Genomic DNA, 57671 nt, shown 5'->3' on the forward strand with positions numbered 1-57671 from the left:
TGGCCATCGTCCTTTCCTCGAATCCGTTACCTTAGGCAGTACGAATTCTAGGACGGTGACCACACCTTTGTTCAGATGCCCATCAACGACCCGTTTTTGGGCTTACACCAACTTTCGCGACACGATCGCAACCAGGTCCTCGGCGGGAACCTGGGTCTGCTCGTGGGTCTCCATGTCGCGCAGAGTGACAGCGTTTGCCGCCACCTCGTCGGGACCGATGACTGCGCAGACGCGGGCACCAAGCTTGTCGGCCTGCTTGAACTGACTCTTAAGCGAACGCCCCTGGTAGTCGGCCTCGGTGCGCACACCCGCCTGACGCAGCGCAAGCGTTGCCGAGAAGACCGCCTCGCGCTCAGCCTCAGAGGTCCCGGCCACGTAGACACACCAGGGCTGGGGTGTCTCGAGCGAACCCCCCTGCGCGACAAGCGCAAGGGCGATGCGCTCGAAGCCCACCGCAAAGCCAATGCCCGGCGTGGGCTTCCCACCCTCGAGCTCCATAAGGCCGTCATAGCGGCCGCCACCACCGATGGCACCAACGCCACCGTCCACGGCCTCCACCTCAAAGACCGTGCGCGTGTAGTAGTCGAGACCGCGCACGAGCGTAGGATCCTCTACGTAGGCAATGCCGGCCTCATCGAGATAACGTTTGACCTGCGCATAGTGTTCGGCGCACTCGTCGCAGAGGTTATCCTTGGCAAGCGGGGCATCACGCATGACCTCGCGGCAATGGTCGTTCTTGCAGTCGAAGCTGCGCAGCGGGTTGATCTCGGCACGCTCGAGGCAGTCTTCGCACATCTCGTCAGCATGGTCGAGAATGAACTGGCGAACCCTCTCGCGATAGGCGGGACGACAAGCAGCATCGCCCATTGAGTTGATGGAGAGCCTCAGGCGGGAAGGGTCAAAGCCCAGGCGTTTGTAGTACTCCATGAGCATGATGATGCACTCGGCATCCGCCGCTGGATTCGCTGCGCCAAGCCACTCGACGCCCACCTGGTGAAACTGGCGTAGACGCCCCTTCTGGGGACGCTCGCCACGAAACATTGCCCCGGCATACCAAAGCTTTGCGGGGGCGGCTCCCTGCGGCACCATGTTGTTCTCGACGGCGGCACGGACCACGCCAGCCGTGCCCTCCGGGCGCATAGCCAGACGCTGCTTGGGCTTGAGACCAACCTCAGAACCCTGCTCGAGGAGACTCTCGAAGAGGGCACCAGAGACCACACGGAACATCTCCTTGCGCACGACATCCGTCGATTCTCCGATGCCATGCACAAAGGTGTCGACCTGCTCGATCGCCGGAGTCTCGACCATATCAAAGCCGTACGCGCCAAAGAGGCCGCGCGCTACGTCCTGCATGCGCTGCCATGCGCGCATGTAGCCGCCGAAGAGGTCCTCAGTCCCCTGAACCCGCTGTGCCATGTAGTGCTCCTTCCGCGCCGCTCAAGGCGCATCTGGTCGCGGCCACGAACGGGACGTCCTGCGCACCGCCTTCCACGACCATGTTCGGGTTGCAAGTATAGCGCCGGGGGGCCTATGCGACGCTTGCGGAGGAGAGGTACACGATGCGTCCGTCGATGCGCGAGGTCGCGTCGGTCTGGATGTCGATGTCGGCGCCATCAGCGACGACAACGGCCCCTCGCACCACGGAGCCGTTTGCAAGACGCACGGTGGGAACGCCTGCCGCCACATAAATCGCAGCGGTATGCGAACTCGTTGAAGAGACACCATCAAGCTCAAGGACAACGTTGCCGCAGAGCTCTGCAAGGGCTCCTGTCGAAAGAATCTGGGCATCAGCAATAGAAACGCTGCTACCAGACCCCTCCGCGCGCACCACGGTGCCTGACGTAGCCTCGAGGCTCCCCCGTTCCATCGAAACGTCTGCCCCATCGGCTGCAGCGAGGGCGGCGCACCTCTCGCCCGAAGCGTAAACGGACGTGTTGCTCAAGCGTACTGTTGACCCCTTGTTAGCGCATGAGACGGCAACCGACCTCTCGCCGCGCGCGGAGAACGTCGAAGCAGCCTCCACCTCCGCAGTGCCTCCGTTGGCAACGGAGAGCGCACTTGATTCCTCTGGTGCAATTGATATCAGCGTCAACCGCGCCGCTGAAACATGCTCACCGGCACCCACCTGCACAACAGCGCCGGCATCGGTAGACGTGAGCACATCGTCGCCAAGTTCTCGCACCGCGTCATCGCCTGTGACGTCCTCATCGTCCTCAGAGCCATCCGCTGGGTCATCTTGCTCCTCAGAGGAGACATAGGCCGCTGCAAGCGAGAGGGACGCAGACGAATCCGTCACAGGCTGCATGCGAGGCTCCGAGGGCCCAGGAACGGTTGTCGAGACCCACGCCGAGCCACGATCAGAAGTGCCTTCGCGCGCTGCAGCGTCACTGCCATCCGCTTCATCAACTGAGCGCCCTTGCTGCTCCTCGCCTTGAGAGGTGCTCGCGTAGTCGAACCCCTCCGCAAAGGCCTTCGGAGGCAATGCCCCCAGGGCAGTCGTGAGGGCGAATGCTGCCGTAAGCATGCAGATTGCCTTCGATGAGCGGGATGCCTTCTCGACAGGACGCCTCCACCAGCGAGCGACACATGGTGATGCGTTGCCAGCATCCGGTAGGGGTGAAGCCTGAGCCTGCTGGGATTTGGTCGATGTCTCCTCGTACATGCGAGACTCCCCTCGTCCGATTCCGCGACGTCCAAGCGCCGCCTTGCCGAGAAGTCTTCCCTCGCACAGGGAGGCCCTGACCCCAACCGGAGTACATGCCATCCCGCACCCACGACGTTGTGCGGAAGCTGAAAGGGTCGGTCTTGTGCCACCGACCCTCTCAATTGCCGGTCAAAGGACCGGACTGAGACGTACGCCGATGCCCTATTGCCGTCGGTCGTGCTGGTCGTGCCAAAGCCCTGCCGCCTGAAGGACCTCGAGGGCAGTGTGTTGCGGCTGCTCGGGTGGGGTGGTAGAGCTGCGGTACTGAGCCATCATCTGCTTGAAGAGAATTGCAGGCGCGGGCGGAGTGTAGGTGACGGCGTTGGCGCCGGCCTCAATCGTGAGACGTGTTGACTCCTCCGTGCCGCCACTCGACGCGATAATGGGCACGTCGGGAAACTTCTCGCGAATCTTGCTCACGATGTTTGCGGTCTCCTTGCCTCCGGCGACGTTGATGATGGCTGCACCAGCGTCGATGCGCGCAGCGACATCGGCATCTGCGCTTACGACGGTGATTACCGTGGGAATGTCGATGGCAAGTGAGACCGCCCGAAGGTTGACGTTCGAGATGGGCGAGTTGAGCACCACCCCCATGGCACCTTGGCACTCCACATCATGCGCAAGGGTCACCGTACGCACCCCGCGCGTGGTGCCACCGCCGATGCCACAGAACACCGGAATGCTCGCAGCGTCGATGATGGCCTCAGAAATGGACTGCTGAGGAGTAAAGGGGTAGACGGCAAAGACAGCATCGGCATCACAGTTCTTGATGATTGCGAGGTCTGTGGTATAGACGAGTGAGCGAATCTTTCGTCCAAAGATTCTGATGCCGCTTGCCTTCCAGGACTCCTCCGGCATCTTGAGAATCTTGTGCCGAAGCCTGGCTTGGATGATTGGGGCTTCCTTCTTTGCGGTCGCCGGAACGACGACAGGCTCAGAGACATTGTCTTCCATGGTTGCTACCACCTTGTGAAACGTGGCGAACTCGGTTCGCGACATAATGCATCCCGATAGTACCCAACGAGTGCACCCCCTACTCACGATTCACAACATTTTTCCGACACGCCCGTGGAGAAGTGCTTCTCCACGCCACATGGGCTACAACGCAGACGATGGCTCATGCCTGCGTCGAGATAAGGTGTGCCAGGGGCGACTCAAGGACCGCGCAGCGCTCAACCGCCGCACCTTCATCCCCTATTCAATTCTCAGGGTGCTCTTTCTTGCCATGCTCATCCGTTGCATCGTGACCAGCGTTGGAGGTGCGGCCACCTCTGTCCTGGCCCTCTCCATAGTTGGGGACAGGACGCGCATAGAAATCCCTACCGATGTGGGGAAGCCGCATCCGGGTCCATGGCATCGCAACGACCGCGACGCATCTAGAAGATGTCCTCCATGGGTGCTTTGCCATTGACGATGCCGCCCGTTATCCCACGCTCTCGAAGCATGCCGGCAATCGCATAAATGGGGTCTGGGTCCACCCCCTTCCGGGCAGGTGGCTTGACGTTGATGCCATAGACGACCTCGATGAAGCGTGACCGTGGGTCAACCTCTCCCCTGATCCAGGTCTCCCCTGCGTTTGCAAGGTAGTCCTTCCAGTTTGCATACGAACGCTGGGCGAGAAGGGTGTCGTCATTCCAGGCAGACCGCACCTCCTCATCGTCCACGGGTTGGAGGAACGACTTGTAGTCCTCATGCACGGCATCGGCAATGCCGTCGATGTAGTACCATCTCCCGCTGCAGCACTGATAGGGGTGGCGGTCCCCGCACAGCACCGCAAACAGGTCCTCCTTATGTATGGGGATGCGGGGCAGCCTGAGCATGTCCCCCACCTTGGATGGGCAGTCCAAGCCCACATCCCTTACCGCACGCTCCACCCCATGCATACAAAAGAAGGGGTTCTCCCACTCATCGAAAGCCTTGCGTATGCCAGCCGCCTCTGCCATGCAGCTGACCCTTACCAAACTCTCCTGGTATCCAGACATCTGATTGCCCCCACACCTCGAACAACCGACAGGGAGCCGGCCGTCGCCGGCTACGCTCGAGCGTTGCTTGCGAGGGGAAGAAACGGTGTCACGTGCCAGTGGGGGCCTCCGGGACACCTCCGCGCCTCGCAAGGCGATTGTACCACAGGAGAGAACACTTGTTCCCGTCAGGTTGCTGACAGATTTGTGCCAGAGAGCGCTGGCATGTCGCACCCCGGCGCGTCGGGCCACGAGAGCACGCGCGCAAGCATGCCCCTGACATCGAGCACGCCGTACGCGAAGCCCCTGCGCACCAGTTCGTCGGGCACAAAGTCATCATACTTGTCAAAGCGTGGAACCTCACCGGGGTAGACCAGCTCCATGGGGTCAAGCGGGCGGGCAGCCTCCTCTTTGACCACACGGTAGAAGCCCTGAGCGTCCACACCCATGGTGAACTGCATGAAGTAGGGTCGGGAGGAGTCGAGGCCCTTGAGGCCGAGCTTCTCGCCGCAGCGGATCTTGAGAAAGCGCTCGAGGGCGAGAAAGGCATAGCTTCCAAGCCAGGGCAGAAGGCACCACGACGTGCCGCCCAGACACACCAGGGGCTCGGAGCCTAGATGGGCGAGCATGGCAACGTGGCGTGCCTGGGCAAGCCGAGCACGCGCATTGGGACGCAGGTAGGGGTATCCGCGCGTCTCGCGGAGAACATCTCTCATCCGCTCCAGCACGTGGGTATTCACGTCTCCGGCGCACATCCCGAAATACGCCGGAACCTTACCTTTCACCTGTGTGCATTCGATGAGGTGGCGTTTGTAGTCAATCTCTTCGATCACCCAGACGGCACCCGCGATGGCAATGCGCTCCCCCATCGGCGGCGGTTGGACGATGGTTCCCAGCTCCTGGGACTCGGAGCGCACGGTGTATTCCTCGTCATCGGCAAAGGTGGCGTAGAAACGGAAGTCGTTCGTCACGCGCTCGCCAGCGAGCCCCACGATGAGCCCGCCCGTCTCGGTACGCTCGATCTGGTCCGTGTCCGCAAGATGGCGCAGGAGCGTGCGGTAATCATCTGCCGTCACACGGTGGAAGGGCGAGAGCGTAAGCACGCGACGCGCCAGGTCTGCGGGCGAAAGCTCGCCCGTCGAGGCAAGCGTCGCCATAGTCTGGTGATAGAGGAGGCTGTAGGGCAGGCCATCCAGCCGCGGCGGCTCGACCCATCGCTCCTCGACGTAGAGCTGTACGAGGGCAATGCCCTGTAGGAGCTTCCAAGGCACGGTCTCGGGCAGCAGCGCCCGAGCCTCGGGCTCGTCCTCACGCATGACGAACCACATCTCGCAAGGCTGCCCGCGACGTCCGGTGCGGCCCATGCGCTGGAGAAACGAGCTCACCGTGAAGGGTGCGTCTATCTGGAACGCGCGCTCGAGGCGCCCGATATCGATTCCCAGCTCAAGCGTGGATGTGGCCACCGTGGTGAGGCTTGCGTCCTCGTCGCGCATGAGCTCCTCGGCCGTTTGTCTGAAGCTTGCCGAGAGGTTGCCGTGGTGGATGAGGAAGCGGTCGGGCTCGCCCATGGCCTCGCAATACTGGCGAAGCGTCGTGGTAACGGCCTCGCACTCCTCGCGCGAGTTGGCAAAGGCCAGGCACTTGTGGCCGCGCGTGTGCTCGAAGACGTAGGCAAGGCCTGGGTCCGCAAAGGCCGGCGCCCTGTCTGTGGGCGCCTCGGGCTCGGGCTGCTCCGTCTGCGGCGAGACGTCCGAGACATCTGGAGAGGCGTCCTCCACGCGCTCGTCTGGGCTGGGCACGCGCTCCTCGGCTGCGACCGGCTGAGGCGTCTCGTACGCAGCCTCCGCCGTAGCGGGGCCAACGCTGCCGCCGTGGCCAAGCCCGTCCTCACCACGCTCCGGTGCCTGCGGCCCCGTCACGTAGAAGTGCTCCATCGAGAGGCGCCAGCGCTCCCGAGGAGCCTCCAGCCTGGGGATAACACAGCCACGCCCCGTCCCCGCGGAAAGGTAGGCGCCGGTAGCGGCAGGGTCGCCGATGGTGGCCGAGAGACCAATGCGACGCGGCGTTACGCCTGCCAGACGAGAGAGCCGCTCGAGGCAGCAGAGCGTCTGGCCACCGCGATCGCCTCGCAGCAGCGAGTGCACCTCGTCAATCACAACAAAGCGCAGATCACCAAAGATGCGCGGGATGGCGTTATGGCGGTGCAGGAGCATGGCCTCGAGCGACTCGGGCGTGATTTGCAGGACTCCCGAGGGGCGCTTGAGCATTTTGGCCTTGTGAGACTGCGACACGTCCCCATGCCAGTGCCATACCGGTATGTCGCCTTCGGCGCAGAGGTCTTCCAGCCGTAAGAACTGGTCGTTGATCAGTGCCTTGAGCGGACCAATGTAGATGCAGCCCACGGACGCAGGGGGGTCTTCCCAGAGCTCCGTGAGGATGGGAAAGAACGCCGCCTCGGTCTTGCCCGAGGCAGTCGAGGCCGTGAGCAGGACATTCTCGTCAGTGTTGAAGATGGCGTCGGCAGCAGCAACCTGCACGGCCCTCAGGGCACGCCAGTCGTGCTCGTAGATAAAGTCCTGAATGAACGGGGCATAGCGGTCGAATGCGTCCATGGCTGCCTAGATATCGAACTCGGCGAACTCGTCCTGCCCGGCCGAAGACGCACTGGTAGGTGCAGCCGCATCCTGCTCGGCCGGTGCCTTCACGGGAGCGCTGAACTGCCCGCTGCCCAGCAGTTGCTCGACTGTGATTCCAGGGTTCTGGGACAGGATGTCGAGCATCTCGACAAAGTCTCGAATGACCTCGCGCGGAGTAAGGTGGGTGTCCGCCCCAACGCGACCATACTCCGTCTCGAGGAAGCGCACGAGCTCGCCCTGTGTGATCGTGCGCATGTAGCCAAAGAGCCCCGCATGGATGTCCGCGAGCTTCTCGACCAGTACCAGCAGCTCCTCGTGCGTGAGCGGCTCAAGCCTGATGACCGGCGCCAGCATGTCGACCAGGCCGTCCTGCGAGAAGCGCCCCTGCGCGAGGCGGCTTCTCAGGGCCTCGTAGGAATAGAGGCCACGGCGCCTGTCCTCTACCGCCTGCGGCGTTCCGCTCATGATGATACCGAGGTGGCGCGCCTTGCCCTGAAGCGTGTCATTGTACATGGTGAGCACCTTCTCGTAGTTGTACTGCCTGCTCACCGCGTTGGGGATCTTGTAGAGGTTCACCATCTCGTCGAGGAGGATGACCAGTCCCTTGTAGCCGGCGCCCACGAGGAACGTCGCGAGGATCTTGAGGTAGTCGTACCAGTCGTCATCGCCAATCACGATGCACACACCCAGCTCCTGCCTGGCCTCGGTCTTGTTGCGGTACTCGCCACGGAACCACTTGGTGACGTTGGCCTTGGCCTCGTCGTCTCCCTCGAGGTAGGCGTGCCAGTACATGGTGAGAAGACGCGCGAAGTCGTACCCGTGGACCAGCTCCTGGACCGATGCCATGGTATCCATGATGCGTCGCTCCATGGCACCAACGAAGGCCGGGTCCTCGGGGTCAAGCCCGTCTTCGAGCGTCACCTGCGTCTGCACGTTCGAGACCCAGCGGTCGAGCACCAGGTTGAGGGCACCTCCCTCCGGCCTGGTCTTGGTGCTGAGGTTGCGAATGAGTTCGCGGTAGGTGGCAAGGCCCTGCCCGCCTGTGCCCTGGAGGCGACGCTCGGGCGAGAGGTCCGCGTCCGCCACCACATAGCCCCGGCCCATGGCGTGGTTGCGGATGGTCTGGAGCAGAAAGCTCTTACCGCTGCCATAGCGGCCCACCAGAAAGCGAAAGCTGGCGCCACCATCGGCCACGAGGTCAAGGTCATGGAGAAGCGCGGCCACCTCTCGGTCACGTCCCACGGTGATGTAGGGCAAGCCCACGCGCGGGACAACACCGCCCTTGAGGGAATTGACGATCACTTGCGCGATGCGCCTTGGCACGCGCGGTGCCTGCCCAGAGATTGTTTGCGTCATGATTGAAGGTATCCTCTCAGGTCCTGCTCGTAATCCTCAACGATGGCCGGGCCGTCTTCTCCAAACTCCAACACCGTGTCTCCCATAAGGTCGAAGAGCTTCTCGTTGATGGAGTCGACGAGCATGTCGACGGAGGTGCCCATAGCAACAGGTACGCTCTTATGGGCGAGAAGCGCACCGAGGATGTCTTGCTCTTGGGTGGTGAGACCATTGTCTGGCAGCGGTGCAGATGCGCTCTGCTCGGGTGCGGGTTCTGCCGCCGGCGGTTGGGCGGCCGTACCCGCTGGCGGCAGCGGTGCGGACGCAGGCTCTGCAACGGCATCGCCAGGCGCGTGGTCCTCGCGTTCCTCGTCCACCAAAAGCGCCTCACGCGTGACTGCCGCCGCACTGCGAATGCCGCCCAGCTTGGAGAGGTCAACCCTAAAGCGGCGTCTCTCGGCCTCTTTCTCGCGCTCATGCTGCGCCCGGCTCTCCTCGACAACCATCTTGTCGAGATAGCGGGGCAGCCTTTGGTCTTTGAGCGGATGACCGAAGCCCCAGTCGATGCGCATCTGACGGTCGATGGCCCGGAGGAGGCGCGCCAGGTCCCGACTGCGCTCGGTGGTTGAGTAGGCAAGTCGCTCCGTCCAGCGGCCAAAGCGATAGCTCACCGTTTGACCAGGACAAACGCGAACGGTTCGGTCTGGACCCTCCCAACCGCGCTCGAGCGGGACGCCGGCAAGCGGCGTGAATGGCCACGACGTACGGTAGCCAACCAGGCCGTCGACCCACCCCGCCTTCCTGCGACGATTGCAGTGCACGGCCATCCGACGCGCCACGGCCGCCGCGACCGCAGCGAACGACTCCTGGTGCGCGCGGACGAAGGGAGATCGCGACACATCAATGGTGGAGACATTGCCCATCGCCACCATGACCTCGTCGTCTGTAGGGGCCGACGCCTTCTCCCCCGACTGGCTCTCAATGAGCCCCTTGGCAAGAAGCTCCGCGTGCTCCATGGCACGCAGCGTCTCGACCCCCGAGCCAAACGAGCGGTCCGCCTCCGGGACCGTCTGACGCACATCGAGCCCCACGCAGATGGCGTAGTCGCGCTCCCAACGCCTGATGTCCATGGTCACGCTGGGACCCCTGCCACGTGCGTCCTCATCGGCGCAGCGCTGCTCAAGCTGGTGGAGGCGGGCGAGAGCCTCGGCCCCCGGGGCGGCGCCCACGCCGTTTATGAGCTCGAAGGCGAGGATTGTGGCGTAGGTTGCCGGCGCATCGGCGGCGGTGCCCCGTCGCCACGCGGTGCGCCAGGTGAAGTAGCCGCGCAGCTCCAAGTTGCCTAGGCTCTTGTAGGTTGGAAGGTAACGGTAGGGATGAAAGCCCTCGAAGGGGAGGCTGTCCTCGAACATGGCAGCGAGGCGCGCCTGCCGACAGAAGAGCTCACCCGACCGAAGGCCCTCGCCCTCCAGCCGGCGCAGCTCGCGCAGGGTGGGAGGAAGCTCTGAATCCGCGGGCTCCACGCTCCTTTGGGAATATCTCGACGTTTCAAGGGAGAAGGACAGCCAGGAGGGAATGACCTCATCGAAAGGCGTAGGCTGAGCCGGCCGCGATGCCGCTGCGTAGTCTACCTGGTGACGTCGCTCAGCACGCTGCCCGCGAGCCGTGCGCGCGGCGGGTCGTCCCTCCTGCCGACTCTTCGCGCGCTCACGCGCGAAGTCTGCACCGGTCTGAAGGATTGGCTGGTCAGAATAAGTGTGCTGGCTTTCGGTCACGAGCATGCGGGCAGCCCTCGATGAGAGGATTTGCTCAAGGATCTCCTCCGCACGCGACCGTGCGAAATCCTCCAGGTGACTCATACCGTCCTCGTCCAAGCCACACCTCCCCATACGACTCGGCAACTGTGATAACCCATTCTACTCCCCTGCTCAGCACATGAGAACATGTGTACGACAATTCGCATATCCGAGCTCACGACCACTTGGTCGCATTTGTGCGTTCGATATAGAAGCAGCAAGAGCCCCAATGGCACGTTTTGACGTTTGGTGGCAGTTTTTCGGGGACCCCTCGAGTAGTAATTAGTTTGATGTTTGTTGATCCGCAGGTCACAGATTTGCGACCTCTTTTAAAACATATCAAGGATTTGCCCGGAACTGCCACCAACCGTAAATTCGTGCCAAAAGGGCCAAGCCCCCGCCTACATCCGCAACGCCGCGTTGCCAGCCCTCCTTTGGGGCGCAGCTACGCAGCAGGCTCTCCTCGGCCCACCGGGCGTGTCGTGGCAACCGTGACCAACCGGCCAAGACGGCACAAGCCTCAAGTGAGACAATATCCGAGAACAGCCCCATACCCAAGGAGCGCAGAGCATGGCAACCAACACTACCATCGGCATCATCGGCTGCAGCCACGTGGGCGCACACGTCGCAAACGCACTGCTTGCCCAGGGACTCGCGAACGAGATACGCCTCTCTGACACGAACGAGAGGCTCTGTCGCGCGCAGGCAAACGACCTTCTTGACGCCATGAGCTTCTACCCTCGCCCCGCGCGCGTGATCGAGTGCGATGCCACCTACGAGGAGCTGGCCGGCTGCGACGTTATCGTCAACGCAGCGGGCCATGTGGACGCCGCCCGCATCGACCGCGACGGCGAGCTTGTCCCCACGGTCGAGGAGCCCAAGACGTTCGTGCGCCGCGTCGAGGACGCCGGTTTCACGGGCATCTGGGTGAGTGTCGCAAACCCCAACGACGTTATCGCCACCGAGATCCGTGACCTTGCCGACTGCGACCCCCGCCGCGTGATGGGCTCGGGCACCACACTCGACTCCGCCCGCCTCAAGCACGCGCTCGCCGGCGCAACCGGTCTCAACCAGGCCTCGATCAACGCATGGATGCTCGGCGAGCATGGCTTTTCCGAGTTCGCCCTCTGGTCGCACGTCGCCTTTGGGTGCCTCGCGCCCGAGGAGCTCGAAGCCCAAACGGGCATCACGCTCGACCGAGACGCGCTCGAGGAGCAGGCCGTACGCGGTGGATACACGACCATGGTGGGCAAGGCCTGCACCGAGTACTCCATCGCCAACGGGACCGTGGCCATCATCGCGGCCATCGTGGGCGACGCCAAGCTCGTGACCCCCGTCTCGACCCTGGTCGAAGGGGTTTATGGTGTCTCGGGGCACTACGCGTCGCTGCCCTGCGTGATTGGCGCACAGGGCGTCGAGCAGGTCATCATTCCCACCATGACGCCACGCGAGCAGGAACGTTGGCAGACCAGCTGCAAGCACATCGAGGGGAACATCGCCAAGGTCTCGTGGTAGACGGCACGCGGCGCGTGCGGCCCTTCGTCGCTGGCAGACGGCTGGCACCCTACTTGAGCGTGACCTTTATCCCGCCGGAACCCTTGCCGCCACGTCCGCCACGACCACCAAAGCGCCCCCTCAAGCGCGCACCATAGCGCTTGAAGCGGTGGTTGATGCTCTCGCCGCTCGTCGAACGCAGGCCCAGAAGCGGCGCTGCGCACAGCGTAGGCAGGAAGTATTCGATGGCGCGCCAGAGCACGAAGCCCGCTGACGCCTGCGCCCCAAACATCCTGCCAAAGAGCAGCGCAAAGCCGCCCTCGGCTCCACCGGTGCCACCGGGCAGCGGGATGGCCGAGGTGAGCAGCTCGAGCATCGAGCCAGAGGCCAGGCAGGTAATGAGGTCGGCCTCCTTGCCAAAGGCGTTGAGCACGAACCACGGAAGCGCATAGAGGCAACCCAGCTGCAACAGGGTGAGCACCAGCACGCCAATGAGGTCCCGCCTGTTCTTGGCGGCGGACCTGAAGCCATCGGAGAACTCCATGATCTGGTTGTTTACGACCTGGTACCAGTGGTCGTAATCCTTCACCCAGCCGTGCTTGCTGGCAAAGCGCAGCACCCAGTTGCCAATGCTCGAGAAGAACTTGGGATACGCGCAGATAGCGAAGAGCACCACACACTCCAAGATCTTGAAGGCAAAGAGCAGGATGCCAACGATGATGAAGTCGCCAAAAGAGTCCAGGAAGTAGTCAAGCCGGAAGACGAGCATGATGGCCGCAAAGATGCCCTCGCCTGCCTCGTACATGATGAAACGCGTGGAGTGGAGCGCGCCGGCACCGCCCACGGAGAGGCCCGAACGCGTGAGGCGATAGATCTGCGCAGGTGCGGCACCCATGCCGTTGGGTGTGAGGTTCATGAAGAATATGCCAGCGGCCTCGACGCTCATGAGGTCGCGCACGCCTACGGGAGAGTTGGGGTCTGTGATCACCGAGAGCACGTACGCCGAGACGCCAATGACGTAGTAGACCAGGTAGCAGAGGGCACCACGCAGAATCCAGGTATTGTCAACCTGCGAAAGGCTGCCGAGAAACACGTCCATCTGGCCGGAGAAGATGAGATAGGCCAGGTAGGCAAGCGTGACACCGCCGAGAAAGGCCAGGCTCTTACGCACCTGGCCCATGCTCTGCTTGTCAGCCTCACGGTCTTGGGTCGAGACGGCCTTCACGGCGTCAACGCGGTACTTGACCTTGGCACCCGCGCCCGCGGCAGCCGCCTTGGGGGTGGCCCCGGCAGCATGCTTGGGCTTGGGAGCGCTCACCTTGGCACCAACGACCTGCGGCTTTGGGGCCTTGGGGCGCTTCTGCGGCGCTGGGGCACCCGAGGCCGAGGTGGCAGCCGTCGCAGGTGCTCCCCCGACATCACGCTGCCGGGAGTGCCCCTCCACGGGGGCCTTATCCTCGGCGTCCTCTGCCACAAGCACCTCCGACCCACCTCGCCCCAGGCCAGCGCCGGGGGTGTCAACCAGTCACGTCACACGAGCTAACTCAAGGATTATAGGCCACCGTGTCTGGTTCCACGATGCCGCCCCCCAGACAGACGAGACCCCCATAGATAACGGCGGATTGTCCCGGCGCCACCGTGCGCACGGGCCCAGCGAAGCTCACGCGAGCACGGCCTTTGTCGAGCGCCTCCACGCGGGCGGCCCGAAGCTCGCCCGTATGCCTCGTCCGCACGAGATACTCGCCGTCCGCAGGTGGCCTACCGGCAATCCAATGCACGTCGGAGAGGTCGAGCTGCATGCACCACAGGCCCGGGCACGCTGGGTCGGCGGTCACGTAGACCACATTTCTCTCGGTGTCTGTCGAGACAACGTAGCGCGCAGGCCCCCCGCCCAGATCAAGCCCGCGTCGCTGGCCAACCGTGAACAGAAAGGCGCCATCGTGGTGGCCAAGGACGCGGCCCGTCTCCCATTCCACAATGTCACCGGAGCGGCGCTCAAGCGTGTCCAGCAGGAAGGTCCTCATGCCCACCGGACCCACAAAGCAGATGCCGTCAGAGTCCGGCTTGGACTCCACTCCCAGTCCCCTCTCGGCGCACATGCGGCGCACCTCGGCCTTGTCGCGCAGGTCGCCCACGGGAAAGAGCGTGTGCGAGAAGGCCGTCTCACCCACGCGCCAAAGGAAGTAGGTTTGGTCCTTGTGCTCGTCTGCGGCCCGCAGAAGCTGGGTGGCCCCCGCCTCGGAATCGCGCCTCACGCGGGCGTAGTGCCCCGTGGCGATAAGGTCGGCGCCGCGGGCAAAGGCGCGCTCGGCAAAGGTGCCAAACTTGACCGTCTGGTTGCACATCACATCGGGATTGGGCGTGAGGCCGCGGGCGTAGGCGTCGACGAGGTAGTCGACAACGGTCCGCCGGTACTCCTCCTCGCAGTCCCAGACCTCAAGGCCAATGCCCAAGGTCACGGCCACGCGCTCGGCGTCAGCAAGGTCGTCTGCCCAGGGGCAGCGATACCCCGGCAGGTCGCGCGACCAACTGCGCATGTAGACCGCCGTCACGTCGTAGCCCTGCTCGACGAGAAGCGCTGCAGAAAGCGCCGAGTCCACACCTCCGGAGAGGCCGAGAAAGACCTTCTCGCCCATTAGCGACACCTCCCCACGGCAAGCCCTCCCGCGAGGGCGAGCATGTCCTCGTCGGTGACGCCCGTGCGCCGCATCTCGGTGCGCACGGCGGCCACGATCTGCTCGGCAGCGTAGTCGATGTCATCTGTGCTGGTAGGGCGCCCCACCGTGATGCGCAGGCTGCCCGCCGAGACCTCCGGGGAAAGCCCCATGGCCTTGAGGACGTGGCTCTCGCGCATGCGGCTGGCCGCACAGGCGCTGCCCGTGCCCACCGAGACCCCGCGCCGCTCGAGGAGCACCACGAGGCGGCGCGCCTCGAGGCCGGGAAAGCTCACGTGGAGAAGGCCCGGGAGGCGATGCCTGGCTTTTCTCGGCCCCGAGACCACCATGCCTGGAAACTCCGCTGCAAGGGCACCCTCAAGCCGCGAGCGCAGCGCCTCCTCGCGGCGACACTCCTCGGAGCGGCCCCCCTGCGCGAGGGCGAGCGCGGCGGCGAAGCCCACCGCCCCCGCCACGCTCTCGGTGCCCGAGCGCGCGCCGCCTTCCTGCCCACCGCCAAGGATCAGGGGGCGCAGGCGCACGCCCTCGCCTACCCAAAGAGCCCCCACCTGCTTGGGACCGTAGACCTTGGCGGCGGACAGCGTGACCATATCGGCACCGAGCGAGGTCACGTTGCAGGAGAGCGCGCCCGCGGCCTGGGAGGCGTCCGTGTGCAGCCAGAGCGGCACGCGGCTTCCCTCGGCAAGGCGACGCTCACGCACCGCCGCAACGCCGCGCGCAATCTCGCGCACGGGCTGCACGGCACCCACCTCGCCGTTTGCGAGCTCCACCGAGACAAGCTGCGTGGCAGGGCCAATCGCGGCGCAGGCCTCCTCGGGGTCCACCCGCCCGTCGGCACCTACGCCAACCACCACGGCATCGCGTGCCTCCGCGCAGGCAAGGACGGAGTCGTGCTCGGCCGCATCGGTCACCACGCCACCGTCCGTAGCGGCAAAGGCGAGGTTGTTGGCCTCGGTTGCTCCGGCGGTGAAGGTGATGCCGTCAGGCTTGGCGCCTATGAGGTGCGCGATGTCCGCACGCGCGCGCTCCAGGGCGTCGCGGGCCGCGCGGGCGCGGGCGTACGGCGCGGAGGGGTTCTCGAAGCAGCGCGTGAGATAGGGCTCCATGGCCGAGAGGACCCTGGGGTCGAGGGGCGTTGCCGCCGCATAGTCGAGGTAGACCTCGCGGCCTGCGGCGCGCTGGGGTGCCATGGTGGCGGCCGTCACTGCTCGTCGCCCCCAATGACGAGGTTCTGGAAGCGATTGGCTATGAACTCGTCCGTGTAATGCTCGTCCACCCACTGCTCAAACGCGTTGCTGGGAGGCACGCCGGCATCGCGTGCGGTCTTGCGGTTGAAGCACGCAAGCGTCATCCAGATGTCGGCCACGAGATAGACGCTCACTAGAATCACGAAGATTAGCTGCCGGCGCGAAGTGGGCATGCCGATGCGGTACAGCAGCGGAGGCATGACCACACGGCACCACGTGAGTCCCAGCACACCCCAGAAAAACAGGAAGCGCCAGGCGACCCACTGTGTGATGTGGTCGGGCAGGTACTCGTAGGTCCATGACTCGGCGTGAAAGAGGGTGGCCATGGACCAGCCGGTGACCTGCTCCAGAAAGCCGCCGACCGCCATGGAGATGAGAAAGATCTGCCAGCCCTTGGCGTGGTGGCGACGCATCTCGAAGCAGATGATGGTGAGAAAGGCGGCACCAAAGCCATAGAGCGGCGAGAAGGGGCCCCATACCAGGCCCACGCGGCTCTGCGTGAGACCGGCGGTGATGAACATCCAGACCTCCTCGACGAAGAGGCCCGCGATGCAGCCGAGGAAGAAGACTATGGTGATCTGATAGAAGCCGAGGCGCATCTCGTCGAGGTAGGCCTCGGTCGCATCGTGCTCGGTGCGCATGATGGTAGCGCTGCGCTGGGGAACGTCCTTGTCGTCTATGCCCCTAAGGTCGCATTCGGCGACCTTCTCGGCAGCCTCCGCGGCCTCGCGGGCCTCGGAGACCTCCGGGGCGTCAAGCTTCCTGCCCTGACGCAGCCAGTCTGAGAAGTAGCGGATCACCCGGACGAAGCCCTCGATGATGAGGACTACGAGAAGAAGCGTGAGCAGGCTTAGGATCATCGGGCGGGCTCCTTGGTGGGCTGAGGGTCTTGTCGAGGCGGGTGCCGGGGCGCCCGCATGCCCTCCTAGCATACGACACGACCGCCCGTGGCCGCATCCAGACTTTCTTCTCGGAATCCCCTGGCTTCTACCTGCGACCCTACCTGCCAATTCTCAAGTTCGTCTAAAAAAGTTCAAATTCTCGCTTGCATCGGAGCGGGGGTTCTCGTATATTATCCCCTGCGTCGCGGGCTTAGCGCAGTTGGTAGCGCGCCACCTTGCCAAGGTGGAGGTCGCGGGTTCGAACCCCGTAGCCCGCTCCATGCGTTCCCGGCCGGTGAGAATCGGCCTTTTTCATATGGCGAAGTGGCCAAGTGGTAAGGCACGGGCCTGCAAAGCCCTTATCCCCGGTTCGAATCCGGGCTTCGCCTCCAGAGAAGAACGGGCGCCCGTGCGAGCGGGTGCCCTTTTGTTGGTGACGGGTGTGCGGCCGGGTTGACGCCACAGCGCCCCCTGCAAGCGCCTCTACGCCAAGGCACCGCTCCCGGAGGCCCCCATCCCCTCGCGCACGGGCACGAGCTTCACGAGACGCACCACAGTTCCTCTCCCCGAGGGCTTGCGCCTAATCGACACGGCATCGGTAAGCAGGCGCATGAGACGAATCCCCCTGCCTCGCTCGGCACCCAGTCCCGTAGCCAACGGCTCCTCGTCAGCACCAAGCTCGAAGCCCTCGCCGCAGTCCGTCACGTCGACCTCGATCCTGTCGTCGTAGGCGGTGACCGTGGCCAGCACGCCCACGGCGCACGTGTGGTCCACGGCGTTGCCTAGGGCCTCGCCGCAGGCAAGGGTCATGTCAAACACGTCATCATCGGAGAAGGGCATGCCACGCATGAGCTCGCCCACACGATCGCGCGCCTCGGCCAGGTGCACGGCATCAACGGGAAAGGTCGTGCGCCACAGCGGAAGCACCGACGGGTCAAGCTCCGAGACCGTGCGCCTGCTTCCCGCGCGAGACACCGGCATGTAGTCGACGATGCGCATGAGCGCGAGGCACATGTAGACCCGCGGACGCACGTTGATGAGCGAGAGGAGCCCACCTAGGGACCTCATGCGCCTGAGTTCCATGAGCACGAGGCCCAATCCGGCAGAGTCCGCATAGGAGACGTCATCCATGTTGAGGATGATGCGGCGGCAGCCATCGGCGATGAGCGCGTCGACATTCCTTCTCAGCGCACCCACGCTCGTCACGTCCAGGTCTCCTGCGACGTTCACCACGGCTATGTCCGACATTCTCTCCATACGCAAATGCTTCCCACAACGCCGTATGGATATGCCGAGAAGCGCAGGCAGCACGGTGACGCCCCTACCCCAGCCCGTCGAAGCGCACCGCGATCATCGAGACGTCGTCGTTGAGGTTGCGTCCCGTGAAGTCGTCCAGCCGTGCCAGACAGCGGTCGAGAAGCCCGTCGAAGTCCCCAGAGGTCTCGGTGGAGACCATGTCGCGCAGCCCCTCGTCGCCAAAGAACGCGCCGGAGGGCGAGCGCGCCTCAGTCGTGCCATCGGTGTAGAGGAAGAGGATGTCCCCCTCGCAAAGCGACGCCACGCCATCGCGGTACTCCATGTCATGGAAGGCGCCCACAACGCCGGACTGCACGTCGAGCAGGTCTATCTGGCGCGTGGAGGCACGCACGAGGACCGCAGGCGGATGGCCCGCCGAGCAGTACGTGAGCGTCGCCGCAGCAAGGTCCACGATGCCCACGAAGAGCGTCGCGAACGTCTCGATGCGCGAGAACCCGAGCAGGAACTCGTTGAGCGAGCGTACCATGCGCGCCGGCGCGAGGCCCTCCCACGAATACGCTCCAAGCGCCGTCTTGACGGCCGCAGAGACCGAGGCGGACTCTACGCCCTTGCCCGAGACGTCACCCACGATCACGCAGGCGCGCCGCCCCGGCAGACGGATGAGGTCGTAGAAGTCTCCCCCCACGAAAGCAGACTCGGTGGCCGAGGAGTAGATGCCCTGAGCCGTAAGGCCGTCCACGTGCTGCAGCGCGTTACGCATACCGGTCTGGAGCGCCTGGGAGATGCGCTTGTCCTGCTCGCGCTTCTCCTCCCCCAGAAGGATGTCGCGCACGTCACGGGCAAGCCTTCCGAGAAACGCCAGCTCAACGGCGTCGAGGGGCTCGGCACCGTCGGGACGCAGCACAAGGCAGCAGCGCCGCTCGCCCGCAAGCCTGCCCGCGTCAACCAGCGCACCCACGCAGGGCTCCCCCAGGTCGTGCAGGGCCGAGAAGACCTCCGTGCCAGATAGCACCGGCACCACGGCCACGCCGTCCTCTAGGTGGCCCTCCTCCGCAGCCGTGAGGTCTATGGGCACGGAGCGCAGGCCCGCGACGGGCAGCTCGGCCACCAGGACGCTCTGGTGGACGTTCTCCTGCAGGCGCACGCAGACGGCATCAAGCTCCTCGGCCGCCTCCACAAAGGCCTGCTCTGAGCGGGACAGGAGGTCCTCGTCGTCCTCAGAGGCGTCCAGGAGCCCCTCGCGCAGCTCGGAGCCCCGCTGGGCCAGCCGCTCTGCCCGCTGCTGGCGCATGGTCGAGAAGGCCCCCATAAGCTGTACGGAGAGGTAGTGCGCCACAGAGTCGAGAAGGCGCGCGCCATCGGTGTCCAGCGGATGCGGCCGCGACCACCCCACCTCGATGATTGCAATCACGTGGCCGCCAAACCACACCGGCACGGCGAAGAAGCTTGCGAAGGGCGGCAGCAGGCTCTTGCTTATGCGCAAGATCTCCCGGGTCTCCTCGTCCACGACCTCGCTCACGCGGATCTTCCCCTGGCGCAGCTCCGACGGCTGTGGCGGCTTCACGCGCAGGCGCAGGGCGTGCCCGGCGCGCGTGGCGAGCGTCTCGACCGACTTCCCGTATGCCATGAAGTGCGGGACACGTGCGCCCTCAAGCGACTTCGAGATGCCGCGCAGGTGGAAGCCGTCGGACTCGGCGAGGTAGACGATGGTCGCCTCGGCCTCCATGGTCTGCGTGATCTCTTCCAGCACGCGAGAGAAGAGCGTCTGGACGTCACGCGAGTCCAGCGTGTCGAGGACAATGCGCAAAGCACCTGCCAGCCGGTTGTTTGCGCGGCGCAGGTCTTCGAGGTCCCTCTCGCCCTGGTGCTCCTCAAGGCTTCCGCTCTCGGCCGGAAGCGCCACCACGAGGTACGTCTCCCCTGAGGCCTGCACATGGTCGCAACGCACCCTCAGGCGCATTGGCACGCCCGCCAGGGAGGCCATGGTCACGACGGTGGATGCCCCGTCAACGGAGAACGGCAGCGCATCCGTCGAGAACGGCGCCTCCGGATCATGGCGGCCCGCGGGCGGAAAGAGCGTGCGCACGTCGGCGCCCACAAGGCTTTCTCCCCCTGCGCGTGACAGCAGCGAGGATGCCTGGTCGTTGGCGAGAAGGACCCTCCCGGCGCCATCGAAGACCACGACGGCCTCGCAGGTCAGCTGTAGGAGCCGTGCGAAGGTAGCGGCGAGGCTCCCCTCGCCTATGCCCTCCACACGCCGCGTACTGAGTGCGTTCTTTGCCACGTGCCGCCCTTTCCTTGTAGTCTGGCCCCTGGTGGTATGGCCTTCTCCCACGACTTGCCGCACCGTGCAGGCCCCCCAAAGCCATCGTAAGGCCACTCTCCCGCACCTTATGGCGAGAGGCTCATCCTGCGGGCGGGACTGGCGGCATAAAAACCGTTCCAGGCTCTCCGCCACAGTCCCCTTGCCCTACTCGAGCCACTGTGCAAATGCAGTCTTATCTCCGCTGTTGTATCCAGCGTTCCTGTAAAAATCTAATGTGCTTTCACTCTTTGCCCCTGTTAGCAGCATCATCTTATAGCAGCGGTTTTGTATTGCTACGTCCTTTGCATAATCAAGGCACTCTGATGCAAATCCTTTTCCACGATGCTCCTTGTTTGTGACCACGTTCTCAATCAACGCATATGGGCGGACGTCTCTGGTCAGGTTCGGCACAATAACGCAAACGCACGATGAGACTATCTTGCCATCCACCTCATTTACTATGATGTGATGGTTTGCGTCTTCGACGATTGCGTTCCACGTGGCTTCTAAATGCCGTGAGTTACTTGGGATACCGTCCCCATGCAAATAGAGGTACAAGTTCAGCAATTCATATAAGTCATCTTTAGCTGCTTCCCTTACCACAATCACACCCTCACAGCCTCTGGTTTTTCTCACTGAGCGTCCGACAATACTACGCCTTTTTCAAAGGGTGTTTTTCTGCTGGCGCGTCTCCTGCTTGCCATCAAGCCTTTTGATGGCGGTTGATTGACAACCCATAGGGCAGACCAGAGCCTTCCGTGCCCGCGGCCCGCGCGAGTGCGGCATCGTAGCAAGGCCCGTTTGCGCAGGCCCTCCGTTGACAAAAAGCGGGTCCCCGTCTCCGGGGACCCGCGAACGCTCGTGGTGTCGGAGGCGGGACTTGAACCCGCACGACCTTTTAGTCAGTCACTAGCACCTCAAGCTAGCGCGTCTGCCAATTCCGCCACTCCGACATGCGCCTTGAACGCGAGGAGTATCTTATCACACAGCCGCACGGTGGCAAGCACGAATTGCAAGTTTTTCTCGCCAGCGCGCACAACTCGCGCAGAAGCTGAGAACCCGCCCCCTGCACGCGAAACGCCGCCACCCGGGTCACCCGAACGGCGGCGTCCGCCAAAACCTAGGATGAGAGAGGCTCTACCCTACTTTGCCCAGCCGATGTTCTCGTTGGAGACGGTGAGGTACAGCGCGGGACCGTAGTTGGCGAGGCCCTGCTTGGTCACGACGACATCGGGGCCGGCGTACAGGGGGATGAAGCCGTAGGAGGCAAGGGCCTTCTTCTCGGCGGCATTGAGGGCCTTCATCTGGTCGTCGTGGTTCTCGATCGAGATGACCTTGGCCAGCTCGGCGTCGAGGTCGGCGCTGCCCAGGTGCGTGAAGTTGGAAGCGGAGTCAGAACCGTAGATCTGGGGCCCGTTCCAGATCGACGTGGGCGTGGAGACCCAGCCGAAGAGGCAGATGTCCCAGGAGCCGCTGCTGAGCGTCGTGGAGAACTCAGAGGAGGGCTTGGCGTCCTGGTCGATCTTGATGCCGGCGTCCTTGGCCATCTTGATGATGGCGGCGGCGCGGTTCTTCACCGTGTTGGAGTCGCCGAACGTGGTGAAGGAGAAGGCGACCTCGGTGCCGTCCTTGGCATAGTAGCCGTCGGAGTCAAGTGCGTAGCCAGCGTCCTCGAGGGTCTTCTTGGCCGCAGCGGTGCGATCCTCGGCGGTGGTGAGACTGGTGACGTCGTCCGGCATGTTGTTCTCATAGCCATCTGCCCACGTGGGGGTAAGCAGGGAGCCGGGGATGTCCTCCTCCCAGTTCACGCCCTGGAACACGACGGAGCGGAGCGTGGGGATGTCGAGGCACTGCACAAAGGCCTTGCGCACGGCCTCGTCGGCGAGCACGCCACGCGTGGCGTTGATCTCGATGTTGACGATGGAGAGGCCGTTCGCGCGACGAATCTCGGCGTTGTCCATGCTGGAGAAGTTCGAGAGCATCTCCTGGGAGCCGTTCTGCGGCCGGCCGGTGGCATCAATCTCGCCGTTCTTGAAGGCGTTGAAGAGCGCCTGCGAGTCCATCTGCTTGTAGGTGACGGACTCGAGCTTGGGGGCGTCGCCCCACCAGTTGGGGTTGGGGACGAAGGTCACCTGTGTGGTGTCGACGGAGTCCACGGTGTAGGGGCCATAGCCCCAGTCACTGGCGTGGGGGTTGTTGTTCCAACCGTTGTTGAAGACCTCGGGGTCGGCGGCATCGGGGTGAATGACGAGGTCGAAGAGGGCCTCGGCAGGATAGACCGGGTTGGAGGTGGTGATCACGACCTGCTTGTCAGAGGTGCCCCTCTCGACGGACTCGATGCGGTCGTAGCCGTCGGTGGCAGCAGGGGTGTAGTCGGGGTTGGTGCCGTTCATGACGGTCCACACGGCCTGGAAGGCACGGTAGTCGATGGGGGTGCCGTCGTTGAACTTGGCGTCGGGGTTGAGGTCGAGGGTCAGGACCTGCTTGCCTCCCTGGTCGGTGGTCTCGGCCTTGGCCACGAAGTTGGGGTTGGGCTCGAACTTCGAGGCGGTGGCATCGGAGATGAAGAGGTTGGTGGGCATGTACCAGTCCCACATGTTGTGCATCTCCGTGGTGTTGCCCTCGACGGAGAGGTAGTTCCAGTTGGGTCCAATCTCGCCAGAGGGGAGCGTGAGGGTACCGCCGTCCTGGATCTGGTCGCGGTCGAGCGGGTTGTTGTAGACTTTGCCCTTCTCGGGAAGCGGCAGCTGGTCAAGCGGCGTGGTCGCGGGCGAGCCGTTCTGGGGCTCGACGCCGGTGACGTCGGTGCTGTTGGCGGTGCCGGTGGCGTTGGCGTCAGGGCTGGACGAGGAGTCGGACCCACAAGCAGCGAGTCCCAGCCCCGCGAGCGCGACGGCGCTTCCGCTCATGCCCAGGAAGGCACGACGCGAAAGGTTGGAAACGGACATGTTCTCTCCCATTCTCTCGGCTGATACCGGTTCATGGCGAACCATTAAGGATGGTATCAGACCGGTGCTGTGTAATTGAATCGAAATGATCCTGCGGGGCCTTTGGAAACCTTGGTGTAATCGTTCCAACACAATTGCTCGGCCACCAGGCATGGGGACGGGCCCGGTCATCCAGGCCCGTCTCGATCTGCACCAGCTGTGGCCGGGACGGCCCCCGGACGCTACCTCAGCGACGTGGGGATGAGGCTCGAGGCGGGGATGAGCTTCCCGTCGCTGTAGACGAGGCGCTCGCGCGTGCGCTCGACCTTGGGGTCAGGGATGGGAATGGCCGAGAGGAGCGCCTTGGTGTAGGGGTCCTGGGGGTTGGTGAAGACCTCCTCGGTATCGCCGTACTCCACGATCTTGCCCAGGTGCATGACGGCCACGGTGTCGGAGATGTGGCGAATCACGGCGAGGTCGTGGGCAACGAAGAGGTAGGAGATCTTGAGCTGGACCTGGAGGTCCTCGAGGAGGTTAATGATGCCGGCCTGGATCGAGACGTCAAGCGACGCGATGGGCTCGTCGAGAAGGAGCAGCTTGGGGCTCGTGGCGAGGGCACGGGCAATGGCGATGCGCTGGCGCTGGCCGCCCGAGAACTGCGACGGGAAGCGGTCGACGTAATCGGGGTTGATGCCCACGAGGTACATGAGCTGGCCGATGCGCTTGTTGATCTTGGGCTTGTCCCAGCCCTGGGCCTCGAGGGGCTCTGCCAGCACGTCGTAGATGGGCATGCGGGGGTCAAGCGAGCTCATGGGGTCCTGGAAGATGATCTGGAGGTTGCGGCGCAGCTCGCGACGGTCGCGAGCGCTTCTCAGCCCAGAGGTCTCCTTGCCAAGGACGGTAATCGAGCCCCCCTCGGGCACCACGAGGTCCATGATCTGCATGAGCGTGGTGGACTTGCCCGAGCCGGACTCGCCTACCAGGGCCAGCGTCTCTCCCTCATGAATGGCGAAGGAGGCGTGGTCGACGGCCGTCATGGTCCCCCTGTTCCTGCGGATGAGGCCCTTGCTCTGGATGGGGAAGGTCTTCACCAGGTCCTTCACCTCGAGCACCACGGGACGCTGGTCGCGGGGGACGTCGGCCCACTTGGGCACCAGGGGCTCAAGCGCGGGGTAGACGTCTACGTAGGTGAGGTTGCCGTCGTGGATCTTGTCCATGTGATGGCAGGAGACCAGGTGGCCCTCCCCTGCCTCGATGGGGAGGAGGTCAGGCTCGGTCACGCGGCACTCGTCGGTTGCCATGGGACAGCGCGGCGAGAAGGGGCATCCTGCCGGGATGGCAGCGAGCGAGGGCGGGTTGCCCTTGATGGGCACCAGGCGATGCTCGGCCGGCATGTGCGGCTTGGGAACGGCACCGAGAAGGCCCATGGTATAGGGCTGGGAGGGGCGGTCGAACAGGATGTCGATGCTCGCGCGCTCGACTGCGCGGCCTGCGTACATGACCATCACGTCATCTGCCGTGCCGGCAACAACGCCAAGGTCGTGGGTGATGAGCACCACGGCGGCACCGGTCTCCTTCTGGGCAACCTTCAAGATGTCCAGGATCTGCGCCTGGATGGTCACGTCGAGGGCTGTGGTGGGCTCGTCGGCAATGATGATGTCGGGGTCGTTCGCAATGGCGATGGCGATGACCACACGCTGGCGCATGCCACCGGAGAACTCGTGCGGATAGGCGTCAAGGCGCCTCTCGGGGTCGGTGATGCCCACGAGGGCGAGCAGCTCGATGCAGCGCTTGCGCACCTCATCCTTGTGCATGTCGGGATTGTGGATGAGCAGTGCCTCGGCAAGCTGGTCGCCAGCCGAGAACATGGGCGTGAGCGCCGAGAGCGGGTCCTGGAAGATCATCGAGATGCGCGCGCCACGAATCTTGGACATCTCCTCGTCGCTCTTGCCGATGAGCTCCTCGCCATTGAGCTTGACCGAGCCTGTGACATGCGCGTTGTCGTCGAGAAGCCCAATGAGCGAGAGGGCCGTGACAGACTTGCCCGAGCCGGACTCGCCTACGATGCCCAGCGTGCGCCCGCCCCAGAGGTCAAAGCTCACGTCGCGCACGGCGTGGACCACACCTGCCTCGGTGTTGAAGGAGACGTGCAGGTTGCGGACGCCCATGATGGGGTCACCGATGGGCGCGCCCTTGGGGCCGTTGGCCTCGAGCAGCTCGTAGCGGAGCGTGTCGTCCATGGTCTTCGTGCTGTTGGTGTCAGACATGCGTACGTCTCCGTCTACTCGTGGTCGGACCCAGCCGTGACGCCAGCGGCGGTCGCGGCGGCCTTCTTGGCCTCGTCCTTCTTGGATTCCTCGTCGGCCACCTCGCCCGCGGCGCGGGAGTAGGGGTCGAAGGCGTCCCTCAGCCCGTCGCCAATGAGCTGCATGCTCACGCACAGGATGATGAGGACGACCGAGGGGATGAGGACGATCCACGGGGCGGAGAGCATGGCCGAGGAGCCCTGGGAGAGGATGTAGCCCAGCGAGGTGTCAGGCGCCTTGATGCCCAGGCCCAGGAAGCTGTAGGCCGTCTCGGAGTTGATGCCGCTGATGACGCCGAGGACCGTGTCGATGATCAGGATCGAACCCAGGTTGGGAATCAGGTGGCGGATGATGATCTTGAAAGAGGGTACGCCCATGTACTTGGCAGCGCGAACGTAGTCACGCTCGCGCAGCGAGAGCGCCATGGTGCGCAGCGTCCTCGCATAGCCAATCCAGCCAAAGGCCGTAAGGCCCAGGATGAGCATGAGCCAACCCTGCGTGCCCGAGGCGGCGCGCACGATCATGGCCACCAAGAGGAAGCTCGGGATGACGAGAAGCATGTCGAGAAACCACATGCCGATCTTCTCGCCCCAGCCGCGCGCGTAAGCGATGGCCGTGCCCACGATAGCCGAGATGGCGGTCGTGAGGATGGCGTAGGTAAGACCAATCACGAGCGAGCGGCCCAGGCCGTGAACCACGCAGGCGAAGAGGTCAAAGCCGCCTCCGTCGGTGCCAAACCAGTGCCTTGCGTTGGGCGCCACGTTGATGGCCGTGAAGTCTGGGTCGGTGTAGTCGTACTTGCAGATGAGCGGGCCAAAGACGGCCAGAAGCACGAGGATGCCCAGGATGGTAAGGCCAACCACGGCGCTCTTCTGCCTAAAGAACCTGCGTGCGATAAGGCCCGCATAGCTAATGCGCCTGACCTCGCCTGGACCGGCAGCGTCGGCCTGGAGCTCGAGCTGGGCGTTGGTGAGCTGCGTGTCCTTGCTGTCCTGCTCTTCCATTGCCATCCCCCTAGCCCATCTTGATGCGGGGGTCCAGGGCCGCGGCAAAGAGGTCCGCGAGAAGGGCTCCCACGAGCGTGCAGGCGCCAGAGAAGGCGGCGACCGCGACGGCACCGTTGATGTTGTTGTTATTGATGCAGTTGATGAAGTACTCGCCCATGCCATGGATGGCAAAGATCTTCTCCGTCATGACGGCACCGGTGAAGATGCTCGCGATGGAGAAGGCCACGTTCACCGAGGTGGGGATAAGGCTGGCACGCAGGGCGTGCTTGCGGATGGCCTGCTTCTTGGTGAGGCCCTTGGCGCGCGCCGTGCGCACGTAGTCCGCGTGCATCTCGTCCAGGAGGTAGGTGCGCTGGTTGAGGTGGTAGCCCACGGCGCTGATGATGGTAAGGACGATCGTGGGCAGAAGGATGTGCTGCAGGAAGTCGATGAGCGCGACGAAGACGTTGGGTCCGTCATAGCTCGAGAGGCCCGTGACGTAAAAGATGCGCTGTCCCGTCTGTTGGTTCATCTCGATGGCAAAGAACACGATAAGGATGGCCAGAACGACCGTAGGGATGACGAGAAACACTGACGCCAGGCCGCTCCAAAAGCGGTCCTGCCATTGGTACTGACGCTGCGCCGTGTAGACGCCCAGGCTCACGCCGATCGCGATCGAGAGGATCGTGGAGAGAAGCATGAGCTTGACCGAGGCACCGATGCGGCCTGCAATCTCGTTGTTCACCGAGCCGCCCACAGGAGAGAGGCCCCAGTTCCAATCGGTCACGATGCCGGAGAGCCAGCGCTGGTAGCGCTCCGTGACAGGAGTCCTGTCGTTCAAGTTGGCCTTGTCCAGGGAGGCCTCGATGGACTCCTGGGACGGCCGGGGCGTGCGCGACTCGAAATTCGAGCGCGGGCTCATGAAGGCGCACGCGAGGAAGTAGGTAAGCGAGGTCGCAACGAAGATCATCACAATGTAGTTGACGACCCTCTTGGCCAGGTACCCTAGAAATCGTGCCATCGAGACTCCTTTGTGCCGTTCGCGCAACCGCAGGGAAGCAGGGCGCAAGGCCCACGCGTCCCCCTTGGGGGTTCCGCTCGCCCGGGCCATACGGAGCGAATGTCCCCCCTGGCACAACAAAGGGGGACGCAAAAGCCACCGAACAGCCACCCATGTGCCGCGTGCCACGCAACGCCACATGGGTCTGACGCGGCACGACACAATATGAGGTAGTCTAGCACCTCGGTCTGGTTACACAATGGAAAACGAGGTGTAAACCAAACGACCAAAACGCCCCGCGGCGCGCATCCGGTGGCGCCGCGGGGCAGAGGACCTTGAGCTTTGATGCTCCCTCAGAGTTCGATCGACGAATCCTTGATGGGGAACGGCCTGCCGTAGTGGCAGGCGCAGAGGTGCCCCTCCCCGAGGTCCGCCAGCTCCGGATGCTCTTGTGAACACTTCTCCGTAGCAAGGGGGCAGCGGGTATGGAAGCGGCAGCCCGTGGGCGGGTCGATGGGCGACGGCGGGTCTCCGGCAAGGATGACGCGTCTGCGCGAGTGCTGGATGTCGGGGTCGGGCACGGGGACGGCCGAGAGGAGCGACTGCGTATAGGGATGGCAGGGCTTCTCGTAGAGCCCCTTCCAGTCTGCGTACTCCATGAGGTTGCCCAGGTACATCACGGCCACGTGGTCGGAGACGTGCTGGACTACCGAGAGGTCGTGCGCGATGAAGAGATAGGCAGTCCCAAACTCCTGCTGGAGTTCGGCCAGGAGGTTGAGCACCTGGGCCTGGATGGAGACGTCGAGTGCCGAGACCGGCTCGTCACAGATGATGAGCTTGGGCTTCATGGCGAAGGCGCGCGCGATCCCCACGCGCTGGCGCTGGCCGCCCGAGAACTCGTGCGGGTAGCGGTTGATGTGCTCCGGGTTGAGGCCCACCATGTCGAGAAGGGACGCCACATACTTGGTTCGCTCGGCCTTGTCGGGCATGAGGCCGTGGATCTGGAGCGGCTCCGACACGATCTCGCCGATGGTCATACGCGGGTTGAGGCTGGCGTAGGGGTCCTGGAAGATGTACTGCATGTTGTGCCGCATGGCCTTGAGCCCTTTGCGGCCCATCTTCATGACGTCTTGGCCGTCAAAGGTGATCGAGCCAAGGGTTGGCTCGATGAGACGCATGATGCAGCGACCGGTTGTGGACTTGCCGCAGCCAGACTCGCCGACAAGGCCAAGGGTCTGGCCGGGATAGATCTCGAAGCTCACGTCGCTAACGGCAGAGACCTTGCGCCTCTCACGGGAGAAGACGCTTGAGTCCACCGGGAACTCCTTGGTAAGGTGCTCGACCTTGAGAAGCGGCTCTGCCATCAGGCCTCGCCTCCCTTCGGACCAACGGCATTGCCAGCTGCGGCATGGCCCGTCTTGGGCGCATTTCTCGCTACGAAGCCTGGGTCGGCAGCAAAGTGGCAGCTCGCATAATGTCCCGGCGCCACTTCGATGCGCCCAGGCCTCTCGGTGCGACAGCGCTCCGTGGCATAGGGGCAGCGCGGAGAGAAGGCACAGCCGGAGGGGAGCCTCACGAGCGAGGGCGGGTTGCCCTTGATGGGGGTGAGCGGGTGCTTCTCGGTCATGACCGGGTCGGGGATCGAGCGGATGAGACCCCAGGTATAGGGGTGCGAGGAGTGATAGAAGATCTGGTCGGCGGGGCCAAACTCAACGGGATGGCCTGCGTACATGACCATGATCTTGTCGGCAACGTCGGCCACCACGCCCAAGTCATGCGTAATCATGACGATGGCGTTGCCGTTCTTCTCCTGCGCCTCGCGCATGAGCTCGATAATCTGCGCCTGGATGGTCACGTCGAGGGCCGTGGTGGGCTCGTCGGCGATGAGGATGTCGGGGTCGCAGGCAAGGGCCATGGCGATTATGACGCGCTGGCGCATGCCGCCTGAGAACTGGTGCGGGTAGTCCTTCACGCGCTGCTCGGGGTTGGGGATGCCCACCATGTCAAGAAGCTCGACGGAGCGCCTGAGGGCCTCCTCCTTTGAGTAGCCGCGATGCAGCCGCAGTCCCTCGCCCAGCTGCCGCCCGATGGTGTAGACCGGGTTGAGCGACGTCATGGGATCCTGGAAGATCATGGCGATGTCGTTGCCGCGGATGTCCTGCATCTGCTCCTCGCTCATCTTGAGGAGCGACTGGCCGCGGTAGCGCACGTCCCCACCCTCGATGCGTCCTGGGGGCATGTCGACAAGGCCCATGATGGTGAGGTGCGTGACGGACTTTCCCGAGCCAGACTCCCCCACCACGCCGAGGGTCTCGCCCCTATCGAGCGTGTAGGAAACGCCATCGACGGCCTTGACCACGCCATCTTGGGTGTGGAAGTACATCTTGAGGTCATCGACCTCAAGGAGGTGCTCTCCCTCGGGGACCGGCTGCTCCTTGAGGTGCATCTGCACCCGCGTCTTCTTCTTGAACATGGCTATGCGTCCTTCATCTTGACGTCGAGGGCATCGCGCAGGCCGTCGCCCAGGAGGGTGAAGGCGAGCACCGTTGTGAGGATCGCAAGACCCGGCATGAGCATGAGCCAGGGCTGGGTGGCGAGGTACTGCTGGCCATCCTGGATCATGATGCCCCACGAGGGGTTGGGGGGCGTGACGCCCATGCCCAGGTACGAGAGAGCCGCCTCGGTGAGGATGGCGCCGCCGATGTTCATCGTGGCGTAGACGACGATGGACGCTACCGAGTTGGGGAAGATGTGCCGTGCGATGATGCGGGCGTCAGAGGCGCCCATGGCCCGCGCGGCGTCGACGTAGTCGTTCTCCTTGACCGAGAGGATTGCCGAGCGGAACACGCGGGCGATGGAGGGCCACCCCAGGATGCCAATGGCTATGAACACGTTCTGGATGCCCTGGCCTATGACCGCCAGAAGCACGATGACGAAGAGCGTGTACGGGAAGGCGAGGAAGATATCGGCCAGGCGCATGATGATGGTGTCCCATATGCCGCCATAATACGCAGCCAGGGCGCCCATGATAAGCCCCAGCACCGTCGAGATGGCCGTTGCGAGCACGCCGACGGCGAGGGAGATCCTCGATCCGTAGATGACGCGGCACAAGACGTCACGGCCAAGGGCGTCCGTACCAAAGGGATGCTCAGCCGAGGGGGGAAGCTTGGACATCGTAGAGCTCATCGTGGTATCGGTGTCGGTGGGCGAGCCGAGCCACTGTGGGACCCAGAGGTCTGCTGTGATGGCTATGGCCACGATAATGGATATCCATATGATGGCGATGACGGCGAGCCTGTTCCTGCGCAGACGGTGCCAGGCATCGCTCCAGAGCGTGCGGGACGGCGCGTCCGTCCCTGTGCCCTCGCCGGCGGCATCCTTGCCAACGACCTTCTCATGCTCCATATCCTTGCTCTCCATGTCACCCACCTCCCTACGCCCTGTCCTTGGGTGCGCCAAACCTGATCCGGGGGTCCAGGAAGGCGTAGCTGATGTCGACCACGAGGTTGATGACCATGACGACGATCACGATGACGGTGACGCCGCCCATGACGATGGGCCAGTCTCGCTGCGTGATCGCCTGGTATATCTCGTTGCCAACGCCCGGCCAGTTGAAGACCGTCTCGGTGAGGATGGCACCGGAGAGCATGGTGCCAAAGTCGATGCCGATGTAGGTCACGACAGGTATGAGCGCGTTCTTGAGGGCATGGTGGAAGATGACATGCCTACGCGAGCAACCCTTGGCACGCGCCGTGCGAATGTAGTCCTGGTTCATGACCTCGAGCAGCTGCGAACGCATGATGCGCGCGGCGTATGCCGTGGAGACCGAGGCGAGCGTGATGGCAGGCAGGATGTAGTACACCCAGTCCTCGAACTCCCCGTTGACGCCACCAGCGCCGGAGATGGGCAGGTACCACGCTCCGCCCGTCCACCCCTTCATCCAGATGCCAAAGAGGAGCTGCAGGAGCATGCCGAGCCAGAATGCCGGCATGGCGACCATTATCGAGGTGAAGAGCGTCACGAACACGTCCCAGAACGTGTAGCGCTTGATTGCGGATATCATGCCCGCGCCTATGCCCACCACCGCCTCGAGGATGATTGCCACGATGGCGAGCCTCACCGTGTATGGGTACCTCTGGGAGAGAATGTCGCTCACCGCAAGGGAGCGCTTGTACGACGTGCCCAGGTCGCCGTGGAGAAGGTCCCAGAGGTAGGTGCCGTACTGCTGGATGAGCGGCGTGGGGGTTGCCTCGCCGTTCTCGTCTAGCTTGGGCGTCCCGTCATCGTTGGTGAGAATGAGGCCATGCTGCGCCTTGATGGCCAGCTCTGTCTCGGGAGACATGGCCCTGTCGCCAGCGATGAGCTTGATGGGATCGCCAGGGACGACGTTTTGGAGCAGGAACATGATGATGGTGACGCCCAGGAAGACGGGGATGAACTGAAGCACTCGCTTGACTATGTACTTGCCCATGTTTGGACTCCCGTTGTCTACCTGCCAGATTCCCTCGCTTGCGCCGAGCGCTCTCCCCCACCGACGGCGGGACGCCCTTCCGGACGTCCCGCCCTGTTTGGAGCATGTGGGATGCACCATGCGGGAGGAGCGCTAAAGAGCGCTACTTCGACTTCTGGGCACTCTCGACGTGGTTGCGGCGGCCAGCATCGAAGTAGTAGGAGAGCATGCTGCTCGACGTGGCGGTGAGGTGCGAGTAGTACATGATCGGCGCGCACGGACACGCCTCGCCGATGATGGCGTCGACCTCCTTCATCGCCGCGATGCGCTTGTCATCATCGACCGTGGTGCGGGCGGCATCAAGCTTGGCGTCGACGTCCGCATCGGAGAAGCCCGACATGTTGTCGCCCGAGCCAGAGCGGAAGAGCGAGTACAGGAAGTTGTCGGGGATGGGGTAGTCGGCCGTCCAGCCGAGGCGGCCGGACTGGTAGTTGCCCTTGCGGTAGTCGTCGAGAATCGTCGACCACTCGCGGGTGTCGGAGGTGGCGTCGATGCCCACAGCCTGGAGGTCGGCCTGGACCATCTCCATGATGGACTTGTGGTCACCCTCAGGGTTGTAGGAGAGCTGGATGGAGATGCCACGGCTACCAGAGGCGTCGGCAGGGTGGTTCTTGTCGAGGAGCGCGGTCGCGGCGTCCTTGTCATAGTGCGCGTAAGGCCAGGAGTTCTCGACATAGCCGTCCATTGCGGGAGGAAGGATGTCGGAGGCAGTCTGGCGGATACCGCTGAAGAGGGTATCGACGATGGCCTGGCGGTTGATGGCAAGCGAGATGGCACGACGGACGTCGGCGTCCTGAAGGACCTCGTCATTGACGTTGAAGACGATGTAGTAGGTGGCAAGCTCGGCACCGGTCATGATCTGCTTGTTGGGTGTTGCGGTGTAGCCGTCGTCGGATTGGCCGTACTGGCTGATTGCGTCCGAGATCTGGGCGGAGGGCACCGTGCAGATGTCATAGTTGCCGGCCTGGTACTCGCGGTACGCGGTCGCGACATCCTTCTGGATGTTGTACTGGATGGCAGCAACCGTCGGCTTGTCGCCGTAGTAGTTGTCGAAGCGCTTCAGGTTGATGTACTGGCCGTCGGCCCAGGAGCCGTCCATCTGGAAGGGGCCGTTGCCGATGGGGGCCGTGTAGAAGGAGTCGGGGTCATCCTCGGCTGCCTTGGGGGCAGGGGCCAATGCAGGGTGGGAGCAGACATAGGGGAAGTCTGCATAGGACGAGGTCAGGTTGACGACAAGGGTATAGTCATCGGGGCACTCAAGGCCGGAGAAGTCGTTCGTGGTGCCAGCGAGCACCTCGTCATGGCCCTTCACGAGGCCCAGGTGGTAGTCGAGCGTGCCCGCGGACTTGACGGCAAAGCTGGGGCTCACAACACGGGTCCAGCCGCGCTTGAAGTCCTTCGAGGTGACGGGGTCACCGTTGTGGAACGTGGCACCCTGGCGCAGGTGGAACGTGAACTCGGTGGCATCATCGTTGGACTCCCAGGACTCGGCCGCCTTGGGGACGAGCGACTTGGCCTTGAAGTCGTAGTCGGTCAGCGAGTCGAACACCATGTAGCCGACCTGCGTGCCCTGGTCCTCGTTCAGGTTGTAGTGGTCGATGCAATCGGGATTGCTGATGTAGTACTTGACGGTTGCGCTGTCATCATACGCAGCCGAGCCGCTGTTCGGCGAAGAGTCCGTCCCGGCAGAGCCGGAGTCGCCCTTCTTGCCGCAGCCCGCGAGGGCAACGAGCGCGCTTGCGGCAAGGCCGCCCTTCACGAAGCCGCGCCTTGTCACACTTGACTGAGTCATACGTCTCCTCCTAAGTCCCCAACGGCGGCAGCATGCGCGGCCACCGTCCTTTGTGGTAAGGTCCCATCCCCTACCTCTTCACTGTAAACATTAGGCTTTGAATCGGATGGATACTAGTGAAGAACCAAAGCTTGCTAGCTGTTGTAACCGTATGGAAAGCTTTCGTCACAATCTGAAACAAACAGTAACAAACCATTGCTACGTTATTAATGAGCATTTGTACTAATGAACGTGCTGCAAGCCCATAGAGAAGGCGGGATGCCCAAGGCACCCCACCGCCCGAAGATACGATATGCGCTGCGGTTCTATCCCACCGAAACGCCCAGTGTAGCCGTGGGGAACGTGATGGCCATGACAATGACGCACACGATAAAGACTGCGGTGGTGATGACGGTCAGCCGGTCGAGGTTTTTCTCCCAGATGCCGGACCCTGCCGAAGCGTTGTAGAGAGACGATGCGATCATGTCCGAGACACCCGTCCCCTTGCCGGAGTGCATGAGCACCAGCGCTACCGTGAGGATGCCGGATAGGAAGAGCAGGACAAGGAGGATGACGTTGAGGACGGTCATGGGACAGGGGCTCCTTTAAGTACAGAGATCGCAGATACAGTCAGAATGTAGGATAGCATAGGCGCACGGATTGGGCACCCCGCTCTACCCGTCTACATAGGCCCTGCGGATCGGATCCCATCCAGGAGTCCAATCCCAAACACCAAATTGACGGTTGGTGGCAGTTTGCGGCAAATTCTTGATATGTGGTTTGCCTGGTGCCAATTCGCTGACCTGCGAACCATCAAAACTCGAATGACTTGCTACTCGGGGATGCCACCAAAAACTGCCACCAACCGTCAATTCGTGACAGGAGGTCCGTACTCGGGACCCCAAGACATGGTCCCGCACCCAAGCGGGTGCGGGACCACGAGTCGCGCATTCCCAGCGGACAACGATATGGGCAGGCCCTACGCCATGGCGCTCCTCACCATGGCGGCAAAGCTGTCGGCCTTGAGCGAGGCACCGCCGACGAGCGCGCCGTCGACGTCCTCCTTCTCGAGGAAGCCACCGACGTTCTCGGGCTTTGCAGAGCCGCCGTAGAGAATGCGGATGCCGTCGGCCGTCTCCTGACCGAAGACCTCGGCCAGGGTCTTGCGGATGGCGCCGCAGACCTCCTCGGCGTCATCGGCAGTAGCGGTCTTGCCGGTACCGATGGCCCAGATGGGCTCGTAGGCGACGACGTACTTGGAGGGGTCGTCGATCACGAGGCCCTCGGTGTCCTTCTTGATCTGGTCGACCACGAACTCGACGTGCTTGCCGGCCTCTCGGATCTCGAGGGACTCACCGCAGCAAGAGATGGGGACAATGCTGTGAGCCATGAGGGCCTTGGCCTTCTTGTTCACATCCTCGTCAGTCTCGCCAAAGTAGCCGCGACGCTCGGAGTGGCCGATGATGCAGTAGGTGGCACCCACGGCGGTGATCATGTCGGGAGCGGTCTCGCCCGTGTAGGCGCCCTTCTCCTCCCAGTAGACGTTCTGGACGCCCACGGCGATGGGGGCAGCGGCCTGCTGGATGACCTCGGCGACGCCCTTGACATCGATGGCGGGCGGGCAGACGATGACGTCCACCGAGCCCGTGCCGTCCTTGAGCTCGTCGACCAGACCTTGTGCGAGAACGACGCCCTCGTCATAGGTCTTGTTCATCTTCCAGTTGCCGGCAATCATCCTATTACGCATCGAGAAGCGCCTCCACTCCAGGAAGGGCCTTGCCCTCAACAAGCTCCATCGAGGCGCCGCCGCCCGTGGAGATCCAGCTCATCTTGGGAGCCAGGCCAAACTTGTTGATAGCGGCAACAGAGTCGCCACCGCCGATGATGGAGGTACCACCGTTGGCCTTGACCTCGCCCACGGCCTCGGCAACGGCCTTGGTGCCATCGGCGAACTCGTCCTTCTCGAACACGCCCATGGGGCCGTTCCAGAAGACGGTCTTGGCGCCCTTGATGGCCTCGGTGTAAAGCTCGCGGGTCTTGGGGCCAATGTCCATGCCCATACGGTCGTCGGGGATCTTGTCGGAGTCAACGACCTCCTTGGCGGTAGGGCTGTCGAAGCTGTCAGTCACCACGTTGTCGACAGGCAGGAGCAGCTTGACGCCCTTGTCCTCGGCCTTCTTGAGGAGCTTCTTTGCCTCCTCGACGTAGTCAGGCTCCTGCAGCGAGGTGCCCACAGTGTAGCCCTGAGCCAGGAAGAAGGTGTAGGCCATGCCGCCGCCCACGATGAGCGTGTTGGCGGAGTCAATCAGGCGATCGAGCACGGTGATCTTGGAGGAGACCTTGGAGCCGCCTACGATTGCGACGAAGGGGCGCTCGGGGTCGGCGAAGATCGACGTGAGGGTGTCGACCTCCTTCTCGAGCAGGAAGCCTGCGGCCGCAGGGATGTAGGCAGCAGGGCCAACGACGGAGCCCTGCGCACGGTGGGCCGTACCAAAGGCGTCGAGGACGAAGATGTCGCCGTAGGAGGCGAGCTTCTTGGCAATCTCGGGATCGTTCTTCTTCTCGCGCTTGTCGAAGCGGACGTTCTCGAGGACGAGGATGTCACCCGGCTTGACGGCTTTGACGGCCTCGGTGGCCTTCGCGCCGTAGGTGTCGTCCACGAACTTGACGTCGTAGCCGGTGAGCTCGGCGAGCTTCTTGGCAGCAGGCTTGAGCGAGAGTTCGGGCTCGGGGCCGTCGCCCTTGGGGCGGCCGAGGTGGCTCATGAGCACGATGCCAGCGCCGTGCTCCTTGAGGTACTTGATGGTGGGGATGGCAGCGCGGATGCGCGTGTCGTCGGTGACGACGCCATCCTTCAGAGGCACGTTGAAGTCGACGCGCTCGAGGACGCGCTTGCCCTCGACGTCGATGTCGCGAACGGTCTTCTTGGTGAAAGCCATGCTCACTCCTTATTGTCGATGCGTGCAGAAAACAGAGGCGCGGCCGCGGCCCGAAAGCTGCAAACCGCGCCCCATAGTCACCTCACCGAAGCGTCGAACTAGGCAACGAACTTCTCGAAGTACTTGATGGTGCGGACCATCTGAGAGGTGAAGGAGTTCTCGTTGTCGTACCAAGAGGTGACCTGGACGAGGCTCTGGCCGTTGCCGAGCGGGTTGACCATGGTCTGGGTGGCGTCGAAGAGCGAGCCGTAGGTCATGCCGACGATGTCGCGGGACACGATCTGGTCCTCGTTGTAGCCAAAGGTCTCGGGAATCTTCTCGGAGAAGGCCTTCATCGCAGCGTTGACACCCTCGACGGTGACCTCCTTGTTAACAACCGCGTAGAGGTTGGTGAGGGAGCCGGTGGGCGTAGGGACACGCTGGGCAGCGCCGATGAGCTTGCCGTTGAGCTCGGGAAGCACGAGGCCGATAGCCTTGGCAGCACCGGTGGTGTTGGGGACGATGTTCTCTGCGCCAGCACGGCTACGACGGAAGTTGCCCTTGCGCTGCGGGCCGTCGAGGATCATCTGGTCGCCGGTGTAGGCGTGGATGGTCGTCATGATGCCGGAGACGACGGGGGCGTAGTCGTTCAGGCCCTTGGCCATGGGAGCGAGGCAGTTCGTGGTGCAGGAGGCGGCGGAGATGATGTCGTCGGCGGCGGTCAGCGTCTCGTGGTTGACGTTGTAGACGATGGTCTTGAGGTCAGAGCCCGCAGGAGCGGAGATGACGACCTTCTTGGCGCCAGCGTTGAGGTGGGCCTGAGACTTGGCCTTGGAGGTGTAGAAGCCGGTGCACTCGAGGACGACGTCGACGCCGAGCTTGCCCCAAGGCAGGTTGTTGGCGTCGGCCTCCTTGTAGATCTTGATGGTCTTGCCATCGACGGTGATGGAGTCCTCGCCAGCGGTGACCTCGTGATCGCGGGAGTAGTTGCCCTGCGTGGAGTCATACTTCAGCAGGTAGGCAAGCATCTCGGGAGAGGTGAGATCGTTGATGGCGACGATCTCGGAGCCCTCGTGACCGAACATCTGGCGGAACGCCAGGCGACCGATGCGACCGAAGCCGTTGATTGCAACCTTAACTGCCATGCTATCTCCTTTCGAGTGGCCGACGGGGCCTCCCCCCGGCGGACCTTGTAACAACGCCGAAACGCCATTGCTAGGGCTATTCTAGCGCACGTTTGCCGTTCTAAAGCGAGCAATCCGCAACGCTGGCAAAATTGTGGACGCATTTTTGCACAAAATATAGTATGTGATGCAGTCTACCTGCATGTTTATATCAGATATCATCGATTTCCTGATGTGGAAACGTTCTCAGTCCCAGATTCGGCCCCCACAAGCTGCTCCAGTCTGAGCAGGCGGTGGTACATGGCCGACTTTGAGGCGGGAGGGTCGAAGGTCTCGCCCAGCGCCGCAAGCGACAACTCGGGGTGCTCCCTGCGCGCCGCGCAGAACTCGCGGACGGCCGGTGGGAGATGCTTGAGGCCTAAGAGCTCGTCTGCCCGATCGATGAGGTCAAGCTGGGCCGCCGCGGCAGAGGACGAGCGCGCCTGGTTGGCGACTTCTGCGTTGACGCGGCGGTTCACATCGTTTTTGACCGACTTTCTCGCACGCGCAACCTCGACCACACGCGCCATGCGTTGGGCCCCCATCGCGCGCAGGAGACGCAGCACATCGTCGAAGCTCTTGAGGTAGAGCGCATAGGCCCCGCGGCGTCTGTTGATGCGCGCAGAGACACCCAGGGTGGAAATCACGTCGGCTAGGCCGTGGGCGAACTCCTCCCCTGTCACCGCAATCTCCAGGTGGAAGTCGCCTCGCGGGTCGGCGATAAACCCACCCGCCATAAAGGCGCCGCGCACGAAGGCTGCCCGCGCCTCCTGCGTCTTGAGGAGGCCTTCGGGCACCCCGAGCGCAATGCCGTGACCAGGGACGAGAATGCCCAGGCTCGCGAGGTCATCTGCCAGACGGTCCTGCTCGGGCATCTCGATGAGGTAGTTTCTCGTCTTGTGGAGCACCGAGCGTCGCACGGTGAGCGAGGTCTCGAGGTCGAACACGCGATGCGTAAGCTTGATGACCGTGCGCGCCACGGCGCCCGTCTCGGTGGCAATGCGAATGGAGTAGCGCCCCGAGCCGTGGAAGCTCATGGTGCCGCAGACGCGGACAAGAGCCGAGAGCTGGGCAAGCTCGGCCATGCGCATCGTGGGCTCGACACGCGAAAGCTCGTCTTTGACCTGAGCCGTAAAGGACATGAGCTACCTCTGGTCCGTCGCGACATCCGAGGCGGCTGAAGAGAGCGCCTCGGGGAGGTTGCGATGGAAGAGGTTGACGCGGTAGCCCTGCGCCTTGAGGTGGGCGGCCGTCGCGTTGGCAATGGCGACGCTTCTGTGCTGGCCGCCCGTGCAACCCACGGCGATGGAAAGGCGCGCCTTGCCCTCGGCGACGTAGCCAGGCATGGCCACGTCAAGAAGACGCAGCCAGGCATCCATGAAGTCGCGTGCGATCTTGTTGCCCAGCACGAAGTTGGCGACCTTCTCGTCATTGCCCGTGAGGTGGCGCATCTCAGGGTCATAGAAGGGGTTGGGCAGGAAGCGGACGTCGATCATGAGGTCTGCTTCGGAGGGCATGCCGTGCTTGAAGCCAAACGAGAAGACGTTCACGTCGAGGAGCTGCTGCTCGGTGAGTTCCGAGAAGACCGTGTTGAGGCGGGTCCTTAGGGTCGAGGTGCGCATGCGACTCGTGTCGATGACGAGGTCGGCCATTGTGCGTGCGTCCTTGAGCTGCCGGCGCTCGCGCTTGATGGCATGCCCGACGGTCTCGCCGTGAACGGCAAGCGGGTGGCGGCGGCGGTTCTCGTTGTAGCGGCGCACGAGAACCTCGTCGGAGGCGTCCAGGAAGAGGAGCTTGCAGGAGAGCTCGTGCTCGCCCAGCTGACGGATGGTGTCCGTAAGCTCGTCAAAGAGGCCCTGGCTGCGCAGGTCGCAGGTGACGGCCAGGTGGCGGCCTACGCCCGAGTTGATGCCCACAAGATCCGCAAGCTGTGGGACCAGGCGCGGGGGGAGGTTGTCGATGCAGAAGTAGCCCATGTCCTCGAAGCAATGGAGTGCCTGCGTGCGGCCCGAACCCGACATGCCCGTAATGATCACGATGTCGGGGACGCGGTCGCGGTTCTCGGCATCACGCATGGTCTGTCCTGTGCTCTCGTCTGGCATTCGGCCCTCCTCTGCTTTCGAGTCGCTTCAAGTATAGGGATTGCCGCAGAGCAGCACCCCACGCGCGTCACACATTCGGAAACGATTGTGTGACGCGCGCAGGTCGCAACAGATTCGCCGACGATTGCGTTGCGCGCCGCAACACAATCGGAGCGCAGGTGGCACCTGTCGCGGCGCCCTACGCACGCTCCTCGGGATAGACGACGCCCCACTCGCGGCGCAGGCGCGTCATGATCTGCATGACATCGGCCGCGTAGTCGAGAAGGCCGGCGGCCTGGGCATCCCCTGCAACCGCGCGCTCGAGGTCGGCAATCTCGTAGCAAAGGGCGTACCCGGATCGGCCCGCATGGACCTCCTCGCGGCGTCCGTCCGCCGTCCATACGATGGCCGCGGTGTCCGCACGCGGATAGTCCGTGACCTCGACATAGCAGTTGTCGAAGCTCAAAACCGCGCGTTTGGGCTGCTTTGAGTGGAGCGTGATCGACAGGACGCCCATCTGGCCCCGATCGTTTCTGCACACGATGCCCGAGGTCTGGTCGACACCGGTCGAGGCGAGGTTGGCGAGAGAAACAACCTCCGTGGGCTGGCTTGCCATGAAGAGCCTCATGAGCGAGAGCGCATAGACGCCGATGTCGAGCATGGCACCACCCGCAAGGCCGATGTTGTAGAAGCGGTTGGTAAGGTCGCCGTACTCCTTGTAGCTGCCAAAGTTGAGCTGGGCCAGGTTCATGGTGCCAAACTCTCCCGTGTTGGCACGGCGGAGAAGCTCCTGGTAAAGTGGCATGTGCAGGATGGTCGTGGCATCCATGAGGACTGCGCTGCTCTCGTGGGCGAGTGCGCGTGCCTCGTCGAGCTCCTCGGAGTTGAGCGTGATGGACTTCTCGCAGAGGACGTGCTTGCCTGCCGCGAGCGCTCCGCGCAGATAGCGGATGTGCGTGTTGTGCGGCGTGGTGATGTAGATGGCGTCCACGCGCGGGTCCCGGTAGAGCTCCTCGACCGTGCCATACACGCGCTCGACACCGTAGCGGGCTGCGAAGGCCTCGGCCTTCTCGCGTGTCCGGTTGGCCACGCCGTAGATGTGGCGCCCCGAGAGCGCAAGCGAGGCTGCCATCTGGTTGGCAATCACGCCACAGCCAATAACCGCCCAGGTGAGCTGTGGTGCGACGTAGATGTCAGCAGGGAAGGGCTCGCCTTCGACCTCGTTGAGTGCCTCCTTTGCAGCCGCTGCCGCATCGAGTGGCGCTGCCTTCTCGGGAACAATGCCCTCTGCCATGTGCTTCCCCTCTCTTGTCGCTACGCCTCAAGTGCCGCCTTGAACCAGCTCGTGATACTCGTGGGGTGAGTAATCGCAGTGCCTGAGACCACGGCCCACGCGCCCGCGTCAATGGCGGCGCGGGCGTCGGCCGGCGTGTGGATGTGACCCTCGCATACTATGGGGAACCCAGGGAACTCGTTGGCCGCCTGCGCGAGCAAAGCGATATCGGGGCCATCTTCGAGGGCGGTATCGATGGCGGCCTTGTTATGCGAGAGCGTGGTCGACACAATGTCACAGCCACAGGCAACACCACGGCGGATGTCCCCAATGGTCATGCAGTCAGCCATGACGAGCGTGTCGCATTGGGCACGGAGCTCACGGACGGTCTCCTCGAACGTGCGACCATCTGGACGCGGGCGGGCGGTCGCATCAAGGGCCACCACGTCGGCGCCAGCGTTGACGCACGCGATGGCATGGCGCAGCGTGGGCGTGATATACACGCCGTCATGCCCCTCCTTCCAAAGGCCGATGACGGGAATCTCGACGCGACCTTTGACAGCCGCAATATCCGAGAGGCCCTGGCAGCGAATTGCCGCAGCACCGCCCAGCTCGCAGGCGCGGGCAATCTGGGCCATGGTCTCGGGATGGCGCATCGGCTCGCCAGGATACGCCTGAACGCTTACGATGAGCCTTCCCCTGAGGGACTGGACAAGCGGGGAAACATCCATGTCATTCAGCCTTTCCGCATGTCGACGACATTGCTTCGCATGCCTATGCTAGGACATCAATGGTGTTGCGCACCAGTCGAGGGGGATGCGCACACAGCCTGCAGGCCGACGTACGCCGAGCTCACGACATTCTGTGCGGCACCGATAAGCGGCGCATCGTCACCCAGGGATCCGTCCCTAATGGGAGTGGATGCCTGGGGTGGCATCACCGCCTCGTCCCAACCGCTCTTGAGCGCAGCGTGCCAGACGGGCCCGCACTTTGCCACCGAACCCGAAAGGATCACGCACTCCGGGTCAAACATGTTGACCATAGAGCCAAGCACCTCCCCCAAGGCATGGCCGGAGCGGGCCTCCGCTGTCCTGGCGGCCTCGTCACCCTCCTCCGCAAGGCGACTGATGTCTGCACCATCTGTGGGCATGCCGTCGGGCTGAAGCGGGTCTCCCCCAAGCTCGATGTATCGCGCGAGGATGCCTGGGCCGCATGCGATGGTCTCCACATGCCCCATGCCGCCACACTGGCAGGGCACCCCTGCGGCATCGGTACACGTGACGTGCCCAATGTTCGTGGCTGCGCCATGGGCCCCCAGGAGGAGGCGCCCGTGGTCGACGAATGCGCCGCCGATGCCGGTTCCCACCGCGCATACGAATGCGCTGCCCATGCCGCGCCCGGCGCCCCAGCTCGCCTCGCCAAAGGCATGGGCGTGGACGTCATTCATGACGCGAACGGGAACGCCGAACACGGCGTTGAGCTTAGCGCCAAGATGGGTCCCTCCCCAGCCGGGCATCATCTCGTTGGCATAGGTGATGTCACCCGTAAGGGGGTCTACGACCCCTCCCGTGGAGACGCCAATGCCATCGACCTTGCCACCAGCGACCTCTACGATGCGCCTCACAGACTCGATGACAACCTCGAGAACATGCTTGCCGCCCAGCTTTGCCTCGGTAGGGAGCTTCCCGTAGCCCTCCACGCGGGGCACCTGACCATCTCCCAAGGTCACAAGGGCAGACGCCACCTTGGTTCCACCAATGTCGATGGCAACGACCCTTAGCGCTCTGCCTGTCATGGCCTGCCTCCTATTCGGTTATGACACCGGTATCGACGAGGACCTTCCTGATTGCCTCTCGGTTGGCCCCCGCAAGCGACTTCACTGGCCGTGGCATGGTGTCGTGGTCGAAGATGCCCATGAGGTTGAGGGCGGTCTTGAATGCTCCCACGCCACCCGCATACCCCTGAACACCCGTAGTGACATCAAAGATATGTGAGACCTCGTTAATCTGATTCTGGAGCTCCCTGACGCGAGACCAGTTGCCGGCACGATATGCCTTGTACTGCTCAACGTAAGGCTCTGGGATCACGTTGGCAAGCCCGGGGACGGAGCCATCGGCACCGGACAGGTAGGCACCGTCCACCACGATCTCGTGACCGGTGAGCAGGCTCAGGGGGTGTCCGGCCTTCTCGTTTTCCTGAACGAGGTAGCGGAAGCCGGCGTCGTCTCCCGAGGAGTCCTTGACGCCCGCAATAACGCCGTCCTCGCCAAGCTTAAGGGCAAGCTTCCAAGGAATCTTGGTGTGTACGCAGACGGGGATGTCATACGCAAGGATTGGCAGGTCAATCTCCTCATGCAGAATACGGAAGTGCTCCTCGACCTCTGCCAGGCCACCGAGTGCATAGAATGGGGCCGTGGCCACAATGGCATCCGCGCCAAGCTCACGAGCGCGCTTGGCATGCTCGATCACGCGGTCCGTCTCCGTGTCGATGCAGCCCACCAGCACGGGAACGCGGCCGGCCGTGATGCGGATCCCCTCTCGCACAATCTGGCCCCTATGGGCATCGTTGGCAAACGCAACCTCGCCAGTTGAGCCCAGGAAGAACAAGCCGTCGACACCCGCGCCAAGCATGCGATTGATCAGGCGCTCAAACGATGCGACGTCTACGCTGAAGTCGGGGTTGTCGGGCGTGACAACGGGGGGCACGACACCCGAGATCTTGAACGACGGCATGGGTGGTCTTCTCCTTTACTCGTTAGGCGCAGAGCGGCGTACCGCCCGGAATGCAGAGGGCCTCGGAAAGCGTCTCCCCTATCTGCCAAGGTCGGGGTGAAGAAGCGACGGGACCGCGGCAAGCAGGGTTTTGGTGTAGTCATCGCGGGGCCCATTGAAGACCTGCTGAGCCGGGCCTTCTTCCATGATCTTCCCATGGTTCATGACGATGATCCGATCGGAGATGTAGCGGACCGTCTGGATGTCATGGCTGATGAAGATCATCGAGAGGCCCATCTCGTTCTTGAGGTCCGTGAGGAGGTTGAGGATTTGGGCACGGACCGAGACATCCAAGGCAGACGTAGGTTCGTCGGCGATGATTGCCGCCGGGTTGAGTGACATCGCGCGAGCAATGGCGACACGCTGGCGCTGGCCACCGGAAAGCTGTCCCGGAAGCGCGCGCAGGGTGCTCTTGGGGAGCCCCACCAACTCGACCAGCTCCCTGATGCGCGCCTCTCGCTCGGCGATGTTGCCAACGTTGTGGACAAGTAGCGGGTCGAGAAGCTGATCGCGCACAACCATGCGCGGGTTGAGGGCCGTGGCAGGGTCCTGGAACACAACCGAGACCACGCGGCCGATCTGCTTGCGCATGTCAGCCGTCCGCTTGGTCACATCCTTTCCCTGGAAAAAGACCCTTCCCGACGTTGGCGACTGAAGGCCGCACATGACGTTGGCTGTCGTTGACTTGCCGCAGCCCGACTCGCCTACGATGCCGATCGTTTCTCCCGGCATGAGCTTGATGGTGACGCCCTTCACGGCCTGGACCATGTTGGGATGGAAGAGGGAGCCGGTTCGGGTCTTGAAGGTCACCGAGATGTCATCGAGAAAGATGATGGGCTCGGTGGCTGGTGTCTCGCAGGTAGCCATCTATCCCACCTCCTTGATGGTGTCCAGGTACGGGGTGATGCCATTTTCCCTGAGATAGTCATCAGGAAGCTCTGAGAAAAGGTGGTGCCTGTTGCCCGGCAGGCCCTTGAGCTGCGGGTGCACATCCGCGCCAAGCGCGGGGTGGCTGGAGCGCGGAGCAAAGCGATCGCCCTTGGGGAAGTCCTCCGGTGAGGGGACCGTGCCGGGAACCTGGTGGAGTCGGCTTCCCACGCGCACACCCTCCTCGATCGAGAGCACCGAGCCGAGCAGCCCCCTCGTGTACTCGTGGATTGGGTTGGTGAGCAGCTCCTTGGTTGGAGCCTGCTCGACAACCTGGCCGGCGTACATGACCGTGATTTCACTCGCCACCTCGGCGACGAGCGCCAGGTCATGACTCACGAAGATCATGGCAAAGCCAAGCTTTGACTGCAGGTCATTCAGGAGTTTTATGACCTGCTTCTGGACGGTCACGTCGAGTGCCGTGGTGGGCTCGTCGCAGATTACGAGCGACGGGTCTCGGGTGAGGGCCATGGCGATAAGCACGCGCTGGCGCTGTCCACCGGAGAGCTCATGGGGATAGGATTCGAGCGTGCGCCTGGAATCCAGGCCAACGAGCTCGAGAAGCTCTTCGGCGCTGCGTGTGCCGCCGCGATCTGTGAGCTGCCTCATCTGAGCGGAGATGAGCATGGACGGGTTGAGGGATGAGAGGGCATCTTGATACACCATGGCCAGTTCGGTCCCCAAGAGCTTGCGATGCTGCTCAGGGATCATCTTCAGCAGGTCTTGCCCCTTGTAGACCACCTCTCCCGCAACCGTCTCTTTGGGGTCGACGAGGTTCATGATCACCCTGGTGGTGATGGACTTTCCGCAGCCAGACTCGCCGACAAGCGCCATGCACTGACCGGGACGTACGCTGAACGAGACGTTATCGACCACGGCCACATCACCATGAGACTCGAAGCTGATGGAGAGGTTCTTGACCTCAAGCAGCGGAGGGGCCGAATAGTCCGGGGCATGTCGATCCCCACGCACGAGTTCCACCTCGCGCAGCTCCGCGAGCCTGCGGGCAAGAGGTGCCGCCTGCTCTTTGTAGGCGCGGACAGGGTCTGTGGCGAGAAGGTCGTCTTGTCGACGGGATTCGGAACTCTCGGACTCAACAGGGGCACCCGGTGCGGCCGCCATGGCATCAGTCAGACCCTCAGAGAGGACGTTCAGGGCAAGGCAGGTAATCATGATGGCGAGGCCAGGATAAAGGGCTTGCCACCAACGGCCCGACAGAACGCCCGCACGAGCGTCGGCGAGGATGTTTCCCCAAGTTGGAGTGGGCTCGGTGATGCCGGCACCCAGAAACGTCAGTGAGGCCTCGAAGATGATCGCGTCGGCCACAAGCGTAACCGTAAAGACCATGATTGGGGCGATGCAGTTTCTGAGGACATGCCGCCAGAGAATCCACGGGGCACGGGCGCCAGAGACAATGACGGCCCGCACATAGTCTTCGCCGTATTCGGAGACAACGTTTGCGCGCACGATGCGCGCAATCTGCGGCGTATACATGAAGCCGATCGAGAAGATGATGGCGGGTACGGAGTTGCCGAGAATCGACACGAACACGGCCGCGAGCGCAATGCCTGGGAAGGACATGATGATGTCCAGGATGCGCATGATGACCTCAGAGACCCCCTTGCTCGACACCGCAGCTATCGCGCCGATGATGGAGCCGCAAACGAGGGCCATGCCGGTAGCGCCAAAGCCAATGACCAGCGAGTAGCGCCCGCCATAGAGCATGCGCGAGAGGATATCACGCCCCTTGTCATCGGTGCCAAACAAGAACCCATTGCCCGGCGCCTGTCGTGCCGTGAAGATCTCAACGGGATCGTAGGGCGCAATCACAGACGCAAGGATTGCGGATAGCGCGACCAAGGCCAGGATGACAACAGCCGCCTTGGACGCAGCGCTCATCTTTCTCCACCCGGCTAGGTGAAGCCCGCGGGATGCCGCAGCCTCAAGCTGACGCGACTGCCCTCTTCTTTGGGTCAGCATCTCTACACCGTCCTAATCCTGGGGTTGATAAGGAGGTAGAGCATGTCGACCACGATGTTGATCACGATGAATGACAGTGCGACAACAATGACTACCCCTTGGACGAGCATGGTCTCGTTTCCCTGGATCCCCTCGAGGATCGCCATGCCCATTCCAGGAAGGTTGAAGATCGTCTCGATGACCACGGCACCTCCCATGAGGTAGCCGATCTTCAGCCCCAGCGTCGTAACCGGTGTGATGAGGGCGTTGCGCAAGACGTTTTTCCCGACGATAACGGCGTTGGGGAGCCCTGCTCCCTTAGCGGTCCTGACGTAGTCCTTATCGAGCTCCTCGACCATCGCAGTGCGCACGATGCGCGTCATCTGTCCCGTGAGCGGGAAAGCAAGCGCGACGGAAGGCAAGATCATGCGAGCCATGTACCCGCCAAAGTTCTGGGCAGGACTGGGCAGGGGACCCGAGGCGGGCAGGACATGCAAATAGGACGAGAAGACCAGAATCATGAGGACAGCGAGCCAGAAGGACGGAGTCGCGATTCCCGCAATGGAGATGACGCGAATAACCTGGTCGGGCCATCTGTCACGGTATAGCGCCGCCAGGACGCCCAGGGCAAACGAGAGTATCGCGCCTATGAGCAGGCCCATGAAGGTCAGCTGTATCGTGACGGGCAGGGCCTTTGCCACGCGCTCTCCTACCGAGTAGCTTGCGGCCCCGTAGGTCCCGAGGTCGCCGTGGAGGAGCCCTTCCATGTACCTCACGTAGCGGACCGGCAGGGGATCATCAAGGCCGTGCTCCTCGTGATACTGGGCCACAGCCTCAGGGGTCGCACTCTCGCCCAAGGCGTTATAGGCAGGGTCTACCTTCGAAAACGACATGAGGAAGAAGACGAGAATCGTGACGCCCAGTGCCATGATTGGCAGGGCTATCAGACGACGTCCGATAAGGCGCAGAAGGTTATTCACGCCGCCATTCTCCTCTCTTTTCATCGGCGACAGGAACGTGGCATGCCGGGGGCCCGGACGTAGCGGAGCAACGTACGGGCCCCATCACCCAGTCACGCATGAACGGGCTCACCGGTAACGCCATCGAAGAAGGTGGCGCTACTTGACCGTAGTGACGTCAGTCAGGGATACGCCGGTGGTGCCAATACCCGAGAAGCCCTTGACCTTGACGCCCTCGGCGTTTGCCGCATCTGTCCAGGATGCAGTTGATGTCTGGACCTGGAGCACGGGATACAGGGGAACATTCTCGGCAAGGATGTCAAAGCAGTCGTTCCATGCGCTCTGCTGGGCGTCGCCCGATGCGGAGAGGGCCTCGTCCATCTTCGCATGGAGCCGCTTGTACTCATCGGACCAGTTCCAGGGGCAGCGGGTCTTCATCCAGACGTTGTCGCCGTACCACCAGTTGAGCAGGAGGTCGGGGTCGGCACCGAAGCAGGACGGGTCACCAGGGGCAAGGAGCAGGTCGTAGGTGTTGTCGCCCTGGTCGATGGCAGCATAGGTGGCAGCGGAGGTGTCGGTCTTGATGGAGACGTTGAAGCCGAGGGCGTCAAGGTCGTTCTTGACCTGGGTGGCCATCGCGACGACCTGGTCGTTGTCGGTGGTGCGCAGCTCAATGTCGCCCGGGGTGATGCCGGCCTCCTTGATGAGGGACTTTGCCTTCTCCTGGTCATAGGTGTAGACCGTGCTTGCCTTGTGGTAGTTCGTGAAGGTCTCGGGCAGATAGCTCGTCGGCGCGGCGGCCTTGCCAGCAAGCGCATTGTTGATCATCTGGTCGTAGTTCAGGGCATACATGACGGCCTGACGGACCTTGACGTTGTCCCAGGGGGCCTTGGCGACGTCGAACATCATGAAGCGGGTGCCAAAGCCCTGGACGGTATCAATGTTGCAACCAGCGCTCTTCAGCATGTCGATGGAGTCCGCGGGGACGGACTCGGAGATGAGCGTCGTGCCCTCCTGCTGTGCGGTCACGCGTGCCGTGGCGTCCTTCAGGATATCGATGCGAATCTGGTTGTCCTTTGCAGGGTGATCCCCGTTGTAGCTCTCATTGGGCGAAAGGGTGAGCGACGAATCGGAAATCTCGTCGTACTTCCAAGGGCCAGAGCCAACCGGCTTCAGGGTGAGGTCTTCCTTGGACATAGAGGCCGGGATGACACGGACGATGGCAAGGCGGTTCTTGAGCAGCGAGAAGTTGGGGACCGCCGTCTTCACGGTAACCGTCCTCTCGTCCTTCTTCTCGACGGAAGAAATGGGAGCAAGCATGGAAACGTAGATGTTGCCCTCGGCGGTAGCCCGGTTAAAGGACTCGATGACGTCTTCCGGCGTCACGTCGCTGCCATCCGAGAACTTGGCCCCGTCGCGAAGGGAGACCTCGAACGTGGTGTCGTCCACCTTGAGGGGATCACCCGCGGCAAGGCCGTTGTAGGTGGAGTAGTCATGGTAGTCGAGCTCGTAAAGCCCCTCGACGACATTCCAGTTTGCCGAGAGAGCGAGCGCAGAGGACGTTGAGGAGGGATCGTAGTTCTGAGTTGAGTATGCCGAGCCGTAAGAGATGGTGCCGCCGCCCTCGCTGCCAGAGGTGGAGGTCGCGGTGGTGGAGCCGCTGTCGGTCGTACTCTGTGAGCCGCCACAGCCAGCAAGAGCAAGACCGGCGAGCACTGCAGCACTACCGGACATTCCAAGGAACATGCGACGTGAAAGGTTCTTGTTGGTCACCTTCATTTTCTGCCCCTCTCCCATTGAGAACGTCCACGCCCTCCGCGTGGAATCACCTTAGGAGCGAGTATTTCAGAGGAGCCAGTCCCCTTTGGCGTCCAATCTGCAAGCGGTGGCGTCTGTAATGCAAGTGGCACAGTGGTTTTTTAAAGGGGTAGATTAGCATTCTGAGTGCAACAACATGGCGCCAGCTTATGGGTGTGGCGCACGTCCGGAGGCTACGATTGTCGGTCGTCTGGGTCAGCGTCGGCAACCAGGGGGGCGATGCGCCGCCACACGCACGCGACCTACCTCGTCGCAGCGGGGGCCGGCATCAAGACGGTGAGATCTCTCATGGGACACGCGAACGCAGCGATGACGCTCAACATCTACGCGAGCGCCGACCCGCACGCGAGGAGGTCCGCCGCCAGGACGATTGCCGAGCAGATGACGGCGAGGGACCCGGGGACGTCGGGTACGAAGACGGGGATGGGGCGATGCTGCGTGTCGTGTAGTCGCCCGGGGCTTGTGCTCCCTTTCTGGTGGGGGACGCGAGATGAGCAGGAAGCCGACGGGACCCGTCGAGAGGTCGCTCTCGGACACGTCACCGCTCTGCGACGGGCCCGAGTGGCTCGGGCCGAGGGACATCCAGGAGGTGTTCGGCGTCGGGAGGACGAGGAACTCCCAGCTGATCAACGCCCTCCCGCACATCCGCGTCGGCGGGCTCCTCAGGGTCAACAGGAGGACCGTGCAGAAGGAGCTCCTCGACAAGGGCAGGCTGCCACAGGATGAATCCATGCCCAGAAGGGGTGAGATATATGATGCTTCCAACTATTGAGTAGTTCATTCGAATCTGTTGGCACCAATCTTTAGGCTACGACCTTGCCCCCTTGAAAAAGTTGCCCGATGCGGAAAGATCTCTGCTGAATTTGGGAGTCTGCTTTCCCCAGGCACCAGTTCTCAGTAAAACAGCAGGCATCGCCGTACCTCCGCAACCTCGCCCCGTCTCAAACACAGTAAGGACGGTGCGCCTTTTCGCAGCCGTGTGGTAGGCGCGTCTATGGCACATCTCCACGCCATCGGAACTGGTTCAGCGGGTCATTCCCGGCCTACTGACTGTGACGCCAATGTAGCGGCAAGGCTTGTAATTCGCGATTGCTATGGCAACAAGCACATGACAGGTGAGCAAACAGTGACGTGCCACTTTAAGAGTCGGATGCACGGTACGGACGTCCAATGATATTCGACTACTCAATACCGCTCACCGGAAAATTAGGCACTCTCGCATCTTTGATACCTGTATCACACAACCGTAACCGTATGTTAATAACAGTCTGAGGTACCGCAATAGCACCTCGAACGATGGTATGAACTGGAATGTTACTCCTCCGAGGCATGACCAGCAGTACGGATAGTCGTAGTTGCTGTTCAGAGTCCTTGGTGGAGTTTTTTTCGGCCGGAATTCCCCACCCAAAGTCTCGAGCAGCAGGCGAATGGAGGTGGGAACGGTGCAGACCCTTCGTAGAATCAACAACAACGTCGTCCTCTGCCTTGACAGCAAGGGCCGCGAGGTTGTCGCGACTGGAAAGGGCATCGGATTCGGAGACCTTCCGGATGACATACCCCTGTCCTCAATCGAGCGTTCCTTCTACGAGGTCGACGCACGCTATCTTGACGGTATTGCGAACTGCCCCCCTGAGATTCTCTCCTTTGCGGTCTCACTGAGCAACCAGGCAGCTGAAGAGCTGAAATACGAGCTGAGCCCGAATCTTCCGTTCACCCTAGCAGACCATATCTCCTTCGTGATAGAGCGTACCAAGAAAGGGATTCACGTCTCGATGCCCCTTGCTGTCGACATCGAGCAGAGTTTCCCGAGCGAATGCCGCATTGGGAGACACGCCGTCAGGGCGATAAAAAAGAAGTTCGGCGTGATCCTCGACGATGACGAGATCGCCGGAATAGCGATGAACTTCATCAACTCGCGGCTTGCCCCGAAGGAGGGCTCGACTACCGAGTTCGCCAATAGCGAGCGGGAGATGCTGGAGGACATCACCGAGATCGTGGAGGACGTCTTCGACACTACCATCGACAGGAGCACCTTCGGCTACGCCCGCTTCACCACGCACCTCGGCTACCTCTTCCAGAGGATTCACGCAGGTACGAGTCTCAAATCGAGTGAACTCGAGGCATTCGAGGGCGTTCGGGAGAAGTTCCCGAGGGGCGTCGAGTGCGTCACGAAGATCGCCATCCATATCAAGGAGACCTGGGGGTTCGAAATCTCGGAGACAGAGGAACTCTACCTGCTCGTCCATCTGAGCAGGATTGTGTAATTGACCATCATTAGAAACCAAACCAAAGGTGGATAACCATGTCAGCAAAGATGAGTAGCGCAGAGCTGGCAACCAGCCTCCTAGACCATGTCGGCGGAACCGATAACGTCAGCTTCGTGACGAACTGCGCAACCCGCCTTCGCTTCACGGTGAAGGACAAAGGGCTCGTCGACACGGAAGGCACAGAGAAGCTTCCCGGCGTCGTCGGATGCCAGTGGTCGGGCAACCAGTTTCAGGTGGTGATTGGGCTGGGCGTCGGCGACATCTACACCGAGGTCGCGAAGCTCTTCCCCACCGGCTCTTCCGCAATAGAGGGCGGGAATGGCTTCGCAATCGAGGCCGCCGAAGGTGACAAGCCCAAGAGCAAGGGCCTCGACGCCTTCGTTGCACTCGTTGTCAGCATCTTCCAACCGCTGCTGCCGGCCCTCGCGGGAAGCGGCATGATCCGAGGCCTGGCAATCCTCGCTGTCAACCTCGGTTGGCTCTCCTCCAAGAGCATGACGTACGAGATGCTCTATATGATGACGAATGCGATCTTCTACTTCCTTCCCCTCGCCGTGGCCTTCACCACCGCAAAGCGCTTCGACACGAGCCCGATCATGGCACTCGTCATTGTCGGCACCCTGCTGCTGCCCGACTTCTCTGCACTCGTGAAGGGCAACGGCGGCAACACAATCAGCGTGTTCGGCCTGCCAATCACCATGTTCAGCTACAGCAGCTCCGTTCTCGCCCCAATCTTCGCCACCTGGGTCCTCTCGAAGTTCGACCACTGGTGCAGGAAGCACCTACCCCACTCCCTCGACCTCTCCGTGACGCCCATGATCACCATCTTCGTGATGGCTCTTCTGACAGCCGGCATCATCGGCCCCATCTCCCAGTACATCAGCATCCTGCTCGCCAACTTCGTCAACTGGCTCACGGGCATCAACTCCGTTGTCACCGGTGCCGTGGTCGGCGGCATCTGGAACATACTGATCATGTTCGGCGTGCATTGGGCGCCCAACACCATCGTCGTCATCCCGCAGATTGCCGCGGAGGGCAAGTCCCAGCTTATCGCCTATGGGGCCAACGCGAACCTCGGCATGGCGGGCGCCGCATTCGCCATTTTCCTGAAGTCCCGCAACAGCGAACTCAAGTCCTTCTCACTGTCGGCCATGTTCTCCGTCTTCCTGTCGGGCATCGTCGAGCCCTGCATATACGGTCTTGGCGTGAAGTACCACAGCCCACTCGTGGCCGGATGTATCGGCGCCGCCTGCGGCGGGGCGTTCATGGGCATCTTCCAGACCGTCGGCTACTCCTTTGCGTTTGGCGGCCTGACCACCATCCCCGCCTTCGCGGGTCCGACCCTCTGGGCCTACGTGATCGGCCTCGCGATTTCCTTCTTCGTCGGCATGATTCTCACGTTCATGTTTGGCATCAAGGATCCGGAGGCGGAGTTCGGACGCACCAAGTAGTACTTGTTATCCATCGGCTCTATCAGCAAGCACCGTCAAATCAGTAGGAAAGGAAGCATTATGAGCAAGGAACTGACCGACAAGATTCTCGGCGTTCTCGGGACTTGCGCCATAGGCGACGCGATGGGCTCCGTGACCGAGAACCTCACCTTCGACCAAATCCGCGAGACGTTCCCAGGCGGGCTGCAGGAGTTCCGCAAGCCCGGCGAGACGGCCTTCGCACTCGGCAACGAGGCTGGCGAGGTCACCGACGACTTCTCGCAGACCTACCTCATCTCGCAGGCGATTGTCGAGGCAGGTGGCAAGATAACGCGCGGCGTCGTCGTCGGCGCCATCCTCAAGTGGTCCGACATCCCCAGGTGGTACGACCGCTTCGCAGGACCCACCACCCGCGGTGCCATCGCCAGCCTCAAAGACCCAAAGCACGAGGTCAAGTCACCGTATGGGACTGTACACGTAGACTATGCCTGCAAGGCAACCAACGGCGCCGCTATGAAGATTTCTCCCGCCGGCATCATGAACCCCGACGATGTCGAGGGTGCCATCCGTGACGCCATCACCATCTGCCGCGTGACGCACGACAACTCACTGGCGATTTCGGGCGCCTGCGCCACCGCCGCCGCAGTGAGCGCCGGCCTCGCGGAGGGCGCTACAATGCGCGACGCGCTTGGCGCGGCGGTCTACGGAGCAATGCGCGGTGAGACCATCGGCAAGCGCGTCTCGCATGACGTGGCGGGTGCCAGCGTCGTCGAGCGCATGCACCTTGCCAACGAGATCGTCCGCGGCCCTGGCTCTAAGGAGGAGAAGCTCCGGAGGATATCGGAGGTCGTCGGCAGCGGCCTACTGATCTCCGAGGCCGTCCCCTGTGCCTATGGGCTTGCCCTCCTGAACATGGACGATGCGCTCCAGGCCACTATAGACGCCGTAAACATCGGCTATGACACGGACACCGTCGCCGCCATCACCGGCGCCATGGTCGGAGCCTTCGCGAATCTGAAGGACGAGCGATATGCGAGGTTGCTCTCCAGAATCCAGAAAGCCAACGATTTTGACCTCGTCGATCTCGCCTCCAAGCTCGCGGGATACGCTAGCAAATAGCCAGTCGAACGGCGCCATCCGGATTCCGTGGATGCTAATGCCAACACAATCCCCTCTTGCACAGTGTTGGTGGCTTAGGGAGGGCCCGGCCCTCTGAGCTGGGCCTCCCCCTATAGAAGTCCCGATGCCTCAGCGTGTTCGGGAAGGCCATTGCCCAATCCAGGACCATCTCGGCCTTCTCCATCTTGCTGTCGGGTGGGTTCATCATCACAGAGAAGAGGCCGAGCCAGCCGGGGAGGCTCGCGCGGTCGAAGCCCATGCGGCAGTTCAGAGACAGCCTCAGGAGGAAGCAGAGCCGGTTGACCATTGCGAACGGGCCCTCCCTGTCCGGCAGGCCTTTAACGAGTCTCAGGTCGTAGGCCTCGCTGACGAGGTGGCGCCCCCCCCACCACGGCGTTGTGGGGGGCTCTCCCTGTCGTGGACGGGCGCACAGCCGTCCGCCAGGTGCGGACAGTGGGCGGCCCTCGCCCCCGCGCCGCTGGGCTTGCCCCGGCCCAGGACGACGAACGCGGAGGGCCCCCGTCGCGCTCCTCGCAGGCGACCGCGACACACGTGTTGTCGCGCGAGCAGCCACCTGCCCCCCGGCGCCAGGTCCGGGCTGCGGCACAGCGGGCACGCGTCCCGCTCGTAGCCGTTGGAGAACTCCGCGTCCCCGCAGACCCCGGGACGCAGCCTCTCGTACGCCTTCCCTGCGCGCGCCCATGACGAGCCGCGGGCAGGCGTGAGCGACGGTCGCGGTCGCGGACGCGGACGCGGACGCGGAGGGAGCATGCCATCCCCTGGCCATGGGTAGTGGTCCTCGCCGCACTGGCGGAAGGCGGGGCCGAGGACCACCACGTCGCGAAAGCCCCGTCACCCGCCAGCGCGCTCTCGCTGGCGGCTAACCCCGCCCCCGATTACATGACCCGTGCCGCCACGGGCGCCACATGGTACCGGCACTGTGCAAGGGGGGATTGTGTCCACATATATTTGGCCAATCCGACCAATCAGCGGCGCTATCCGCGCCAACGTACTCCCGCCGGTTTCGTCAACGAAAGTCAGCTCCTGGACGTGCAGCCGACACGCGGAAGGAGCGAGGAACTGGAAGGGAGGAGCATCGTGGGAGAGCCCAACGCCTACCGGCAGCTCGGGATAGAGCCCAACCTCACCGGCATCGGGCACCGCTACGGGACCAACCGGCACACCGTGGCGCGCTACTAGTCAGGGGGCGACGACATCGACGACGGCAGAGGCCGCCGGTGCAGCGGGTTCGACAGGACAGGGAATCCCCTATGTGGAGCCGCCGTCAGGCGATGTAGGAAAGCCGCCTGCTGCGGCTTGACAAAGCTATAGGGATACCCCCCAGCGGGCCATGATGCCCTCCCGCCCGGCGATGCCAGGGTGGCTGTGGCGACCCATGCCGGCCCCTCCCGACGAACGCATCCGCAAGCGCCGTTGTAGGTTCCCATGGGCCACCGCCTTGCCTTTTGCCGTTGCGCTAGCAATGGGAATTCAAGAGTCTGAAAGCGCCTTCGACACCGCATGCCGCCAGCCCGCATATCGCCCCTGTGCCCATTCCTCGTCCCGCAGAGGCACGTAGCGTCTGCGCTCGACGCCCCGAAAGAGCGTGGCCGCGTCATAGACCCCCATACCACAACCCGCAGCGTAGGCAGCCCCCATGCCAGAGAGCTCCTCGGTAGGTGACACGGCAACGAGACAGCGCGCAATGTCGCTCTGGAATTGCATGAGGTACCCGTTGTGGGTGGGGCCCCCATCCACGCGCAGATCGTCTATTCGCAGGCCGGCGTCCGCCTCCATGGCCTTGAGGACGTCCGTGATCTGGTAGGCAATGCAGTCGAGGGCGGCGCGAACTACCTCCGCCCTGCGCGTGGTGCGCGTCATGCCCACGAGCGCGCCCGTGGCATCGCTGTCCCAGTAGGGGGCACCCAGGCCCGTGAAAGCCGGCACCAGGTAGGAACGGTCGCCTTCGGTGGCCGCTCGGGCCAGCGCCTCCGTCTCATCGGCAGACCGAACGAGTCCCAAGTCATCCTTGAGCCAGGTGATGACGGCACCAGCGTAGTTGACGTTGCCCTCAAGCACATAGTTGACCGTACCGTTCAACTTCCAGGCCAGGGACGACACGAGCCCACTCCCTGAGCGTACAAGGTCCTCGCCCACGTTCATCATGACGGACGAGCCCGTGCCATAGGTGGCCTTGACCATGCCCGCCCTCATGCACCCCTGGGCGAACAGGGCGGCGTGCGAGTCGCCCAGGATGCCATGGATGGGAATGGGCGCATCGAGGTAGCCCTCGAAGTCGGTCATGCCGAAGGCGGCGTCGGAGTCACAGACCTCAGGCAGCACGGAGACAGGCACACCGAAGGCATCGCACAGCTCCTCGCTCCATGCCAGACGGGAAATGTCAAAGAGCTCGGTGCGCGAGGCATTGGAGTAATCCGTCCTGTAGGCGGCACCTCCCGTCAGGCGATACAGGAGGTAGGTGTCCACGGTGCCCAGGCGTAGCTCCCCCCTGGCCAACGCATGGGAGGCGGCGGGCACGTTCTTCATGAGCCACGCGAGTTTGGCGGCCGGAAAGTAGGGCGAGAGCTCTATGCCCGTCTGCACGCGCACGAGCTCGGCCATGCCCTGACGACGCAACCGTTCGCACACGTTCTCGGCGCGCGCATCCTGCCAGACGATGGCGCGTGCAAGTGGCGCGCCACCGACATCCCACACGAGCGACGTCTCGCGCTGGTTGGAGATGCCCACGCCACGGATGTCGCCCTTGTCGATGGAGGCCCGTGCCACGACGTCGGCCACGGTAGCGAGCACGTTGGCGTAGATCTCCTCCGCATCGTGCTCGATCCATCCCCGGTCGCTCACGATCTGTCGGTGAGGCCGGTCGGCGCGGGCCACGAGCGACCCCTTCTCGTCAAAGAGCAGCGACTTGGTTCCCTGCGTGCTCTGGTCGATGCCAAGAACGTACGAGGCCATGGGGCTTCCCCTCCCTTGTCCCTTCCCTGTCACACAGCATGGCGCATGCCTGTCCGAGCGCGTTCGTCATCCCGATGGTGCCACAATTGTCTAGAATCGAACCAACCGCTCCGGCGCCCGACACACAGGGCGTCACGACCCACGCCCAAGGGAGCCTTCATGTCACGACAGAGCAGACGCAAGCATCGACGGAGACTGCGCGCCACGAGAGCGCTCGAGCGG

The 57671-nt window shown here is 63.0% G+C and carries 44 protein-coding genes, 3 tRNA genes and 1 pseudogene; 8 read left to right on the forward strand and 40 right to left on the reverse strand.

Features of this window, described 5'->3' with window-relative positions:
• Positions 1-102: 102 nt before the first annotated feature.
• The 7 genes from hisS to E0E00_RS10115 all read right to left on the reverse strand — a co-directional run bounded on the left by hisS (position 103) and on the right by E0E00_RS10115 (position 10510).
• Positions 103-1416, reverse strand: a complete 1314-nt coding sequence (hisS, locus tag E0E00_RS10085; RefSeq protein ID WP_130812380.1) for a histidine--tRNA ligase — start codon at positions 1414-1416, stop codon at positions 103-105.
• Positions 1417-1528: 112 nt separating this feature from the next.
• Positions 1529-2524, reverse strand: coding sequence for a hypothetical protein (locus E0E00_RS10090; RefSeq protein WP_130812381.1), 996 nt, complete (start codon positions 2522-2524; stop codon positions 1529-1531).
• 342 nt (positions 2525-2866) lie between these two features.
• Entirely contained in the window at positions 2867-3703 is an 837-nt protein-coding gene (locus E0E00_RS10095) for a hypothetical protein (protein WP_207302716.1), read from the reverse strand.
• Positions 3704-4080: 377 nt separating this feature from the next.
• Positions 4081-4647 carry a hypothetical protein gene (locus E0E00_RS10100; RefSeq protein WP_130812382.1) on the reverse strand — a complete coding sequence of 189 codons (567 nt, stop codon included), beginning with the start codon at positions 4645-4647 and terminating at the stop codon, positions 4081-4083.
• Positions 4648-4853: 206 nt separating this feature from the next.
• Complete coding sequence (locus E0E00_RS10105) at positions 4854-7277, reverse strand: DEAD/DEAH box helicase (RefSeq protein ID WP_130812383.1); 2424 nt, start codon at positions 7275-7277, stop codon at positions 4854-4856.
• A 6-nt stretch (positions 7278-7283) separates the two neighbouring features.
• Positions 7284-8657 carry an ATP-binding protein gene (locus E0E00_RS10110; RefSeq protein WP_130812384.1) on the reverse strand — a complete coding sequence of 458 codons (1374 nt, stop codon included), beginning with the start codon at positions 8655-8657 and terminating at the stop codon, positions 7284-7286.
• Positions 8654-10510: a TerB N-terminal domain-containing protein gene (locus E0E00_RS10115; RefSeq protein ID WP_165443660.1), complete on the reverse strand. Its 1857-nt coding sequence runs from the start codon at positions 10508-10510 to the stop codon at positions 8654-8656. The genes E0E00_RS10110 and E0E00_RS10115 overlap by 4 nt, the downstream gene beginning before the upstream one ends.
• A gap of 492 nt (positions 10511-11002) precedes the next feature.
• Between E0E00_RS10115 and E0E00_RS10120 the strand changes: the two genes are divergently transcribed.
• Complete coding sequence (locus E0E00_RS10120; protein WP_130812386.1) at positions 11003-11947, forward strand: L-lactate dehydrogenase; 945 nt, start codon at positions 11003-11005, stop codon at positions 11945-11947.
• A 49-nt stretch (positions 11948-11996) separates the two neighbouring features.
• Here E0E00_RS10120 and E0E00_RS10125 read toward each other — a convergent pair whose 3' ends face one another.
• From E0E00_RS10125 to E0E00_RS10140, 4 genes are all read right to left on the reverse strand, one after another.
• Positions 11997-13400: a lysylphosphatidylglycerol synthase transmembrane domain-containing protein gene (locus tag E0E00_RS10125; RefSeq protein WP_242622233.1), complete on the reverse strand. Its 1404-nt coding sequence runs from the start codon at positions 13398-13400 to the stop codon at positions 11997-11999.
• Between the two features lie 70 nt (positions 13401-13470).
• Positions 13471-14562 carry a tRNA 2-thiouridine(34) synthase MnmA gene (gene mnmA, locus E0E00_RS10130; RefSeq protein ID WP_130812387.1) on the reverse strand — a complete coding sequence of 364 codons (1092 nt, stop codon included), beginning with the start codon at positions 14560-14562 and terminating at the stop codon, positions 13471-13473.
• Positions 14562-15791 carry a cysteine desulfurase family protein gene (locus E0E00_RS10135; protein WP_130812388.1) on the reverse strand — a complete coding sequence of 410 codons (1230 nt, stop codon included), beginning with the start codon at positions 15789-15791 and terminating at the stop codon, positions 14562-14564. Before E0E00_RS10135 ends, mnmA begins: the two co-directional genes overlap by 1 nt.
• Positions 15792-15802: 11 nt before the next feature.
• Positions 15803-16708 carry a putative ABC transporter permease gene (locus E0E00_RS10140; RefSeq protein ID WP_130812389.1) on the reverse strand — a complete coding sequence of 302 codons (906 nt, stop codon included), beginning with the start codon at positions 16706-16708 and terminating at the stop codon, positions 15803-15805.
• 226 nt (positions 16709-16934) lie between these two features.
• On the opposite strand from E0E00_RS10140, the gene E0E00_RS10145 reads away from it, so the two are divergent.
• Positions 16935-17010, forward strand: a tRNA-Gly gene (locus tag E0E00_RS10145).
• Between the two features lie 37 nt (positions 17011-17047).
• A tRNA-Cys gene (locus E0E00_RS10150) sits at positions 17048-17121 on the forward strand.
• 91 nt (positions 17122-17212) lie between these two features.
• On the opposite strand, the gene E0E00_RS10155 is transcribed toward E0E00_RS10150, so the two are convergent.
• The 27 genes from E0E00_RS10155 to E0E00_RS10285 form a co-directional block, all read right to left on the reverse strand.
• Positions 17213-17986: an anti-sigma factor antagonist gene (locus E0E00_RS10155; RefSeq protein WP_130812390.1), complete on the reverse strand. Its 774-nt coding sequence runs from the start codon at positions 17984-17986 to the stop codon at positions 17213-17215.
• A 64-nt stretch (positions 17987-18050) separates the two neighbouring features.
• Positions 18051-20270: a GAF domain-containing SpoIIE family protein phosphatase gene (locus tag E0E00_RS10160; RefSeq protein ID WP_207302717.1), complete on the reverse strand. Its 2220-nt coding sequence runs from the start codon at positions 20268-20270 to the stop codon at positions 18051-18053.
• A 186-nt stretch (positions 20271-20456) separates the two neighbouring features.
• Positions 20457-20894, reverse strand: coding sequence for a GNAT family N-acetyltransferase (locus E0E00_RS10165; protein WP_130812391.1), 438 nt, complete (start codon positions 20892-20894; stop codon positions 20457-20459).
• A gap of 259 nt (positions 20895-21153) precedes the next feature.
• Positions 21154-21244 (reverse strand) — tRNA-Leu (locus E0E00_RS10170).
• Positions 21245-21433: 189 nt separating this feature from the next.
• Entirely contained in the window at positions 21434-23239 is a 1806-nt protein-coding gene (locus E0E00_RS10175) for an ABC transporter family substrate-binding protein (RefSeq protein WP_130812392.1), read from the reverse strand.
• A 221-nt stretch (positions 23240-23460) separates the two neighbouring features.
• Positions 23461-25485 carry an ABC transporter ATP-binding protein gene (locus tag E0E00_RS10180; protein WP_130812393.1) on the reverse strand — a complete coding sequence of 675 codons (2025 nt, stop codon included), beginning with the start codon at positions 25483-25485 and terminating at the stop codon, positions 23461-23463.
• Between the two features lie 14 nt (positions 25486-25499).
• Positions 25500-26528 (reverse strand): ABC transporter permease, encoded by a 1029-nt coding sequence (locus E0E00_RS10185; protein ID WP_242622234.1) that lies wholly within the window; start codon positions 26526-26528, stop codon positions 25500-25502.
• A 10-nt stretch (positions 26529-26538) separates the two neighbouring features.
• Positions 26539-27531 carry an ABC transporter permease gene (locus E0E00_RS10190; RefSeq protein ID WP_130812395.1) on the reverse strand — a complete coding sequence of 331 codons (993 nt, stop codon included), beginning with the start codon at positions 27529-27531 and terminating at the stop codon, positions 26539-26541.
• Between the two features lie 332 nt (positions 27532-27863).
• Positions 27864-28874 (reverse strand): ABC transporter ATP-binding protein, encoded by a 1011-nt coding sequence (locus E0E00_RS10195; protein ID WP_130812396.1) that lies wholly within the window; start codon positions 28872-28874, stop codon positions 27864-27866.
• Positions 28874-29983 carry an ABC transporter ATP-binding protein gene (locus E0E00_RS10200; RefSeq protein ID WP_130812397.1) on the reverse strand — a complete coding sequence of 370 codons (1110 nt, stop codon included), beginning with the start codon at positions 29981-29983 and terminating at the stop codon, positions 28874-28876. The genes E0E00_RS10195 and E0E00_RS10200 overlap by 1 nt, the downstream gene beginning before the upstream one ends.
• Before the next feature lie 2 nt (positions 29984-29985).
• Positions 29986-30915: an ABC transporter permease gene (locus E0E00_RS10205; RefSeq protein ID WP_207302744.1), complete on the reverse strand. Its 930-nt coding sequence runs from the start codon at positions 30913-30915 to the stop codon at positions 29986-29988.
• 28 nt (positions 30916-30943) lie between these two features.
• Complete coding sequence (locus tag E0E00_RS10210) at positions 30944-31981, reverse strand: ABC transporter permease (RefSeq protein ID WP_130812399.1); 1038 nt, start codon at positions 31979-31981, stop codon at positions 30944-30946.
• Positions 31982-32123: 142 nt separating this feature from the next.
• Positions 32124-33812: an ABC transporter substrate-binding protein gene (locus E0E00_RS10215; protein ID WP_130812400.1), complete on the reverse strand. Its 1689-nt coding sequence runs from the start codon at positions 33810-33812 to the stop codon at positions 32124-32126.
• Positions 33813-34117: 305 nt separating this feature from the next.
• Complete coding sequence (gene secG / locus E0E00_RS10220; protein WP_130812401.1) at positions 34118-34381, reverse strand: preprotein translocase subunit SecG; 264 nt, start codon at positions 34379-34381, stop codon at positions 34118-34120.
• Between the two features lie 389 nt (positions 34382-34770).
• Positions 34771-35538 carry a triose-phosphate isomerase gene (gene tpiA / locus E0E00_RS10225; RefSeq protein WP_130812402.1) on the reverse strand — a complete coding sequence of 256 codons (768 nt, stop codon included), beginning with the start codon at positions 35536-35538 and terminating at the stop codon, positions 34771-34773.
• Positions 35531-36730 carry a phosphoglycerate kinase gene (pgk, locus tag E0E00_RS10230; RefSeq protein WP_130812403.1) on the reverse strand — a complete coding sequence of 400 codons (1200 nt, stop codon included), beginning with the start codon at positions 36728-36730 and terminating at the stop codon, positions 35531-35533. Before pgk ends, tpiA begins: the two co-directional genes overlap by 8 nt.
• A gap of 98 nt (positions 36731-36828) precedes the next feature.
• A complete protein-coding gene (gap, locus tag E0E00_RS10235; RefSeq protein WP_130812404.1) occupies positions 36829-37854 on the reverse strand; it encodes a type I glyceraldehyde-3-phosphate dehydrogenase in 1026 nt (341 codons plus the stop codon).
• 197 nt (positions 37855-38051) lie between these two features.
• Entirely contained in the window at positions 38052-39014 is a 963-nt protein-coding gene (gene whiA / locus E0E00_RS10240) for a DNA-binding protein WhiA (protein ID WP_130812405.1), read from the reverse strand.
• 3 nt (positions 39015-39017) lie between these two features.
• Positions 39018-39974 carry an RNase adapter RapZ gene (rapZ, locus tag E0E00_RS10245; protein WP_242622235.1) on the reverse strand — a complete coding sequence of 319 codons (957 nt, stop codon included), beginning with the start codon at positions 39972-39974 and terminating at the stop codon, positions 39018-39020.
• 178 nt (positions 39975-40152) lie between these two features.
• Positions 40153-41247: a Gfo/Idh/MocA family protein gene (locus E0E00_RS10250; RefSeq protein ID WP_130812406.1), complete on the reverse strand. Its 1095-nt coding sequence runs from the start codon at positions 41245-41247 to the stop codon at positions 40153-40155.
• A 20-nt stretch (positions 41248-41267) separates the two neighbouring features.
• A complete protein-coding gene (locus E0E00_RS10255; RefSeq protein WP_130812407.1) occupies positions 41268-41957 on the reverse strand; it encodes an N-acetylmannosamine-6-phosphate 2-epimerase in 690 nt (229 codons plus the stop codon).
• 56 nt (positions 41958-42013) lie between these two features.
• Positions 42014-43021: an ROK family protein gene (locus tag E0E00_RS10260; protein ID WP_130812408.1), complete on the reverse strand. Its 1008-nt coding sequence runs from the start codon at positions 43019-43021 to the stop codon at positions 42014-42016.
• Positions 43022-43031: 10 nt separating this feature from the next.
• Positions 43032-43958, reverse strand: coding sequence for a dihydrodipicolinate synthase family protein (locus tag E0E00_RS10265; protein ID WP_130812409.1), 927 nt, complete (start codon positions 43956-43958; stop codon positions 43032-43034).
• 78 nt (positions 43959-44036) lie between these two features.
• Positions 44037-44864 (reverse strand): ABC transporter ATP-binding protein, encoded by an 828-nt coding sequence (locus tag E0E00_RS10270; RefSeq protein ID WP_130812410.1) that lies wholly within the window; start codon positions 44862-44864, stop codon positions 44037-44039.
• The gene (locus E0E00_RS10275) at positions 44865-46904 is read right to left on the reverse strand and encodes a dipeptide/oligopeptide/nickel ABC transporter permease/ATP-binding protein (protein WP_130812411.1); all 2040 of its coding nucleotides are present in this window, start codon (positions 46902-46904) and stop codon (positions 44865-44867) included.
• 2 nt (positions 46905-46906) lie between these two features.
• Positions 46907-47863 carry an ABC transporter permease gene (locus tag E0E00_RS10280; RefSeq protein WP_130812412.1) on the reverse strand — a complete coding sequence of 319 codons (957 nt, stop codon included), beginning with the start codon at positions 47861-47863 and terminating at the stop codon, positions 46907-46909.
• A 138-nt stretch (positions 47864-48001) separates the two neighbouring features.
• The gene (locus E0E00_RS10285; protein WP_130812413.1) at positions 48002-49621 is read right to left on the reverse strand and encodes an ABC transporter substrate-binding protein; all 1620 of its coding nucleotides are present in this window, start codon (positions 49619-49621) and stop codon (positions 48002-48004) included.
• A 192-nt stretch (positions 49622-49813) separates the two neighbouring features.
• Between E0E00_RS10285 and E0E00_RS15410 the strand changes: the two are divergent.
• From E0E00_RS15410 to E0E00_RS10305, 5 genes and pseudogenes are all read left to right on the forward strand, one after another.
• Positions 49814-49987 (forward strand): annotated as a pseudogene (locus tag E0E00_RS15410) (tyrosine-type recombinase/integrase); the annotation flags it as partial.
• A 163-nt stretch (positions 49988-50150) separates the two neighbouring features.
• Positions 50151-50432, forward strand: coding sequence for a hypothetical protein (locus E0E00_RS15060; RefSeq protein WP_242622236.1), 282 nt, complete (start codon positions 50151-50153; stop codon positions 50430-50432).
• A gap of 655 nt (positions 50433-51087) precedes the next feature.
• The gene (locus E0E00_RS10295) at positions 51088-51924 is read left to right on the forward strand and encodes a PRD domain-containing protein (RefSeq protein WP_130812415.1); all 837 of its coding nucleotides are present in this window, start codon (positions 51088-51090) and stop codon (positions 51922-51924) included.
• A 38-nt stretch (positions 51925-51962) separates the two neighbouring features.
• Positions 51963-53378: a PTS transporter subunit EIIC gene (locus E0E00_RS10300; protein ID WP_207302718.1), complete on the forward strand. Its 1416-nt coding sequence runs from the start codon at positions 51963-51965 to the stop codon at positions 53376-53378.
• 60 nt (positions 53379-53438) lie between these two features.
• A complete protein-coding gene (locus tag E0E00_RS10305; protein WP_130812416.1) occupies positions 53439-54476 on the forward strand; it encodes an ADP-ribosylglycohydrolase family protein in 1038 nt (345 codons plus the stop codon).
• Between the two features lie 34 nt (positions 54477-54510).
• Here the strand turns inward: E0E00_RS10305 and E0E00_RS10310 are convergent, their stop codons facing one another.
• Together E0E00_RS10310 and E0E00_RS10315 are read right to left on the reverse strand one after the other, a co-directional pair.
• Complete coding sequence (locus tag E0E00_RS10310; protein WP_130812417.1) at positions 54511-54783, reverse strand: hypothetical protein; 273 nt, start codon at positions 54781-54783, stop codon at positions 54511-54513.
• Positions 54784-55967: 1184 nt separating this feature from the next.
• Entirely contained in the window at positions 55968-57449 is a 1482-nt protein-coding gene (locus E0E00_RS10315) for a glycerol kinase (protein WP_130812418.1), read from the reverse strand.
• Positions 57450-57671 lie beyond the last annotated feature (222 nt).

It is taken from the genome of Olsenella sp. Marseille-P4559 (assembly GCF_900605015.1).
Lineage (GTDB): Bacteria > Actinomycetota > Coriobacteriia > Coriobacteriales > Atopobiaceae > Tractidigestivibacter.

Bases quoted from the DNA above. Each gene is read 5' to 3' on its own strand.
- pgk (WP_130812403.1), bottom strand. From the start codon at position 36,730: ATGGCTTTCACCAAGAAGACCGTTCGCGACATCGACGTCGAGGGCAAG.
- E0E00_RS10175 (WP_130812392.1), bottom strand. From the start codon at position 23,239: ATGTCCGTTTCCAACCTTTCGCGTCGTGCCTTCCTGGGCATGAGCGGA.
- E0E00_RS10265 (WP_130812409.1), bottom strand. From the start codon at position 43,958: ATGCCGTCGTTCAAGATCTCGGGTGTCGTGCCCCCCGTTGTCACGCCC.
- E0E00_RS10275 (WP_130812411.1), bottom strand. From the start codon at position 46,904: ATGCTGACCCAAAGAAGAGGGCAGTCGCGTCAGCTTGAGGCTGCGGCA.
- E0E00_RS10260 (WP_130812408.1), bottom strand. From the start codon at position 43,021: ATGACAGGCAGAGCGCTAAGGGTCGTTGCCATCGACATTGGTGGAACC.
- E0E00_RS10140 (WP_130812389.1), bottom strand. From the start codon at position 16,708: ATGATCCTAAGCCTGCTCACGCTTCTTCTCGTAGTCCTCATCATCGAG.
- E0E00_RS10210 (WP_130812399.1), bottom strand. From the start codon at position 31,981: ATGGGCAAGTACATAGTCAAGCGAGTGCTTCAGTTCATCCCCGTCTTC.
- E0E00_RS10180 (WP_130812393.1), bottom strand. From the start codon at position 25,485: ATGTCTGACACCAACAGCACGAAGACCATGGACGACACGCTCCGCTAC.
- E0E00_RS10255 (WP_130812407.1), bottom strand. From the start codon at position 41,957: ATGGATGTTTCCCCGCTTGTCCAGTCCCTCAGGGGAAGGCTCATCGTA.
- E0E00_RS15060 (WP_242622236.1), top strand. From the start codon at position 50,151: ATGAGCAGGAAGCCGACGGGACCCGTCGAGAGGTCGCTCTCGGACACG.
- secG (WP_130812401.1), bottom strand. From the start codon at position 34,381: ATGACCGTCCTCAACGTCATCCTCCTTGTCCTGCTCTTCCTATCCGGC.
- E0E00_RS10155 (WP_130812390.1), bottom strand. From the start codon at position 17,986: ATGGAGAGAATGTCGGACATAGCCGTGGTGAACGTCGCAGGAGACCTG.
- E0E00_RS10315 (WP_130812418.1), bottom strand. From the start codon at position 57,449: ATGGCCTCGTACGTTCTTGGCATCGACCAGAGCACGCAGGGAACCAAG.
- E0E00_RS10095 (WP_207302716.1), bottom strand. From the start codon at position 3,703: ATGTCGCGAACCGAGTTCGCCACGTTTCACAAGGTGGTAGCAACCATG.
- E0E00_RS10120 (WP_130812386.1), top strand. From the start codon at position 11,003: ATGGCAACCAACACTACCATCGGCATCATCGGCTGCAGCCACGTGGGC.
- gap (WP_130812404.1), bottom strand. From the start codon at position 37,854: ATGGCAGTTAAGGTTGCAATCAACGGCTTCGGTCGCATCGGTCGCCTG.
- tpiA (WP_130812402.1), bottom strand. From the start codon at position 35,538: ATGCGTAATAGGATGATTGCCGGCAACTGGAAGATGAACAAGACCTAT.
- E0E00_RS10300 (WP_207302718.1), top strand. From the start codon at position 51,963: ATGTCAGCAAAGATGAGTAGCGCAGAGCTGGCAACCAGCCTCCTAGAC.
- E0E00_RS10185 (WP_242622234.1), bottom strand. From the start codon at position 26,528: ATGGAAGAGCAGGACAGCAAGGACACGCAGCTCACCAACGCCCAGCTC.
- E0E00_RS10200 (WP_130812397.1), bottom strand. From the start codon at position 29,983: ATGTTCAAGAAGAAGACGCGGGTGCAGATGCACCTCAAGGAGCAGCCG.
- E0E00_RS10215 (WP_130812400.1), bottom strand. From the start codon at position 33,812: ATGACTCAGTCAAGTGTGACAAGGCGCGGCTTCGTGAAGGGCGGCCTT.
- whiA (WP_130812405.1), bottom strand. From the start codon at position 39,014: ATGTCCTTTACGGCTCAGGTCAAAGACGAGCTTTCGCGTGTCGAGCCC.
- mnmA (WP_130812387.1), bottom strand. From the start codon at position 14,562: ATGGGCGAGAAGGTCTTTCTCGGCCTCTCCGGAGGTGTGGACTCGGCG.
- E0E00_RS10285 (WP_130812413.1), bottom strand. From the start codon at position 49,621: ATGAAGGTGACCAACAAGAACCTTTCACGTCGCATGTTCCTTGGAATG.
- E0E00_RS10295 (WP_130812415.1), top strand. From the start codon at position 51,088: ATGGAGGTGGGAACGGTGCAGACCCTTCGTAGAATCAACAACAACGTC.
- E0E00_RS10190 (WP_130812395.1), bottom strand. From the start codon at position 27,531: ATGGCACGATTTCTAGGGTACCTGGCCAAGAGGGTCGTCAACTACATT.
- rapZ (WP_242622235.1), bottom strand. From the start codon at position 39,974: ATGCCAGACGAGAGCACAGGACAGACCATGCGTGATGCCGAGAACCGC.
- E0E00_RS10090 (WP_130812381.1), bottom strand. From the start codon at position 2,524: ATGCTTACGGCAGCATTCGCCCTCACGACTGCCCTGGGGGCATTGCCT.
- E0E00_RS10270 (WP_130812410.1), bottom strand. From the start codon at position 44,864: ATGGCTACCTGCGAGACACCAGCCACCGAGCCCATCATCTTTCTCGAT.
- E0E00_RS10135 (WP_130812388.1), bottom strand. From the start codon at position 15,791: ATGGCACCCCAGCGCGCCGCAGGCCGCGAGGTCTACCTCGACTATGCG.
- E0E00_RS10250 (WP_130812406.1), bottom strand. From the start codon at position 41,247: ATGGCAGAGGGCATTGTTCCCGAGAAGGCAGCGCCACTCGATGCGGCA.
- E0E00_RS10310 (WP_130812417.1), bottom strand. From the start codon at position 54,783: ATGGTCAACCGGCTCTGCTTCCTCCTGAGGCTGTCTCTGAACTGCCGC.
- E0E00_RS10195 (WP_130812396.1), bottom strand. From the start codon at position 28,874: ATGGCAGAGCCGCTTCTCAAGGTCGAGCACCTTACCAAGGAGTTCCCG.
- E0E00_RS10100 (WP_130812382.1), bottom strand. From the start codon at position 4,647: ATGGCAGAGGCGGCTGGCATACGCAAGGCTTTCGATGAGTGGGAGAAC.
- E0E00_RS10110 (WP_130812384.1), bottom strand. From the start codon at position 8,657: ATGACGCAAACAATCTCTGGGCAGGCACCGCGCGTGCCAAGGCGCATC.
- E0E00_RS10205 (WP_207302744.1), bottom strand. From the start codon at position 30,915: ATGGAGCATGAGAAGGTCGTTGGCAAGGATGCCGCCGGCGAGGGCACA.
- E0E00_RS10305 (WP_130812416.1), top strand. From the start codon at position 53,439: ATGAGCAAGGAACTGACCGACAAGATTCTCGGCGTTCTCGGGACTTGC.
- hisS (WP_130812380.1), bottom strand. From the start codon at position 1,416: ATGGCACAGCGGGTTCAGGGGACTGAGGACCTCTTCGGCGGCTACATG.
- E0E00_RS10105 (WP_130812383.1), bottom strand. From the start codon at position 7,277: ATGGACGCATTCGACCGCTATGCCCCGTTCATTCAGGACTTTATCTAC.